Source organism: Stenotrophomonas testudinis, from assembly GCF_024499815.1.
In the GTDB taxonomy this organism is placed as follows: Bacteria; Pseudomonadota; Gammaproteobacteria; order Xanthomonadales; family Xanthomonadaceae; genus Stenotrophomonas.
Window position 1 is genome coordinate 1 of record NZ_JAMOKY010000003.1, and the last position, 55,996, is coordinate 55,996.

General features: G+C 67.5%; 51 protein-coding genes (1 of these 51 cut by a window edge). 24 read left to right on the forward strand and 27 right to left on the reverse strand.

Annotation, left to right across the window (positions count from 1 at the left end):
- Window positions 1-1,238: hypothetical protein (locus tag NQ204_RS02650; RefSeq protein WP_256643003.1), on the forward strand; the 1,238-nt coding region annotated here is incomplete at its 5' end.
- Between the two features lie 61 nt (window positions 1,239-1,299).
- On the opposite strand, the gene NQ204_RS02655 is transcribed toward NQ204_RS02650, so the two are convergent.
- The gene (locus NQ204_RS02655; RefSeq protein ID WP_108769331.1) at window positions 1,300-1,713 is read right to left on the reverse strand and encodes a barstar family protein; all 414 of its coding nucleotides are present in this window, start codon (window positions 1,711-1,713) and stop codon (window positions 1,300-1,302) included.
- Window positions 1,710-2,180, reverse strand: coding sequence for a guanyl-specific ribonuclease (locus tag NQ204_RS02660; protein ID WP_256643004.1), 471 nt, complete (start codon window positions 2,178-2,180; stop codon window positions 1,710-1,712). The genes NQ204_RS02655 and NQ204_RS02660 overlap by 4 nt, the downstream gene beginning before the upstream one ends.
- Window positions 2,181-2,404: 224 nt before the next feature.
- Between NQ204_RS02660 and NQ204_RS02665 the strand changes: the two genes are divergently transcribed.
- Window positions 2,405-3,016: a superoxide dismutase gene (locus NQ204_RS02665; RefSeq protein WP_079222465.1), complete on the forward strand. Its 612-nt coding sequence runs from the start codon at window positions 2,405-2,407 to the stop codon at window positions 3,014-3,016.
- Window positions 3,017-3,119: 103 nt separating this feature from the next.
- Here the strand turns inward: NQ204_RS02665 and NQ204_RS02670 are convergent, their stop codons facing one another.
- Window positions 3,120-3,971 (reverse strand): endonuclease/exonuclease/phosphatase family protein, encoded by an 852-nt coding sequence (locus NQ204_RS02670; protein ID WP_116865157.1) that lies wholly within the window; start codon window positions 3,969-3,971, stop codon window positions 3,120-3,122.
- A 161-nt stretch (window positions 3,972-4,132) separates the two neighbouring features.
- Between NQ204_RS02670 and NQ204_RS02675 the strand changes: the two genes are divergently transcribed.
- The gene (locus NQ204_RS02675; RefSeq protein WP_116865158.1) at window positions 4,133-5,698 is read left to right on the forward strand and encodes a POT-type proton-dependent oligopeptide transporter; all 1,566 of its coding nucleotides are present in this window, start codon (window positions 4,133-4,135) and stop codon (window positions 5,696-5,698) included.
- Between the two features lie 12 nt (window positions 5,699-5,710).
- Window positions 5,711-6,334 (forward strand): rhomboid family intramembrane serine protease, encoded by a 624-nt coding sequence (locus tag NQ204_RS02680; protein ID WP_108769327.1) that lies wholly within the window; start codon window positions 5,711-5,713, stop codon window positions 6,332-6,334.
- 43 nt (window positions 6,335-6,377) lie between these two features.
- On the opposite strand, the gene NQ204_RS02685 is transcribed toward NQ204_RS02680, so the two are convergent.
- On the reverse strand, window positions 6,378-6,542 hold the full coding sequence (locus NQ204_RS02685; protein ID WP_165835752.1) for a hypothetical protein: 165 nt from the start codon (window positions 6,540-6,542) through the stop codon (window positions 6,378-6,380).
- A 211-nt stretch (window positions 6,543-6,753) separates the two neighbouring features.
- Between NQ204_RS02685 and NQ204_RS02690 the strand changes: the two genes are divergently transcribed.
- Genes NQ204_RS02690 through cfa form a run of 3 tightly spaced genes read left to right on the forward strand, consistent with a single transcriptional unit; the run spans window position 6,754 to window position 9,107 of the window.
- A complete protein-coding gene (locus NQ204_RS02690; RefSeq protein WP_079222461.1) occupies window positions 6,754-7,056 on the forward strand; it encodes a GNAT family N-acetyltransferase in 303 nt (100 codons plus the stop codon).
- 36 nt (window positions 7,057-7,092) lie between these two features.
- Entirely contained in the window at window positions 7,093-7,974 is an 882-nt protein-coding gene (locus NQ204_RS02695) for a DUF3298 and DUF4163 domain-containing protein (protein ID WP_256643005.1), read from the forward strand.
- 17 nt (window positions 7,975-7,991) lie between these two features.
- Window positions 7,992-9,107, forward strand: coding sequence for a cyclopropane fatty acyl phospholipid synthase (cfa, locus tag NQ204_RS02700; RefSeq protein ID WP_116865160.1), 1,116 nt, complete (start codon window positions 7,992-7,994; stop codon window positions 9,105-9,107).
- A gap of 86 nt (window positions 9,108-9,193) precedes the next feature.
- Here the strand turns inward: cfa and NQ204_RS02705 are convergent, their stop codons facing one another.
- Window positions 9,194-11,362 carry a M3 family metallopeptidase gene (locus tag NQ204_RS02705; protein ID WP_116865161.1) on the reverse strand — a complete coding sequence of 723 codons (2,169 nt, stop codon included), beginning with the start codon at window positions 11,360-11,362 and terminating at the stop codon, window positions 9,194-9,196.
- Between the two features lie 140 nt (window positions 11,363-11,502).
- Here NQ204_RS02705 and NQ204_RS02710 point away from each other — a divergent pair, with 140 nt between their 5' ends.
- Window positions 11,503-11,982: a glutathione peroxidase gene (locus NQ204_RS02710; RefSeq protein ID WP_256643006.1), complete on the forward strand. Its 480-nt coding sequence runs from the start codon at window positions 11,503-11,505 to the stop codon at window positions 11,980-11,982.
- A 65-nt stretch (window positions 11,983-12,047) separates the two neighbouring features.
- Here NQ204_RS02710 and NQ204_RS02715 read toward each other — a convergent pair whose 3' ends face one another.
- The 4 genes from NQ204_RS02715 to NQ204_RS02730 form a co-directional block, all read right to left on the reverse strand.
- On the reverse strand, window positions 12,048-12,827 hold the full coding sequence (locus tag NQ204_RS02715; protein ID WP_116864078.1) for a ferredoxin--NADP reductase: 780 nt from the start codon (window positions 12,825-12,827) through the stop codon (window positions 12,048-12,050).
- 94 nt (window positions 12,828-12,921) lie between these two features.
- A complete protein-coding gene (locus NQ204_RS02720) occupies window positions 12,922-14,775 on the reverse strand; it encodes an ABC transporter ATP-binding protein (RefSeq protein ID WP_256643007.1) in 1,854 nt (617 codons plus the stop codon).
- Window positions 14,776-15,109: 334 nt separating this feature from the next.
- Entirely contained in the window at window positions 15,110-15,559 is a 450-nt protein-coding gene (locus NQ204_RS02725) for a carboxymuconolactone decarboxylase family protein (protein WP_150456100.1), read from the reverse strand.
- A 36-nt stretch (window positions 15,560-15,595) separates the two neighbouring features.
- A complete protein-coding gene (locus tag NQ204_RS02730) occupies window positions 15,596-16,492 on the reverse strand; it encodes an RNA polymerase sigma-70 factor (RefSeq protein ID WP_256643008.1) in 897 nt (298 codons plus the stop codon).
- Window positions 16,493-16,639: 147 nt separating this feature from the next.
- Here NQ204_RS02730 and NQ204_RS02735 point away from each other — a divergent pair, with 147 nt between their 5' ends.
- The 3 genes from NQ204_RS02735 (at window position 16,640) to NQ204_RS02745 (ending at window position 19,289) form a co-directional block, all read left to right on the forward strand.
- Window positions 16,640-18,157: a fumarate hydratase gene (locus tag NQ204_RS02735; RefSeq protein ID WP_165835717.1), complete on the forward strand. Its 1,518-nt coding sequence runs from the start codon at window positions 16,640-16,642 to the stop codon at window positions 18,155-18,157.
- Between the two features lie 118 nt (window positions 18,158-18,275).
- Window positions 18,276-18,608 carry a hypothetical protein gene (locus NQ204_RS02740; protein WP_133249421.1) on the forward strand — a complete coding sequence of 111 codons (333 nt, stop codon included), beginning with the start codon at window positions 18,276-18,278 and terminating at the stop codon, window positions 18,606-18,608.
- 45 nt (window positions 18,609-18,653) lie between these two features.
- Entirely contained in the window at window positions 18,654-19,289 is a 636-nt protein-coding gene (locus NQ204_RS02745) for a glutathione S-transferase family protein (protein WP_256643009.1), read from the forward strand.
- A 147-nt stretch (window positions 19,290-19,436) separates the two neighbouring features.
- Here NQ204_RS02745 and arsC read toward each other — a convergent pair whose 3' ends face one another.
- The 3 genes from arsC to NQ204_RS02760 all read right to left on the reverse strand — a co-directional run bounded on the left by arsC (window position 19,437) and on the right by NQ204_RS02760 (window position 21,540).
- Complete coding sequence (gene arsC / locus NQ204_RS02750) at window positions 19,437-19,778, reverse strand: arsenate reductase (glutaredoxin) (protein WP_256643010.1); 342 nt, start codon at window positions 19,776-19,778, stop codon at window positions 19,437-19,439.
- Complete coding sequence (locus tag NQ204_RS02755; RefSeq protein WP_256643011.1) at window positions 19,778-20,932, reverse strand: phospholipase A; 1,155 nt, start codon at window positions 20,930-20,932, stop codon at window positions 19,778-19,780. The genes arsC and NQ204_RS02755 overlap by 1 nt, the downstream gene beginning before the upstream one ends.
- 122 nt (window positions 20,933-21,054) lie before the next feature.
- Window positions 21,055-21,540, reverse strand: coding sequence for a DUF456 domain-containing protein (locus NQ204_RS02760; protein ID WP_116864070.1), 486 nt, complete (start codon window positions 21,538-21,540; stop codon window positions 21,055-21,057).
- A 234-nt stretch (window positions 21,541-21,774) separates the two neighbouring features.
- Here NQ204_RS02760 and NQ204_RS02765 point away from each other — a divergent pair, with 234 nt between their 5' ends.
- Window positions 21,775-21,984, forward strand: coding sequence for a cold-shock protein (locus NQ204_RS02765; protein WP_108769314.1), 210 nt, complete (start codon window positions 21,775-21,777; stop codon window positions 21,982-21,984).
- Between the two features lie 76 nt (window positions 21,985-22,060).
- Here the strand turns inward: NQ204_RS02765 and NQ204_RS02770 are convergent, their stop codons facing one another.
- Together NQ204_RS02770 and NQ204_RS02775 are read right to left on the reverse strand one after the other, a co-directional pair.
- Window positions 22,061-22,558 (reverse strand): glycine zipper 2TM domain-containing protein, encoded by a 498-nt coding sequence (locus NQ204_RS02770; RefSeq protein ID WP_116864069.1) that lies wholly within the window; start codon window positions 22,556-22,558, stop codon window positions 22,061-22,063.
- Between the two features lie 130 nt (window positions 22,559-22,688).
- Window positions 22,689-23,123: a hypothetical protein gene (locus tag NQ204_RS02775; RefSeq protein WP_256643012.1), complete on the reverse strand. Its 435-nt coding sequence runs from the start codon at window positions 23,121-23,123 to the stop codon at window positions 22,689-22,691.
- A gap of 93 nt (window positions 23,124-23,216) precedes the next feature.
- On the opposite strand from NQ204_RS02775, the gene NQ204_RS02780 reads away from it, so the two are divergent.
- Window positions 23,217-24,032, forward strand: coding sequence for a tRNA threonylcarbamoyladenosine dehydratase (locus NQ204_RS02780; RefSeq protein ID WP_256643013.1), 816 nt, complete (start codon window positions 23,217-23,219; stop codon window positions 24,030-24,032).
- A 35-nt stretch (window positions 24,033-24,067) separates the two neighbouring features.
- Here NQ204_RS02780 and NQ204_RS02785 read toward each other — a convergent pair whose 3' ends face one another.
- Both NQ204_RS02785 and NQ204_RS02790 read right to left on the reverse strand, forming a co-directional pair.
- The gene (locus NQ204_RS02785) at window positions 24,068-24,841 is read right to left on the reverse strand and encodes a TatD family hydrolase (protein WP_256643111.1); all 774 of its coding nucleotides are present in this window, start codon (window positions 24,839-24,841) and stop codon (window positions 24,068-24,070) included.
- Window positions 24,838-25,053: a DUF6116 family protein gene (locus NQ204_RS02790; RefSeq protein ID WP_116864079.1), complete on the reverse strand. Its 216-nt coding sequence runs from the start codon at window positions 25,051-25,053 to the stop codon at window positions 24,838-24,840. Before NQ204_RS02790 ends, NQ204_RS02785 begins: the two co-directional genes overlap by 4 nt.
- Before the next feature lie 163 nt (window positions 25,054-25,216).
- On the opposite strand from NQ204_RS02790, the gene NQ204_RS02795 reads away from it, so the two are divergent.
- The 10 genes from NQ204_RS02795 to NQ204_RS02840 all read left to right on the forward strand — a co-directional run bounded on the left by NQ204_RS02795 (window position 25,217) and on the right by NQ204_RS02840 (window position 40,442).
- Window positions 25,217-26,056, forward strand: a complete 840-nt coding sequence (locus NQ204_RS02795; RefSeq protein WP_305888261.1) for a glycine zipper 2TM domain-containing protein — start codon at window positions 25,217-25,219, stop codon at window positions 26,054-26,056.
- A 119-nt stretch (window positions 26,057-26,175) separates the two neighbouring features.
- The gene (locus tag NQ204_RS02800) at window positions 26,176-26,718 is read left to right on the forward strand and encodes a GNAT family N-acetyltransferase (protein ID WP_256643014.1); all 543 of its coding nucleotides are present in this window, start codon (window positions 26,176-26,178) and stop codon (window positions 26,716-26,718) included.
- A gap of 84 nt (window positions 26,719-26,802) precedes the next feature.
- Window positions 26,803-27,462 (forward strand): glutathione S-transferase family protein, encoded by a 660-nt coding sequence (locus NQ204_RS02805; protein ID WP_256643015.1) that lies wholly within the window; start codon window positions 26,803-26,805, stop codon window positions 27,460-27,462.
- Between the two features lie 68 nt (window positions 27,463-27,530).
- Complete coding sequence (locus NQ204_RS02810) at window positions 27,531-29,810, forward strand: transketolase C-terminal domain-containing protein (RefSeq protein ID WP_256643016.1); 2,280 nt, start codon at window positions 27,531-27,533, stop codon at window positions 29,808-29,810.
- Window positions 29,811-29,813: 3 nt separating this feature from the next.
- Window positions 29,814-31,757, forward strand: a complete 1,944-nt coding sequence (gene asnB, locus NQ204_RS02815; protein ID WP_256643017.1) for an asparagine synthase (glutamine-hydrolyzing) — start codon at window positions 29,814-29,816, stop codon at window positions 31,755-31,757.
- Between the two features lie 66 nt (window positions 31,758-31,823).
- Window positions 31,824-32,384, forward strand: coding sequence for an NADPH-dependent FMN reductase (locus NQ204_RS02820; protein WP_256643018.1), 561 nt, complete (start codon window positions 31,824-31,826; stop codon window positions 32,382-32,384).
- A 250-nt stretch (window positions 32,385-32,634) separates the two neighbouring features.
- Complete coding sequence (locus NQ204_RS02825; protein ID WP_108758252.1) at window positions 32,635-34,065, forward strand: replicative DNA helicase; 1,431 nt, start codon at window positions 32,635-32,637, stop codon at window positions 34,063-34,065.
- Between the two features lie 610 nt (window positions 34,066-34,675).
- Window positions 34,676-39,829: a fibronectin type III domain-containing protein gene (locus tag NQ204_RS02830; RefSeq protein WP_256643019.1), complete on the forward strand. Its 5,154-nt coding sequence runs from the start codon at window positions 34,676-34,678 to the stop codon at window positions 39,827-39,829.
- Window positions 39,830-39,969: 140 nt separating this feature from the next.
- Window positions 39,970-40,182: a hypothetical protein gene (locus NQ204_RS02835; protein ID WP_116864059.1), complete on the forward strand. Its 213-nt coding sequence runs from the start codon at window positions 39,970-39,972 to the stop codon at window positions 40,180-40,182.
- Window positions 40,179-40,442 (forward strand): hypothetical protein, encoded by a 264-nt coding sequence (locus NQ204_RS02840; protein WP_256643020.1) that lies wholly within the window; start codon window positions 40,179-40,181, stop codon window positions 40,440-40,442. Before NQ204_RS02835 ends, NQ204_RS02840 begins: the two co-directional genes overlap by 4 nt.
- A gap of 57 nt (window positions 40,443-40,499) precedes the next feature.
- Here NQ204_RS02840 and NQ204_RS02845 read toward each other — a convergent pair whose 3' ends face one another.
- From NQ204_RS02845 to purB, 7 genes are all read right to left on the reverse strand, one after another.
- Window positions 40,500-40,736: a hypothetical protein gene (locus NQ204_RS02845; protein WP_116864057.1), complete on the reverse strand. Its 237-nt coding sequence runs from the start codon at window positions 40,734-40,736 to the stop codon at window positions 40,500-40,502.
- A 191-nt stretch (window positions 40,737-40,927) separates the two neighbouring features.
- Window positions 40,928-42,364: a dihydrolipoyl dehydrogenase gene (gene lpdA, locus NQ204_RS02850; RefSeq protein ID WP_256643021.1), complete on the reverse strand. Its 1,437-nt coding sequence runs from the start codon at window positions 42,362-42,364 to the stop codon at window positions 40,928-40,930.
- Between the two features lie 63 nt (window positions 42,365-42,427).
- Entirely contained in the window at window positions 42,428-43,630 is a 1,203-nt protein-coding gene (sucB, locus tag NQ204_RS02855; protein ID WP_256643022.1) for a dihydrolipoyllysine-residue succinyltransferase, read from the reverse strand.
- Between the two features lie 41 nt (window positions 43,631-43,671).
- Window positions 43,672-46,503: a 2-oxoglutarate dehydrogenase E1 component gene (locus NQ204_RS02860; RefSeq protein ID WP_256643023.1), complete on the reverse strand. Its 2,832-nt coding sequence runs from the start codon at window positions 46,501-46,503 to the stop codon at window positions 43,672-43,674.
- A 186-nt stretch (window positions 46,504-46,689) separates the two neighbouring features.
- Entirely contained in the window at window positions 46,690-47,592 is a 903-nt protein-coding gene (locus tag NQ204_RS02865; RefSeq protein ID WP_256643024.1) for a GNAT family N-acetyltransferase, read from the reverse strand.
- A 3-nt stretch (window positions 47,593-47,595) separates the two neighbouring features.
- Window positions 47,596-49,011 (reverse strand): ribosomal protein uL16 3-hydroxylase, encoded by a 1,416-nt coding sequence (locus NQ204_RS02870; protein WP_256643025.1) that lies wholly within the window; start codon window positions 49,009-49,011, stop codon window positions 47,596-47,598.
- 746 nt (window positions 49,012-49,757) lie between these two features.
- Window positions 49,758-51,125: an adenylosuccinate lyase gene (purB, locus tag NQ204_RS02875; protein ID WP_256643026.1), complete on the reverse strand. Its 1,368-nt coding sequence runs from the start codon at window positions 51,123-51,125 to the stop codon at window positions 49,758-49,760.
- Window positions 51,126-51,357: 232 nt separating this feature from the next.
- On the opposite strand from purB, the gene NQ204_RS02880 reads away from it, so the two are divergent.
- Window positions 51,358-52,797 (forward strand): class II fumarate hydratase, encoded by a 1,440-nt coding sequence (locus tag NQ204_RS02880; RefSeq protein WP_116864489.1) that lies wholly within the window; start codon window positions 51,358-51,360, stop codon window positions 52,795-52,797.
- Between the two features lie 81 nt (window positions 52,798-52,878).
- Here the strand turns inward: NQ204_RS02880 and NQ204_RS02885 are convergent, their stop codons facing one another.
- From NQ204_RS02885 to NQ204_RS02900, 4 genes are all read right to left on the reverse strand, one after another.
- Window positions 52,879-53,304 carry a hypothetical protein gene (locus NQ204_RS02885; protein WP_256643027.1) on the reverse strand — a complete coding sequence of 142 codons (426 nt, stop codon included), beginning with the start codon at window positions 53,302-53,304 and terminating at the stop codon, window positions 52,879-52,881.
- Between the two features lie 106 nt (window positions 53,305-53,410).
- Window positions 53,411-54,046, reverse strand: coding sequence for a hypothetical protein (locus NQ204_RS02890; RefSeq protein ID WP_116864487.1), 636 nt, complete (start codon window positions 54,044-54,046; stop codon window positions 53,411-53,413).
- Between the two features lie 31 nt (window positions 54,047-54,077).
- Window positions 54,078-54,965 (reverse strand): GIN domain-containing protein, encoded by an 888-nt coding sequence (locus tag NQ204_RS02895; RefSeq protein WP_116864486.1) that lies wholly within the window; start codon window positions 54,963-54,965, stop codon window positions 54,078-54,080.
- Between the two features lie 21 nt (window positions 54,966-54,986).
- Window positions 54,987-55,996, reverse strand: the 3' portion of a protein-coding gene (locus NQ204_RS02900; protein WP_256643028.1) for a hypothetical protein. Its footprint extends 16 nt past the window's final position; 1,010 of the gene's 1,026 nt are visible here — the last part of the coding sequence; the start codon falls outside the window, past its right edge; the stop codon is at window positions 54,987-54,989.

The window sequence follows — 55,996 nt, forward strand, 5'->3', positions numbered from 1 at the left end:
CGCCGCGTCCGCAGCCGGCCGCGCCTGCTGCAGCCGCGCCTGCGCAGGCGGGCAGTGCCGCAGTGACGCCGCCACCGCCGGCGCAGAGTGAGCCCGCACCGCAGGCTGCGCCTCCGCCGACACCGGTGCAGGCCACTGCAGTTGCCGAGGCGACCACCGATTTCGTGGTGCCGCCGGTCAGCGTGCCGCGCACCGAAGTGAACATCGTGCCGCGTGACAGCACGCCCGCCGTGCGCGAGCTCAGCGTGCAGACGGTGCAGGCGCCTGCGGTGACGATGCAGGTGCGCACGCCGCAGCTGGCCGTGCCTGCCCCTGCGGTGCGCGAAGTACAGGTACAGGAGCGCGAGGTCGCCACGGTGGAGGCACCGGTGGCGCCGCAACCGCTGCGCAGCGCCGAGGTGCAGGTGCGCCTGCCGCAGCAGCGCGAGGTGCAGGTGCGCGAGCGCGAAGTGCAGGCGGTGGTCGACCCGCAGGTGCGGATGGCGGCCGTGCCTGGCCGCGAACCCAGTGTACGCGCGCCGACGGGTCGTGACGTGCAGGTGCGCGAGCGCAGCGTGGCCAACGCGCCGGTCGCTGCGCCGTCTCCCGCCAGTGGTGCCAGCACTGCCACGACGCCGGCTCCCGTCGGCAGCGCGGCCCGCCAATCCAGCACGGCATCGGCGCGACCGGCCGCCAGTGCGGCGACGCCGGCACTGGCCGGTGCGCGTCCCGCCCCGACGCCGGGCAACTGGGCAACACCGGCCAAGGGCGACGACTGGGGTGCGTCGAGCCGCAACCGCGATGGCGCCCAGCAGGGGGCCGCGCAGGCCAGCGCGCGCGGTGCGGGCCAGGGCCTGTTCAACGCAGATGGCAGCGTCAACGTGCCCGGCCAGGAAGGCAAGGGCCCTGCCGAGCGCGGCGCGCCGGGTGGCGACAACGATGGCTGGACCAAGGAACGCATCGCTGAGTCGGGCCGATGGCTGAAGCGGCCGCCGTACGACTACACGCCGACGTCGTTCGACAAGTACTGGGTGCCGCAGGAATCGCTGCTGGCCGAATGGGTGCGCAAGGGCGTCAAGGCGATGGAGATTCCGTTGCCGGGTACCAGCACGAAGATCTCCTGCGTGATCTCGATCCTGCAGGCCGGTGGTGGCTGTGGCCTGAGCGACCCGAACATGCAGGACCAGCCGGCGGTGGCAAGGCCGCCGCCGGACATCCCGTTCAAGAAAGAGCTGCAGGAAGATAACGGCAGCCGGTAACGGCGGACTGTCCGCCGCGTGCCGCGCTGCGCGCTCGCCGGGTGTGACCCGCCGCTACCGTTTACTCGCTCTGCGACAGAAACACCCAGAACGGCACGTCGCGGCCGACCCAGTCGCGGCTGGCTTCGTCCATCACGTCCAGCAGCGTGTCGAAGTCCTTCGCCGCGCCCGCGCGCAGCGCATCCACATCGGCCAGGAACAGGGCGTAGCCCGGTGCCGGCAGCCACTGCAGGTCGCGCAGGTTGTCGGCCAGTGCATCCCAGTTACCGCCGAAGCCGGCCGGGAAATCCAGCTGCGCGGCCAGCCGCGCGAGCAGGGTGCGCTTGTCGGTCACGCCGTGCAGGTCGATGCGGATCACCTTCAGCGAGGCATCGCGCATTGCCGCAGCCAGGTCGCTGATGTCGCCGGTATCGATGGCATAGACGCCAGCGTTGTTGATGTCATGCAGGCCGAGGCCGAAATCGTCGTGGCTCATGGGCGTTCTCCCGGGGCCGGTACGGTGAAGCTGCGGAACGAATCGTAGTGATCGTCGGTGTAATACCACGCCTGTGGAGGGTCGCCGCCGGTGATGATGCGGCGCGCGCCGCGGTTGGATGCACCGGGGGTATCGACCGTGTACTCACGGTAGTAACCGCGCGGTCGCTGCGGCAGGCGCTGCTCGCGGTTGCCGAAGGTAGTGCCGTCCTGGCGGTGCGGGAAGGGGCCGCCGCGCTGGATGAGGGCGATGGTCTGCCGCGCCTCGGCAGGCAGGAAACCGGGCAGGCCATCACGCTGGTCGCTGCCGGCGGCGCGCGCGGCCGGCGCGGCCGGCGCGCTGCGGTTGCTGGCGCCCTGCAGGTCCGGCGCGAACTGCGGTGCCGGCGGCCGCTGGAGGAAATGGTTGGCGACCAGCCCAAGCAGCAGCAGGGCGATGGCGGTGATCAACAGCCGGGGATTGCGCATGGGCCGTGGCGGGCGAGGGACGTGCGTGCACTGTAGCGCCTGCGCGCTGCATCGTGCATGAGGAGCGGTGGTCGCGTCACTGCTGCGTAACAATTGCCAGTGCAATCACCTGCAGGACGCAATTTCCTTTACATCCCCCTTGGTAATCTGGCGGTCTGTCCCCATCATTCAACGCGCACCGCCCGACGACGCCGTCGGGTGCCCTCGCTATCAGGAGATGCATCATGGCCTACACCCTGCCCAAGCTGTCCTACGCCTACGACGCTCTGGAACCGAACATCGATGCGGCAACGATGGAAATCCATCACACCAAGCATCACCAGACCTACATCAACAACGTCAACGCGGCGCTGGAAGGCACCGAGTACGCTGACCTGCCGGTCGAAGAGCTGGTGAAGAAGCTGAAGTCGCTGCCGGAGAACCTGCAGGGTCCGGTGCGCAACAACGGTGGTGGCCATGCCAACCACTCGCTGTTCTGGACCGTGATGGCCCCCAACGCCGGCGGCAACCCGGTCGGTGACGTGGCCAAGGCCATCGACAAGGACCTGGGCGGTTTCGACAAGTTCAAGGACGCCTTCACCAAGGCTGCGCTGACCCGTTTCGGCAGCGGCTGGGCCTGGCTGAGCGTGACCCCGGACAAGAAGGTCGTGGTCGAGAGCACCGGCAACCAGGACAGCCCGCTGATGGAAGGCAACACGCCGATCCTCGGCCTGGACGTGTGGGAACACGCCTACTACCTGAAGTACCAGAACCGTCGCCCGGAATACATCGGCGCGTTCTTCAACGTCATCGACTGGAACGAAGTCGAGCGTCGTTACCAGGAAGCGATCGCCTGATTGCAGTGACTGGATGAAGCGATGAGGCCGGGGGGAACCCCGGCCTTTTCGTTTTCGTGCGACCGCATCCGCCGGGCCATGGCCGGCGAGCGCAGCGGTACGTCTATTCGGTGGTGGCCGGCACACCCTGCAGTCGCAGCGTGGCCATCACACCCAGGCGCAGGGCGGGCAGGTCGCCGTCGGCGGGCAGCAGGATCGCCTGTTGGCGGATGCCCCCGAAATACTTGACCTGGAACAGCACGTCCAGGCCATGGCCGCTGGCGCCGCCGCCGCTGGCGGCCGGGGCGTCCGGCCTGCCCCCGGGGTTGCGCCGCGCCGGCTGGAAGCCGGGCGTGCTGCGTACCAGCTCGGGGGTCGCTGCGGCGAAGTCACCGGCGATCAGACTGGGCATGCCATCGGAGGTGGCACCGATCCAGGTCATCAGGTCGCTGGTCTGGTGCTGGCGTGCGGTGGCTTCGTCCGGTTCGGGGCGCAGGCGGGCTACATAGACGTTGAGCAGGGCCTCGCCCATCCGCAGGCGCATCATGCCGGCGGCGCTGAAGGTGCCGGGCGGATGCAGCAGGGTCACCCCGTCCTCGCTCACCGGCAACCGGGTCAGCATCGCGTTGCCGTGCCGCAGCGGCTGGCTGGGCGGGTCGGCGGTGACGAAATCGCAGCTGTAGCGCAGCCGGCTGGCCAGCCAGCAGGCGGGATTGCGGCCCTGCTGCTGCAGTACCTGCTGCACGGAGATCACATCCGGCTGCAGTTCGGTCAGCAGCTGCAGCACCTGTTCGCGGCGCTGCTTCCACTGCGCGTCATCGCGGCTGGGCAGTTCCAGCGCGGCCACGGTCAGCTGCCGGCCCTCATCAGCGACGGCACCTGCCAGCGGCGTGGCCTGCGGTCGCGCCCACGCCGGCGCGGCCAGCAGCAGCACGAGGCAACCAAGCAGGAGGCGGGCAGGGGGGCGGTGGCGCATAACGATAAGTTTACGCTTTTGCCGTGCAGGTGCCGTGACTTCCGGCAGGGTCGCGACCGCCTGCCATGGATCGGCGGCCCTGTCATGCAGCCCTGCAGCGTGCTTAGCAGCCACTGCTTCCGTAAACTTGCGCCTTTCGCTTTGCAGGAATGCCTTACAGGATGAGCCACGACGCAGTCGCCCCCATCGCCGGCCAGGGAAAGATGCCGCGCCAGATACCCTACATCATCGGCAATGAGGCCTGCGAACGGTTCAGTTTCTACGGGATGCGCAACATCCTGGTGCAGTTCCTGATCACCTCGCTGCTGCTGCAGGAAATCACTGCAGAAGGCCGTGCCGGTGAAGCCAAGGACATCATGCACAGCTTCATGATCGGCGTGTACTTCTTCCCGCTGCTCGGCGGCTGGCTGGCCGACAGGTTCTTCGGCAAGTACCACACCATCCTCTGGTTCAGCCTGGTCTACTGCGCCGGCCATCTCTGCCTGGCGCTGTTCGAGAACAGCCGCGAAGGCTTCTTCCTCGGCCTGGGCCTGATCGCGCTGGGTGCCGGTGGCATCAAGCCGCTGGTGGCCTCGTTCATGGGTGACCAGTTCGACCAGAGCAACAAGCACCTGGCCAAGTTCGTCTTCGATGCCTTCTACTGGATCATCAACTTCGGCTCGCTGTTCGCCTCGCTGCTGATCCCGCTGGTGCTGAAGAACTGGGGCCCGCAGTGGGCGTTCGGCATCCCGGGCATCCTGATGTTCATCGCCACCTTCGTGTTCTGGCTGGGCCGCAGGCGCTACGTGCTGGTGCCGCTGCCGCCGAAGGATCCGCATTCGTTCGCCAACGTGGTGCGCACCGCGCTGACCACGCGCGTGGCCGGGCAGGGCCGTCCGGGCCTGGCCATGGCCGTCGCCGGCGTTGTTCTGGCGGTAGCCTCGCTGGGCCTGGTCGGCAGCCTGGGCATCGTCATCTGCCTGTGCATCGCGCTGGTGCTGGTCCTGGCCGGCATCGGCGGCGGCACCTGGATGCAGCTGGACCGCGCCCGTGGCCAGCACCCGGCCGAAGCCGTGGAAGGCGTGCGCTCGGTGCTGCGCGTGCTGGTCATCTTCGCCCTGACCACCCCGTTCTTCTCGCTGTTCGACCAGAAGGCCTCGACCTGGGTCCTGCAGGGCCAGCAGATGCAGATGCCGAGCTGGTTCACCGCCTCGCAGATGCAGGCACTGAACCCGCTGCTGGTGATGATCCTGATTCCGTTCAACAACCTGGTGCTGTACCCGGCCCTGCGCCGCTTCGGCTTCGAGCCGACCGCGCTGCGCCGGATGACCGCCGGCATCGCCTTCAGCGGCCTGGCCTGGATCGTTGTCGGTGGCATCCAGGTGGTGATGGACGGCGGCAACGCCATGTCCATCTTCTGGCAGATGCTGCCGTACGCGCTGCTGACCTTCGGTGAGGTGCTGGTCTCGGCCACCGGCCTGGAGTTCGCCTACAGCCAGGCACCGCAGGCCATGAAGGGCGTGGTGATGAGCTTCTGGAACCTGACCACCACCATCGGCAACCTGTGGGTGCTGCTGTCGAATGCAGCCGTGCGCAACCACACGGTGACCGAGAAGATCGCCGGGACCGGTCTCAGCGAGGCGGCGTTCCTGATGTTCTTCTTCGCCGGTTTCGCGTTCGTCGCGGCGTTGGCCTTCGGTTGGTATGCAAAACGCTATCGTATGGTCGACAACTACCGCACTGCCTGAGCCTGAGCCGACATGACACCCGTCAATCTGCTGTTGATCGCCATCACCGCCCTCCTGTCGTGGATGGCGTTCAACAACCGCAAGCTGGCCGACCGCCTGATCCTGTGGCCGCCGGCGGTGGACCGTCACCGCCAGTACGACCGCCTGATCACCTACGGCTTCGTCCATGCCGACTGGTCGCACCTGATCTTCAACATGATCACGCTGTTCTTCTTCGGCGGGCAGATCGAGAAGGTGATGCTGTCGTTGACCGGCAGCTGGCTGACCTACCCGGCGTTCTATCTGGGGGCGCTGCTGGTCTCGATCCTGCCGAGCTACCTGAAGAACCAGAAGAACCCGAACTACCTGAGCCTGGGCGCGTCAGGCGCGGTGTCGGCGGTGCTGTTCGCCTTCATTCTGCTCAGCCCGTGGACGATCATCCTGGTGTTCTTCATTCCGGCGCCGGCGATCATCTATGCCGTGTTCTACGTCGGCTACAGCATCTGGATGGACAAGCGCGGCGGCGACCGCATCAACCACAGCGCGCACCTGGCCGGTGCCGCGTTCGGCGTGATCTTCATGCTGGCCATGCAGCCGGCCATCTTCGGCCACTTCCTGGCGCAGCTGTCGAACCCGACCTTCGGGTTCGGCCGCTGAGGGGCGAGGGTCGGATCCCCTGGGATCCGACCCGCGTGGCGGCTCAGGCCGCCCGGATGTTCTGGCCGTAGGTATCGAGCAGGCGCGAGTAAACCTCCTCGCCGATCCGCTGGAAGTCCTGGTCGTCGGTCTGACCTTCCACTGCCAGCTGCAGCAGGCCCTCCAGCAGGGCGTGGTCGGTATCGGTATGGGAATCGCTGGGGTGCATGGCGGGCCTCCAAAGGCATGACGCAGGGGCAACAATCGCAAGGGGCGTGCCAATCGGGCCGTATCCCTCCAGAGGGGATAGCGGCCGCCATCGCTGCAGCTTGAGGGTCCGGATCTGACGCAGATCGTCCAGACCTGCCCCTGTTCAGGCTTCACACGGTCATGGCGCCCGGCTGCGCACCATGCGCGCAGTCGTCGCAGGAGACAGTCACATGGCTTCGGTCACGCCCCCCGGTCTGGCCTATGAGGTCGAGCACGACCAGGCCAACCACCGTTTCATCGCCCATGTGCGTGGACAGCGGGCACTGCTGGACTACCAGATCAAGCGGCGGCGCATGGTCATCACCCATACCGAGGTGCCCGAGCCGATCGCCGGCCGCGGCATCGCCGGTGAGCTGACCCGGGTCGCGCTGCGCTTTGCCCGCGAGCACAAATACAAGGTGGTGCCGGCCTGCGCCTACGCCGAGGCGTTCCTGCAGCGGCACGAGGAGTTTCACGACCTGCTGGTAGGCTGAATGCAGCGGGCCACGCTTCAGCCATCGCAGGCGATGATGTACGAACATGAACAGGGGATCCCGATGAAGACTGGAAACAACCGGCTGCTGCGCGTGAGCGCGCTGGCCGGCGCAATGGGTGTGCTGCTGCTGGCCGGTTGCCAGCGTGGTGAAGAGGCGGCTCCGGCCCCTGATGCGGCACCGGCGGCAGAAGCTGCCGCGACCGAGCCGACGCCTGCCACCGAAGCGCCGCTGGACCTGCGCGACGTGGTGGAGAACAACGAGCGCGAAGTGGTCGGCATCAGCTACCCGGCAGGCATCGACCGCTACCCAGGCCTGGCGCGCGCGCTGCAGGACTACGCCACCACCGCCCGCGGCGACCTGCAGCAGGCGCTGGACGGGCTGGGCAATGACAAGCCGACCATGCCGTACGAACTGTCGCTGAGCTTCGAGAAGGTGCTGGAGACCCCGCAGCTGGTGGTGGTCAGTGCCGATGGCAGCCGTTACACCGGTGGCGCCCATGGCGAGCCGCTGGTGGCGCGTTTCGTGTGGCTGCCGCCGCAGCAGCAGATGCTCAGCGCCAGCACGCTGGTGGCCGATGACAAGGGCTGGAAGGCGATCAGTGATTTCGTCGCCGACCAGCTGCGCGAGCGCGTGGCCACCCGCCTCAGCAGCGAGGACATGCAGCCGGCTGATCTGCAGGAATCGCTGCGCAATGCTTCGCGGATGATCGCCGAGGGCACCGGCCCGCAGGCCGAGAACTTCAGCCAGTTCCAGCCGCTGACCGACGACAAGGGCCAGATCACCGCGCTGCGTTTCGTGTTCCCGCCCTACCAGGTGGGGCCGTATTCGGATGGCACGCAGACGGCCGATGTGCCGGCCGCGGTGCTGCTGCCGCACGTGGCCAAGGATTACGTGGCGCTGTTTGCACGCGGGTAACCGCAGACGGAGGATACGTGGACACAGGGTTGCAGGAGCGGGTTGCCGGCCTGCTCCAGGAAGCCGGGGTCCGCATCGGCGGCACCCAGCCGCAGGACATCCAGGTGCATGACCCGCGCTTCTTCGCGCGGGTCATCGCCCAAGGTTCGCTCGGGCTTGGCGAAAGCTACGTGGACGGCTGGTGGGATGCCAACGTCCTGGATGACTTCCTGGTCCACCTGATGATGGCGCACTTGGACGAACGCGTGCATGGCTGGCGCGAGTTGGCCGATGCGCTGAAGGCACGGCTGTTCAACCTGCAGGCCGGGCAGGGCAGCTATGAAGTCGGCCGCCGCCATTACGACCTGGGCAACGATCTGTACCAGGCCATGCTCGGCCAGCGCCTGGTCTACAGCTGCGGGTACTGGCGCAATGCCGCCGACCTGGATGCCGCGCAGGAGGCCAAGCTCGACCTGGTCTGCCGCAAGCTGGGCCTGCGCCCGGGCCAGCGCGTGCTGGACATCGGCTGTGGCTGGGGCGAGGCACTGAAGTACGCCGCCGAGCGTTATGGGGTCAGTGGTGTGGGCGTGACCATTTCGCAGGAGCAGGCCGCGTTCGCCCGTGAGCTGTGCGCGGGCCTGCCAATCGAGATCCGCCTGCAGGACTACCGCGATCTGGACGAGCCGTTCGATGCGGTGTTTTCCATCGGCATGTTCGAGCACGTGGGCGACAAGAACTACGACAGCTTCTTCGAGGTGGCGCGGCGCTGCCTGTCGCCGCGCGGGCTGCTGCTGTTGCACAGCATCGGCAGCAACGTATCCCGCCACCGCACCGATCCGTGGATCGCGCGTTACATCTTCCCCAATTCGATGCTGCCCTCGGCGGTGCAGATCACCCGGGCCTTCGAAGGCCGCTTCGTGCTGGAGGACTGGCACAACTTCGGCACCGACTACGACCTGACCCTGCAGGCGTGGCGGCGCAACGTGGAGGCGGCGTGGCCGCAGCTGGATGCGCGCTACGACGAGCATTTCCGCCGCATGTGGCGGTTCTATCTGGCCGGATCGATGGCCACGTTCCGCTGCCGGCATGCGCAGCTGTGGCAGCTGGTGCTGTCGCCGGAGGGTGTGCGCGGCGGGTATGTGGCACCGCGTTAGATGGCATGGTCAGGGTCGGAGCCCATCCCAACAAAAAACCGCCCGGCTTCCCGGGCGGTTTTCATTTCACGCTACCGTGCAGGCGATCAGTTGCCGGCGCCGGTCAGGCCGCGCTTTTCCAGCAGCGGTTCGATCTGCGGCTCGTGGCCGGCGAAATCGCGGAACAGCTGCATGGCATCCACGCTGCCGCCCTTAGACAGCAGGGTCGCACGGAAGTGGTCGCCGTTCTTGCGGCTCAGGCCACCGTTGTCCTTGAACCACTTCTGGGTGTTGGCGTCCAGCACTTCCGACCAGATGTAGGCGTAGTAGCCGGCCGAGTAGCCGCCCATGATGTGGCTGAAGTACGGGGTACGGTAGCGCGGCGGAACCGGCGCGTAGTAGATGCCGTCCTTCTCCAGCGCGGCGCGCTCGAAGGCCATCACGTCCTTCGCCGCCGGCACCTTGTCGGCCGCCAGCTGGTGCCAGTTCTGGTCCAGCATCGCTGCACCCAGGTATTCGGTGGTGGCGAAGCCCTGGTTGAACTTGGCCGCAGCCAGCACCTTGTCCAGCAGCGCCTGCGGCATCGCCGAACCGTTCTGGTAGTGCTTGGCGTAGTTCTTCAGGATGGCCGGGTTGTCGGCCCACATTTCGTTGACCTGCGAGGGGAACTCGACGAAGTCGCGCGGCACGGCGGTGCCCGAGAAGTACGGGTACTTCACGTTGGAGAACATGCCGTGCAGGGCGTGGCCAAATTCGTGGAACGTGGTGCTCACCTCATCCCAGGTCAGCAGGGTCGGCTGGCCGGCCGGCGGCTTGGGGATGTTGAGGTGGTTGGCGACCACCGGTTTGAAGCCGGTCAGCTTGGACTGCGAGACGTAGGAGTTCATCCAGGCGCCACCGCGCTTGGACGCACGTGCGTACGGATCGAAGATGAAGATCGCCAGCTGGCTGCCGTCGGCATCGAACACGTCATAGACGGTGACGTCGTCGTGGTACACCGGCAGGTCGGTGCGCTGCTTGAAGGTCAGGCCGAATTCCTGGTTTGCGGCGAAGAACACGCCGTTCTCCAGCACGTTCTTCATTTCGAAGTACGGCTTGAGTTGGGATTCGTCGAAGTTGTACTTGGCCTGGCGCACCTTCTCGCTGTAGAACGCCCAGTCCCACGGCTCGAGCGCGAAGGTCTTCTTGCCGGCGGCCTTCTGTTCCTTGTCGATCATCGCCTGCAGGTCGGCGGCTTCGCGCTTGGCGTTGGCCACGGCGGCCGGGGCCAGCTTGCCCAGCATCGCGTTGACGGCTTCGGGGTTCTTCGCGGTCTGGTTGGTCAGGTTGTAGGCGGCGAAGTTCGGGAAGCCCATCAGCTTCGCCTTGTCGGCGCGCAGCTGCATGATGCGCGAGACCAGGGCGGTGTTGTCGAACTCACCACCGCGGCTGCCACGGGTGATCGAGGCTTCGTAGATCTTCTGGCGCAGCTCGCGGTTGGCCAGGTTGGTCAGCGGCGGCTGGCCGGTGGTGTTGAGCAGGGTGATCACGTACTTGCCGTCCAGGCCGCGGGCCTTGGCGGCTTCGGCGGCTGCGGCGATCTGTTCCTGCGACAGGCCGTCGAGCTGCTTGACGTCGTCGACGGTGATCGCCGAGGCGTTCACTTCCGACTGCACGTTCTGGCTGAACTTGGTGCCCAGGTTGGCCAGCTCGGCGTTCATGGTCTTCAGCGTGGCCTTGTCGGCCTCGGACAGCTTGGCGCCGGAGCGCACGTAGTTGTCGTAGTACTTCTCGACCAGGCGCACGCCTTCGGCGTCCAGGCCCAGCTGGCTGCGGGTGTCATACAGCGCCTGGATGCGGGCGAACAGCTTGCCGTTCAGCGCGATCGCATCGCTGTGCGCGGCGAACTTCGCCGAGTAGTCGGCCTGCAGCTTCTTGCGCGCATCATTGGTATCGGCGCCGACCAGGCTGAAGAACACGGTGGTCGCGCGGTCCAGCACGTCACCGCTCTTTTCCAGGGCGATGATGGTGTTGTCGAAGGTCGGCTTGGCCTTGGTGTTGGCAATCGCCTCCACTTCCTTCAGCTGCTGCGCCATGCCGGCGTCGAAGGCCGGGGCGAAGTCGCTGTCCTTGATCTTGTCGAACTGCGGGAAGTGCAGCGGCAGCGGGCTGTCGGCGAAGAACGGGTTGGCCTGCTGCGCATTGGCGGCAGCAGCCGGGGGGGCGGCGCTGGCCGAATAGGCGGGCAGGGCAAGGCCGAGGGTCATGGCCACGGCAAGGGCAAGGCGGGTGGTCAAGGCGGTACTCCGGTAAGACAGACAAGTGCCCGAGGTTAACCCGCCCGGCCCGGGCGCCACTTGTGTCAAAAGGCATGCCCGACGGCGCAAACCGGCGCGGCCTGCGATTACCATGGGGCTCCCCCTGCGGACGGTACGCCATGCCCAACGCCTTCGACTTCGGTTTCGTGGACCTGGATGGCCAGCCGCAGGCATTGGCGCAGTACCAGGGCCGGCCGCTGCTGCTGGTCAACGTTGCCAGCCGCTGCGGCTTCACCCCGCAGTACACCGGCCTGGAACAGCTGTGGCAGGACTACCGCGACCGCGGTCTGGTGGTGGTCGGCTTCCCCTGCAACCAGTTCGGCGGGCAGGAGCCTGGCGACGCGGCGCAGATCCGCCAGTTCTGTTCGCTCGACTACCCGCTCAGCTTCCCGCTCTCGCAGAAGATCGAGGTCAACGGCGAGGGCGCCGACCCGCTGTGGCACTGGCTGTCGCACGAGAAGCGCGGCCTGCTGGGCATCGCCCGCATCAAATGGAACTTCAGCAAGTTCCTGCTCGACCGGCAGGGCCAGGTGGTGGCGCGCTATGCGCCGACCACCGCACCGGAACAGCTGCGCAGCGCGATCGAAGCGCTGCTGTAGAGCCGAGCCCATGCTCGGCTCTACTGACTCATCCGCCGGGCATGGCCCGGCGCTACCGGGGTGCCTTACTTCTCGACGAAGGCGCGTTCGAACACGTAGTGGCCGAGCTGGCCAATACGCGGCGACACCTGGAAGCCACGCGCGTCGAGCACGGTGCGCAGGTCGGCCAGCATCTGCGGGCTGCCGCAGATCATCGCGCGGTCGTTCTCCGGGCTCATTTCCGGCAGGCCCAAGGTGCGCTGCATCTCGCCGCTTTCCATCAGCTGGGTCAGGCGGCCCTGGTTGGCGAACGGTTCGCGGGTGACGGCTGGGTAGTACAGCAGCTTGTCGCCGATCATCTCGCCGAGGAACTCGTGCTCACGCAGTTCCTTCTCGAAGTAATCGCGGTAGGCCAGGTCCTTCTCGTAGCGCACGCCGTGGCAGAGGATCACCTTCTCGAAGCGCTCGTAGGTTTCCGGGTCCTTGATGACCGACAGCCACGGCGCCATGCCGGTGCCGGTACCCAGCAGGTACAGGTTCTTGCCCGGGTGCAGGTCGCTGATCAGCAGGGTGCCGGTGGGCTTCTTGCCGACCAGCACCTTGTCGCCCGGCTTGATGTGCTGCAGGCGCGAGGTCAGCGGGCCGTCCTGCACCTTGATGCTGAAGAACTCCAGGTGTTCTTCCCAGTTGGCACTGGCGATGGAGTACGCGCGCAGCAGCGGTCGCGCCTCGGTCTCCAGGCCGATCATCACGAACTGGCCGTTCTCGAAACGGAAGCCGCTGTCGCGGGTGAGGGTGAAACTGAAGTAGGCATCGGTCCAGTGGCGGACCTCAAGCACCGTTTCGGCGCCGAAAGCGGAAGACATGGGGGCACATTCAGGCAATGGATTCGTCCCCGCCATTCTACCTCAAATGAGAGGGGTTCTCATTATCCGGAACGAGAGGCGTTCTCAGGGCCACTCAGCGGTACCCAGCGGCCTGCAGTTCGAACAGCTCGGCGTAGCGCCCTCCCTGGGCCATCAGCTCCTCGTGGGTGCCGCTGGCCTCCAGCCGGCCCTCGGCCAGCACCAGGATGCGGTCGGCCATGCGCACCGAGGAAAACCGGTGCGAGATGAGCACGGCGGTGCGCCGGTCGGCCAGCTCGCGGAAGCGCTGGAACACTTCGAATTCGGCGCGGGCATCGAGCGCAGCGGTCGGCTCGTCGAGGATCATCACCTGCGCATCGCGCATCCACGCGCGGGCGATGGCGATCTTCTGCCACTGCCCGCCGGACAGGTCCACGCCCTGCTTGAAGCGGCGGCCGATCAGCTGCTCGTAGCCTCCGGGCAGGGCATCGATCACTTCTTCGGCCATGCCCCGCCGCGCGGCATCGGCGATGCGCGCCTGGTCGGCCATCGCCTCCACCTGGCCGACGCCGATGTTCTCGCCGGCGGTGAGGTTGTAGCGCACGAAGTCCTGGAAGATCACGCCCAGGTTGGCGCGCAGGTCATCCAGGTCGTAATCGCGCAGGTCGCGGCCATCGAGCAGGATGCGGCCTTCGTCCGGTTCGTACAGGCGTGCCAGCAGCTTGACCAGGGTGGTCTTGCCGGCACCGTTCTCGCCCACCAGCGCCAGCACTTCACCGGCGTGCAGCTGGAAATCCAGATGACGCACCGCCCACTGCTCGGCATCGGGGTAACGGAAGCCGACGTTCTCGAACACGAAACCCTGCTGGATTGGCCGCGGCACGCTGACGGCGCCCTCGCGGGAGTGGATTTCCGGTTCGATCTGGAAGAACGAATACAGATCGTCCAGGTACAGCGCCTGGCTGGCCACCTGCGAGAAGCCGATCAGCAGGCCTTCCAGCAACTGGCGCAGGCGCAGGAAACTGCCGGCGAGGAAGGTCAGGTCGCCGATCGAGAAATCGCCGCGCACCGTGCGCCAGGCGATATAGGCATAGGCGGTGTAGTAACCCAGCGTGCCCAGCGCAGCCAGCACCGTGCCCCAGAACGCGCGCCGCCGCGCCAGCGCCCGGTTGGCCAGGAACAGTGCAGCCGACAGCCGCCGGTAGCGCTCCACCAGGAAGCGGTGCAGGTTGAAGATCTTCACTTCCTTGGCCGTTTCCACGCTTGCGCCGAGCTGGCGCAGGTAGTCCAGCTGGCGCCGCTCCGGCGTCCACAGGAAGTTGAGGCTGTAGCCGGCGGCGTTGAAGTGCGATTCGCCGATGAAGGCCGGCACCAGCGCCAGCGCCAGCAGCAGGATCAGCCACGGCGCATAGACCAGCAGGCCGACCGCCAGGCTGGCCACGGTGATCGCGTCCTGCACCTGGCCGAACAGCTGGCTCATCAGGTTCATCCGGCCCATGGTCTGGCGCCGCGCACGGTCCAGCTTGTCCTGCAGGTCGGGGTCTTCGAAGTCCTCCAGGTCCAGCGTCGCGGCGTGTTCCATCAGGCGCACGCTGGTGGCGTTGGCGAACAGTTCCGACAGCAGCGCATCGGCATAGCTGACCAGCCGGCCGAGCAGGTCGGAGGCGATGGCCAGGCCGAACTCCAGCGCCAGCAGGCCCAGCAGCGGATTCAACAGGCCACTGGACAATGCCTCGCCCAGCGGTGGGAAGCCGGCCCCGTGCTGGCTCAGGTGCAGGGCGGTATCGATGATGAGCTTGCCCACGTACAGCATCGCCACCGGCAGCAGCGCACGGATCAGGCGCAGGCCGAGGCTGGTAAGGGTCAGCGCGGGGCTGGTCTGCCAGACCTGGCGCAGGAACGGCGGCAGGTTGCGCATCGCCTTGAAGCGCTGGCGCAGGCTGGGTTTCTTTTCGGTGGCAGCAGGCATGGCGCCATTGTGCGCGCGTAACGCGTGGAGAGGGGGTCAGATCCCTTCGCTGCGTGAAGGGATCCGCCCCCTCATATCCACGCCTTGCGTGGATCCAACGTGTCGACCAAGGTCGACACCTGCCAACAGCGGCAGGACATCTGTCGAAGGCGGGGTGGGTCAGGTTGCAGGGGCGTGAGCCGCATGGATGCGGCGACCGAGCTTACATGGACGTACTTGCAGCCCCCTGCGACCTGACCCACCCCGCCATCCCACAGTACCCAGCTGTTGACGTTGCCCTTGCTCCGGCTGTCGCCTCTGCGGGTGCCGGGCGCAGCCCGGCCAGAAAACCCCTTTACGGCAGCGGCGGCAGCAGCCCTGCACCCAGCCGGTTCCAGGCATTGATCACCGCGATGCCCATGCTCAGGTCACTGATGCCCTTCTCATCGAAGTGCGGCGCCAGTGCATCGAATGCCGCCTGTGACGGCGCGCCCTCGGTCAGCCGGGTCAGGGCCTCGGCCCAGCCCAGCGCGGCACGCTCGCGTGCATCGAAGAAACGGCTTTCGTGCCAGGCCGGCAGCGTGTCGAGCTTGCGCGGCTCGATGCCGCCCTTGCGCAGCGCGGTGCCGTGCATGTCCATGCAGTAGCCGCAGCCGTTGAGCTGGGACACGCGCAGGAACAGCAGTTCCATCAGTGTCGGGTCGATCGAACTGTCATGCACCGCCTTGCTGGTGGCCAGCAGGCCCTTGAACGCATCGGCGGCCAGGCGGGTATAGGGGACGCGGGGAGAAGCATGGTCGGACATTTTCAGCTCCACGACGGCCACGGTGGCCGTCTTTCACTACAAGGACGCCGTGCCGTCCGCGTTCGTGACACGCCCACGCAGTTTTTCCGGATTGAGCACGCTGTACACGTTGGCGATGCGGCCCTCGGCCACTTCGATGGTGGTCACCGAGTGCAGCTGGTCGCCGAGGAAGCGCAGGATCGCCGGCTCGCCATTGACCCAGCCCAGCTGCGCGGTGTGGCCCAGGCCGCGGCGCGCGATCGCCCAGAACAGGCGGCCGATGCGTTCGGCACCCAGCAGCGGGCGCACCGCCGCGGTGACCACGCCGCCGCCGTCGGACACCAGCCGCGCGTTGGCATGCAGCAGCGCCTGGATGGCCTCGCTGTCGCCACGCTGGGTGGCGTCCATGAAGCGCGCCAGCAGCTGCCGGTGCTGGCAGGTATCGGCGTTGAAGCGCGGCCGGCCGGCCTGCAGGCGCTGTTTCGCCCGGTGCACCAGCTGGCGGCAGTTGGCCTCGCTCAAGCCGAGCAGCGCGGCGATCTGCCGGTAGTCGTGGTCGAAGGCCTCCTTCAGCAGGAAGGCGGCGCGTTCCTCCGGTCCCAGCTGCTCCAGCAGGGTCAGGAAGGCCACCGAGACCTCGTCGGCGCGGGCATGGGCCACGGCCGGGTCGCTGGCCGGTTCTGCGGCCAGGCTGATCTCCAGCGGTTCAGCCAGCCACGGGCCGACGTAGTGGACCCGCTCGCGCCGGGCCGCGCGCAGCCGGTCCAGGCCAAGCCGCGTGGTGGTGGTGACCAGCCAGGCCTCGGGGTCGCGCACAGCGGCCGGATCGGCGCCGGACCAGCGCAGCCAGGCATCCTGGACCACGTCCTCGGCATCGCTGCGGCTGCCCAGCAGGCGGTAGGCCAGCGCCATCAGGCGCGGGCGGTGGGTCTGGAAGGCGGATTCAGTGTTCATGTCGACCAGGACGCCGGGGAGGGATGAAGCGTGACAGGGCCCTCGTGCGATCTTGCCGGCCAGCGGCCGGCGCCACCACCCCTGCAGCCGGGGGAGGGGGTAAAATGGAGGATTACCCCCCGCCAGCCTCGAGCAAGCGAGCAAGCCGTGACATCGATCAAGCAGGAAGACCTCATCCAGTCCATCGCCGACGCGCTGCAGTACATCTCGTACTACCACCCGGTCGACTACATCAAGAACCTCGCCGCCGCCTACGAGCGTGAGGAGTCGCCGGCCGCGAAGGAAGCGATGGCCCAGATCCTGATCAATTCGCGGATGTGCGCCGAAGGCCACCGTCCGATCTGCCAGGACACCGGCATCGTCACCGTGTTCCTGGAAATCGGCATGGACGTGCGCTGGGACGACGCGACCATGGGCGTGGAAGACATGGCCAACGAAGGCGTGCGCCGCGCCTACCTGCACCCGGACAACAAGCTGCGCGCTTCGGTGCTGGCTGATCCGGCCGGCAAGCGCGTCAACACCAAGGACAACACCCCGGGCGTGGTCAACGTCAAGGTGGTGCCGGGCAACACCGTCGACGTCATCGTCGCCGCCAAGGGTGGTGGTTCGGAAGCCAAGACCAAGTTCGCCATGCTCAACCCGTCTGACTCGATCGTCGACTGGGTGCTGAAGACCGTGCCGACCATGGGCGCCGGCTGGTGCCCGCCGGGCATGCTCGGCATCGGCATCGGCGGTACCGCTGAAAAGGCGATGCTGCTGGCGAAGGAAGCGCTGATGGAGCCGATCGACATCACCGATCTGCAGGCCCGTGGTGCATCCAACCGCATCGAAGAGCTGCGCCTGGAGCTGTACGAGAAGGTCAATGCGCTGGGCATCGGCGCGCAGGGCCTGGGTGGCCTGACCACCGTGCTCGACATCAAGATCAACGATTATCCGACCCACGCGGCCAACCTGCCGGTGGCGATGATCCCGAACTGCGCGGCCACCCGCCATGCGCACTTCACCCTGGATGGCAGCGGTCCGGTGATGCTGGATCCGCCGTCGCTGGAAGACTGGCCGAAGCTGACCTACGACTCGTCCAAGGGCACCCGCGTGGACCTGGACACGATCACCCCCGAAGACGTGGCCAACTGGAAGCCGGGCCAGACCCTGCTGCTCAACGGCAAGCTGCTGACCGGCCGCGACGCCGCGCACAAGCGCATGGTCGACATGCTCAACAAGGGCGAGGAACTGCCGGTCGACCTGAAGGGTCGCTTCATCTACTACGTCGGCCCGGTCGATCCGGTGCGCGACGAAGTGGTGGGCCCGGCCGGCCCAACCACCGCCACCCGCATGGACAAGTTCACCGAGCAGGTGCTGGCACAGACCGGCCTGCTGGGCATGGTCGGCAAGGCCGAGCGCGGCCCGGCCGCCATCGAGGCCATCAAGAAGCACAAGTCGGCCTACCTGATGGCCGTCGGTGGCTCGGCCTACCTGGTGTCCAAGGCGATCAAGGCGGCCAAGGTCGTCGGCTTCGCCGACCTGGGCATGGAAGCGATCTACGAGTTCACCGTGCAGGACATGCCGGTGACCGTGGCGGTCGATTCCACCGGCGAATCGGTGCACAAGACCGGTCCGCGTGAGTGGCAGGCCCGCATCGGCAAGATTCCGGTGGTGGTGGAGTAAGCCCCACCGATTGCAGGAGAACGGCGCCGCAGGGCGCCGTTTTTCGCTTGACGCCGCACGAAGGTCGGCATTGCTAGGCTTCGCTGGGTTTTCCGATGTATTGAACAGGGAGTGTCCAATGTCATTGTTTCGATGCCTTGCGCTGTTGTGTGTTGTTTCCCTCGCCGCCTGCAGCAGCAGCGGCGATCTGTACGACGGCGCACCCGGCAACAACGCCAGCGCGCAGTGCGTGATGGCATGCCAGCAGTACCGCAATGCCTGCCTGGCCCGTTCGGATTCGGACCGTCGCTCGACCTGCGATGCGCAGGCGGCGAGCAAGTGCGACCGGATCAAGGATGACGAGATGCGCCGCTCCTGCATGTCGCAGGCGCAGGCCTGCATGGACCAGTCGCCGTTGATCAGCTGCAGCCAGGACGCCGACAGCTGCATGGCCTCCTGCGGCGGTGGCTGAGCCGTTGGGCCCATAATCGGCGCTTCCCGCAACCGGAGTCGTCGCATGCGCACTACGCTATATGGGTCTGTCAGCACTGCCTCGCTGGTGGTGCACTGGCTGCTGATCGAACTGGGCATCGAGCACGAACTGGTGCTGCTGGATTTCGATCGGCGCGAGCACAAGTCGGCGCAGTACCTGGCGCTGAACCCGGCGGGTGTGGTGCCGACGCTGATGATCGATGGCCAGGTGCTGACAGAAGCGGCCGCCATCGCGCTGTACCTGGCCGATCGCCGCCCCGAGGCCGGCCTGCTGCCGGTCCCGGGTACGCCCGCACGTGGCGAGGCGTATCGCTGGATGTTCTGGTGCGCCAACACCCTGCAGCCCGCCTACCGCGCGTGGTTCTACCCGCATGAAGCGGCCGGCGAAGCGAATGTGGCCGCCACCCAGGCGATGGCCCGGCAACGCCTGGAGGCTGCCTGGCAGCAGATGGCCGCACACCTGCAGACGCAGGGACCGTATGTGCTGGGCGAGGCGCCCAGCGTGGTCGATTTCATGCTGGTGATGCTGATGCGCTGGTCGCGCAACATGCCCACGCCCACCGACAACCTGCCGGTGCTGAAGATCTACGCGCAGCGGATGAAGGCACGCCCATCGTTCGCAGAGACCTACCGCCGCGAAGGCATCACCGACTGGCTGTAACCCGTTCTGTAGCGCCGAGCCATGCTTGGCTGCTCGTCGCTCCCTGTGGAGTCGAGCTTGCTCGACTGCCGTTAACCTCCAGTCGAGCAAGCTCGACTCTACGGAACAGCAGCCGAGCACGGCTCGGCTCTACCAAAGCGGGGCGGGTTACAGGAGTTCCCGCACGGTTTCCGGCGGGCGGCACAGGCGTGTGCCCTTGGGGGTGCGCACGATCGGGCGGTTGATCAGGCGCGGGTGTTCGGTCATCGCGGCCAGCAGGGTGGCTTCATCGACACCGGCCAGGCCCAGTTCGGCGAACTGCGGCTCCTTGCTGCGCACCAGGTCGGCGGCGGCCAGGCCGGATTCGGCCAGCACCTGGTGCAGGGTGGCCACGTCAGGCGGGGTGCCCAGGTAGTCGACCACCACCGGCTCGATCCCGGCTTCGCGGATCAGCGCCAGCGCGCCGCGCGAATTGCTGCAGGCCGGGTTGTGCCAGATCGTCACCGTCATCAGAACCACTCCAGCAGCGATACGCCCACGCCCACGTAGGTGGCCTTGTGGTTGTAGTCGATCATGCTTTCGCCGTAGCCATCGAACACCTGGATGTGGCCGCGCAGCAGGTTGCTGATCGGGAAGCCGTAATCGAGCTGCAGCGCGCCGTGCGAACGGTCGCCGGTGCGCAGTGAATGGCGCGCCATCAGCGCGATTTCATGGCCGTTGCGGTTCCAGATCAGGGTCGCGTCGCCACGGCCCATGTAGTCCTCGATGTCCGGATTGTTGTCATCGCTGCGACTTTCCGGGATGCGGTACCAGGGGCGCAGCACCAGCGCCCAGTTCTCGCGGTCCAGGCCGATGTTGAGCATCACCCGGTTCCAGCTGCGCGACAGCGGGTCAGGGCGGCCGTTGGACTGGTGGTTGAGGCTGATCCCGGTCATGCGCCCACGCCAGCCACCGATCGAGTAGCCGTTGCGGAACACCATCATCACTTCCGGTTCGTAATTGGTCTCGCGGAACGGGCGCGAGTTCTCGGCGTTGTAGGCCTGCCAGCGCGAGCTCTGGGTGTAACCGGCCCAGATGTCACCGTTGTCGCCGAACAGGTTCTCGGCGATCTTGGTCTTGAAGCTGATCTGGAACTTCAGCTCGGTGCTGTCCAGTACCTGCGGCGTGGTCACGCTGTTGGCCGGGTTCGGCGACTGCGGCATCTGGTTCTTGTCACTGGTCCAGAAGGCGGGCAACAGGTAGACCGGCTTGTAGGCGCGCAGCTGGAACGGGCCCAGCTTGGAGTCCTCGGCCAGCTCCCAGCGGCTGTCCAGCAGCGAGCCGCGGCCGGCATTGGCCAGGGCGCTGTCGTCCGGTGCCGGGCGGAAGATGTCGCCCACGCGGGTACGCAGCTTTTCTTCGCCTTGGCTGAGGCGCGACGCCTGGCGTTGTTCACGCAGGCTCTGTGCGGCCTGCTGGGCGGCGGCGTCTGCCTCGGCGGTGGCCTGGGCGTTGCGACCGAAAAGTCGGTCATAGCAGGCCAGGCGCGCGGCGTCACTGTCGACGGCGGCGCAGCCAGCCGGCGCAGCGGTGGGAGTGGGCGCGATTTCCTGCGCGGCCAGCGGCGCACTGGCCAGGGCCAGCGCCAGCGGCGCGAAGCGGGGGAGCAGCGTGGGGAGGGTCATGGCAGCAGGCCCTTCAGAGGATGAATACGGGAAGACACACAGTGTGGCGGCTGCCCGCAGCAACGGCCAGCCCCTTGGTTTATGCCCGGCGCGGGCGTGCGCATGGCGTGAAGGCGGGGGCCTCACAGGAACCAGGCAAAGGCGAACAGGCCCAGCATTGCGATCACCACGGCCAGCTTCAGGGCAAGGCCAAGCAGGATGCCCAGCCACGTGGCCATGCCGACTTTGGTCGAGCGCCCCAGCTCGCGGGTGTGCCAGTACTCGCCCAGCAGGGCACCCAGCAGCGGGCCGGCGAACAGCCCGATGGGCATGAAGAACAGGCCGACGATGCTGCCGATGAAGGTACCCCAGAGTGCCTTGCGACTGGCCCCGACCCGCTGCGCCCCCACCACCGTGGACAGTACGTCAGCCACCAGGGACAGCGCGGTGAGGACACCGAGGGCCACCAGCGTGGGCCAGCCGACATGGGCAAAGCCGTCAGCCCATGCCGCTAGCAGCAGGCCGACGAACACCAGTGGCACCCCGGGCAGGGCCGGCAGGATCACGCCGGCAATGCCAACCAGGACGAAAATGACCGCTAGCAGATACAAGATGAATGAGAGGTCCATGCTGTCCCGTATGGTTGTCTTTTTGGGGTTGACACTTTGAGATTTTGGCAGTTGATTTTTCGTTTTGCTCGGGTTAAGTTGCAGTCGCTGAGCTTGGCAAGGTCACCGTGGATCGTGGCCTGATGAAGCAAGATCTAACCGATCCGCTGCATCGTTGCACCTCGCTTCCCCCTTGCTTGTCAGCCGCCCAACAGGCGTTTCCAACAACAAGAGAGTCACCAGGGAGTGAGTGAGATGGCTGATCGCGAGACCGGTACCGTAAAGTGGTTCAACGATGCAAAGGGCTTCGGCTTCATCAGCCGTGAAAACGGCGAAGACGTGTTCGTGCATTTCCGTGCCATCCAGACCCAGGGCTTCAAGAGTCTGAAGGAAGGCCAGAAGGTCACCTTCACCGTCGTGCAGGGCCAGAAGGGCCTGCAGGCCGATGCCGTAGAGCCGGTCTGAAGACCCGCCTGCAATGCATCGCACGAAAAAGGCCCGCGCAAGCGGGCCTTTTTCATTGCCACCGTCGGCTGCTGGATCAGCGCAGGACGACGCGGCCGTTGACGACGCGGACGTAGGTGTTTTCGCGGATACCAGCCAGGTCGCGCTGGTTGACCACGATGGTGCGGCCATCGTCCATGCGCACGGTGATGTCGTAGGTATCGCTGGTCACGTTCTTCTGGATCTGGTTGCCGGCGAGGGCACCACCCACCGCGCCTGCGGCGGCAGCGACATTCTTGTTGCCGCGGCTGCCACCGGTGTGGTCGGAGATCTCATGGCCGGCCACGGCGCCGACGATGCCGCCGAGGATCGCGCCGGTCGCGCTGGGCGCGGTACGGCCCGAGGCCACGGTGTTGATGCGGGTCACGATGCCGCAGTCGGCGCAACGGTTCTGGTTGTAGCCGTTGTTGTTGCCGTAGCCACCATTGTTGTAGCCACCGTTGTTGTAACCACCGCCGCCGTAACCGGGCGAGGTGGCGCAGCCGGCCAGGGCGAGCGTAGCAATGACACTGGCGGCGATGAGCTGGATCTTCATGGGGCGTCTCCTGGCCGTGAAGGCGGGATGGAAGGGTGGTACTGCGTCATGCAGCAGGGTGATCGAATCGTCCACCTTCCAGCGTGAACAAGGTGCCAATCACGCCAGCCTTCCCCGGCTGGAAGATGAATCAGCGGAAGTCCTGGTGGCAGGTCCGGCAGTCGTCCTGCACGGTCTGCACCAACTTGGCCAGCGCTGCACAGTCACTGGGCGGGGCGGCCAGCGCCGCATTGAGGTCCGCCCGGTACTGGCTGGCATGCTGCTGGAAGCGCGCATCGTCCTTCAGCCTGGGAAACGCCAGGTCCAGGTCGTTGGACAGCAGCCGCAGCGACTGCAGGCGCGGCTGGCTGTCGGCCAGGCTGCAGCGGTTCTGCTGCTGGGCGTGCTGCAGCAGCTCCGCCTGTCGCTGCATCACGTGCATCAGGCTGTGCGGGAAGGGATCGCGGCCCGCCTGCAGGGCGCGGCCGACCATGACCGTGGCAACCAGACCGGTCAGCAGGCCGAGCACGAGCACGAACAGATAGCGCTGTGCGCTGGAAGGACGACGGGACGGGCTGGCGTTCATGCGGGCTCCTCCATGGGTGATGCGTGGGCGTGCGACGGTGGGTTCGATGGCGGCCCGCTATGGCCGCCGCTGCCTGCACGTTAAAATAGCCGCATGAACGAACAGGTCAAAGAACGCTTCGCCGGCATCGAACGGCTGTATGGCGTAGGTGCGCTCGAGCGCCTGCAGGGCAGCCGCGTGGCGGTGGTGGGCATGGGCGGCGTCGGCTCGTGGGTGGTGGAGGCGCTGGCCCGTTCGGCGGTTGGCCACCTGACCCTGATCGATGCCGATGACATCTGCGTGTCCAACACCAACCGGCAGCTGCCGGCGATGGAGGGCAACTACGGCCGCAACAAGTCAGAGGCGATGGCCGAGCGCTGCCGCGCCATCAACCCGCAGATCGACGTCGATGCCGTGCAGGCGTTCCTGACCACCGGCAACATGGCCGAACTGCTGGACCGTGGCTTCGACCTGGTCATCGATGCCTGCGACAGCTTCCGGGTGAAGGTGGAGACCATCGCCTGGTGCCGCCGCCGCAAGCTGCCGCTGCTGACCGTCGGCGCTGCTGGCGGCCGTACCGACCCGACCCTGGTGCGCATCCGCGATGTCTCGCGTACCGAGCACGACGCAATGCTGGCGCTGATCCGCAAGAAGCTGCGCAGCGAATTCAACTTCCCGAAGAACGCCAAGCGCTATTTCGGCGTACCGGCGGTGTATTCGCTGGAGAACGTGAAGTACCCGCAGGCCGATGGCAGCGTCTGCGGCCTGCGCCCGAACCTGGGCGCCGATGCCGCGTTGAAGCTGGATTGCGGCGCCGGGCTGGGCGCGGCCACCCACATCACCGGCGCGTTTGCGTTCGCCGCGGCGGGCAAGGCGCTGGAGATGCTGCTGGAGCCGAAAAAGGTAAAAGCCGAGTCCGCCGAGGTTTGACCGGTAGCGCCGGGCCATGCCCGGCGAAGCGGCGATCAGGCGGCCGGCAGCGCGAACAGCCGCCGGGCGTTCTCGCTTGTCACCCGTGCCACGGTCTCCACGTCGGTACCGCGCAGCGCAGCCACGTGGCGGGAGATCACCGACAGTCGTGCCGGCTCATTGCGCTGGCCGCGGATGCCCGCGTCGGGCTGGTCCGGTGCGTCGGTTTCCAGCAGCAGCTGCTCCAGCGGCATCTCGCGCACCAGGCGCTGCAGGCGCTGCGCACGTTCGTAGGTCAGCGGTCCACCCAGGCCGAGCAGGAAGCCCAACTTGTCCAGCTGAGCGGCCTGTTCCGGACTGCCGGGAAAGCTATGGACCACGCCTCGCAGGCCGCCGATGCGGCGGATCGCGGCGATCACCGCGTCCACCGCGCGGCGTGCGTGCACGATCACCGGCAGGTCGAAGTCGCGTGCCAGCTTCAGCTGGCCAATGAAATAGTCCTGCTGCGCCTCGGCATCCAGTCCCTCGACAAAGAAATCCAGGCCGCACTCGCCGATCGCGCAGGGACGCTCGCGCTCGATCCAATCGCGCAGCTGGCCCAGGTGTTCCGGACGATGGTCGGCCAGGAACATCGGGTGCAGGCCGTAGGCCGGGTACAGCCCCGGTGCCTGCTGGCAGACCTCGCGCAGCTTCGGCCAGCTGGCGGCGGTGACCGCCGGCACGACCTGGGCTTGTACACCGGCCGCACGGGCGCGCTCGATCACCGCCGTGCGGTCTGGATCGAACTCGCTGGCATCCAGGTGGCAGTGGCTGTCGATCAGCATGTTCAGCGCTGTTCCAGGGGCGGCGGCGTCGTCGCGCTGCGGTTCTTCCAGTTGGCCAGCAGCAGGGTGCCCAGGCCCAGCACCAGTTCGTCCACGAACGGGATCGGGTCGGGGATGAACAGCGTCAGCGCGAACAGGCCGGCGGTCAGCTTGAACAGGGTGGGGTAGCGCAGCCGGCGTGCCCATTGCAGGACCGGCAGCAGCATCGGGTTGGCCATGGCGGGGCTCCTCGTGGGCGTGCTGCAAACGCTACCACGGGCCCTGCATTTCCCGATGCTGAATGGGTTACGGCCGTGAGTACGAATTGTGGAGATTCCGTTCAGGCAGCGCATGCTGCAATCTGCATCGAGAACGTTGCGGACGGTCCGCAGGGAGCAGGTCATGAAAAGCACAACTACAACTGTCCTGGTCGCAGCAGGCGCGCTGCTGGTGGGTGGCATCGCAACCGCCGCCTTCATGAAGAGTGGTGACAAGGCCCCGGATGCACTGGGCGCCGCGAACCCTTCCGAGTCGCGCCTGGTCGATGGCAGCGCTGCCGATGACGGCGCGCGCGGCGACGCGGTCGATGCCTCGGCACCGCGCGGCCTGGAATACGCCGATGTGCTGAAGGTCGACCCGCTGACCGAGAAGCAGAAGGCCTACGCGACGGTCATCGGCACCGAGCCGGTGCGCGAGACGTCCACCACCCAGACCCCGCATGAAGTCTGCGAGGATGTGGTGGTGCAGGAGCGCCTGCCCGAGCGTGATGGCAACGTCGGTGGCACCGTGGTCGGCGCCGTGGTCGGTGGCCTGCTCGGCAACCAGGTGGGCGGCGGCAACGGCAGGAAGGCTGCCACCGCAGCCGGCGCCGTGGCCGGTGGCTTCATCGGCAACCAGGTGGACAAGCGCCACGTGGGCGGCCGCGTGGTCAACCGTACCGAGCGCCAGTGCCACACTGAAACGGCGACCTCCGAGTCGAGCCGCGTGACCGGTTACAACGTGACCTACCGCAACGAGGACGGCACCACCGGCACCATGCGCATGGCCAGCAAGCCGGGCACGCGCATCGCCATGGGCACCAGCGATGTGGTCAAGGGCTACAACGTGACTTACCGCTATGACGGCGCCGAGAAGACCGTGCGCATGGACAACAAGCCGGCCAGCGACCGCCTGCCGGTGGTGGATGGCCAGGTGGTCACGCAGACCGCCGCAGCCGGCGACGCAGCGGCCAACCGCCAGTAACGCGACAACGGGACGCTGTATCGGACGGGCCGGCCTTTGCCGGCCCGTTTCGTTTGCGTGCTGGATCCGATGGCGGGATCGGCGATGATGAGCGGCCACGGTACCTGGCGGGAGCCTGCATGAGCATCTTCGACCTTCGCATCGAAACCGAGCGCCTGATCCTGCGCCCACCGCAGGCCCAGGACCTGGAGCCCTACCTGGCGTTCTGCGCCGATGAAGAAGTGATGCGCAGCCTGGGCGGCGTGCAGCTGCCTTCGGTGGCCTGGCGCAGCTTCTGCAGCCTGGCAGGTGCCTGGCAGCTGTTCGGCTATTCGATGTTCAGCGTCATCGAGAAAGCCACCGGCGAGTGGGTTGGCCGCATGGGCCCGTGGCATCCGCTCGGCTGGCCCGGCCCCGAGGTCGGCTGGAGCCTCTGCCGCGCGCGCTGGGGCCGTGGCTACGCCCCAGAAGCGGCGGTGGCGGCCATCGACTGGGCGTTCGACACGCTTGGCTGGGACGAGGTGATCCACACCATCGCCGATGACAACGAGAAGTCCAGGGCGGTGGCGCGCAAGCTGGGCAGCAGCCTGCTGCGCATGGGCCAGTTGCCGCCACCCTACGAGGGGCCGCCGCTGCAGATCTGGGGGCAGTCGCGCGCGCAATGGCAACAACGCCGGCGGTGATGCTGCACCCGCGCTTGGCATCGGCCGATGTGCTTGCCAGACTGCGTGCAGCCGGCCGTCGGCCGGGATGTCCTGGAGCAGGCAATGGTGGAAGAGCGCGTTCCGTTGACGGTGCACGGCATGTCGGTGTCGGGCAACTGCCACAAGGTGCGGATGCTGCTGGAGCAGCTCGGCAGCCGCTACCGCTGGGTGGAAGTGGACAGTGCGCATGGGCAGACCCATTCGCCTGAATTCCTGGCCCTCAACCCGAATGCGAAGGTGCCGCTGATCGTGCGCGACGATGGCCGCGTGCTGACCGAATCCAACGCGATCCTGTTCTGGCTGGCCGAAGGCACGCCCTACCTGCCCACCGATGGCTGGGAACGCGCGCAGGCGCTGAGCTGGATGTTCTTCGAGCAGTACAGCCACGAACCCTGCGTGGCCGTGGCGCGCTTCATCCGTGGCTGGACCGATGCCGATTCGCCGCGCCGGGCCGAGCTGCCGCGCCTGCATGAGCGCGCCGCGACCGCGCTGGCGGTGATGGAGCAGCACCTGCGGCAGGCGCAGTGGTTCACCGGCAGCGAGTACGGCATCGCCGACATCGCGCTGTTCGCCTACACCGATGTCGCCGCAGACGGTGGCATCGACCTGCAGCCGTTCGTGGAAGTGCGTGCCTGGTTGCAGCGGGTGCGCGAGCAGCCGCGTTTCGTGGCGATGCCCGCGGTTACGCCCGAGGTACGCGCGCGGTTGGACGCACGCTCGTAGAGTCCAGCCCGGCACGGTAGCGCCGGGCCACGCCCGGCGGAATGCAACAACGACACGGAGGGTGTTCGATGTTTGCTGTGGTTCCCGATCCGATCCCCGCGCGCATGCGCGTGCTCAACCGCGCCGAAGTGTGCGACGTCAATTTCCTCGAGGCAGTGCGCAGCTGGCGTGGGCTGCCGCGTCCGAAGCCGGCGCCGGATGCGCCGATCCTGCCGGGCAGCACGCTGACCGCAGCGGTGTTCGCCGAGCTGTTCGATTCGCAGCTGGCCAGCCGCCAGCTGGACCTGATGGCGCGCGTACTGCGCGTACAGAACAGGGTCTTCTACACCATCGGCTCGTCCGGCCACGAAGGCAACGCGCTGCTGGCACGGGCCTGCCGGCATACCGATCCGGCGTTCCTGCATTACCGCTCCGGCGCATTCATGGCCGAGCGCGCGCGGCAGGTGCCGGGCCTGGACCCGTTGCGTGACGCGGCGCTGTCCTTCGCCGCCAGTGCCGACGATCCGGCCAGCGGTGGCCGCCACAAGGTCTGGGGCAGCCGCCCGCTGTGGGTGCTGCCGCAGACTTCGACCATCGCTTCGCACCTGCCCAAGGCACTGGGCACCGCGTTGGCCATCGAAAGCGGCAAGCGCCTGGGCCAGCCGCTGCCGATCCCTGCCGACAGCATCGTGCTGTGCTCCTTCGGCGATGCCTCGGCCAACCATGCCACCGCGCAGACCGCCTTCAATACGGCGATGTGGTCGGCCTACCAGAAGCTGCCCGCGCCGATCCTGTTCGTCTGCGAGGACAACGGCCTGGGTATTTCGGTAAAGACCCCGGAGGGCTGGATCGCCGAGCGCTTCAGCCGCCAGCCGGGGCTGGACTACTACTACGCCGATGGCTTGGATCTGGCGGCAGGTCATGCACAGGTGCAGGCGGCGGTGGAGCATTGCCGGCGTACCCGCCGGCCGACGTTCCTTCATCTGCGTACCACGCGGCTGATGGGCCACGCCGGCACTGACTTCGAAGTGGAGTGGCGTACGCTGGCCGACCTGTGCGCGGCTGAGGCCCAGGACCCGTTGCTGCGGTCGGCGCAGATCGCGCTGGAATCGGGCTGGATGGATGCCGCCGGCATCGAGGCCGCCTACGAGACCCTGCGCGCGCGCTGCCTGTCGGCGGCGGCCGACGCCGAAGGACGGCCCAAGCTGCAGTCGCTGGATGAAGTGGTCGCGCCGCTGGCGCCGTACACGCCCGCAGCGGTGATGGCCGAGGCGCAGAGCCCGGTACCGGCTGAGGCGCGCGAAGCCCTGTACGGCGGAGCCGATGCGCTGCCCGAGCGGCAGCCGCCGCGGCACCTGGCCGTGCAGATCAACCACGGCCTGCAGGAACTGCTGTGCAAATATCCGCAGGCGCTGCTGTTCGGCGAGGACGTGGCGCAGAAGGGGGGCGTCTACACCGTCACCAAGGACCTGCTGCGCCGCTTCGGGCCGCGCCGGGTGTTCAACACCCTGCTGGACGAGACGATGATCCTGGGCATGGCCCAGGGCCTGGCCAACATGGGCCTGCTGCCGATCCCGGAAATCCAGTATCTGGCCTACCTGCACAACGCCATCGACCAGCTGCGCGGCGAAGCCTGTTCGCTGCAGTTCTTCTCCAATGACCAGTTCCGCAACCCGATGCTGGTGCGGGTGGCCGGCCTGGGCTACCAGAAGGGCTTCGGCGGCCACTTCCACAACGACAACTCGATCACCGCGCTGCGCGACATCCCCGGCCTGGTGGTGGGCTGCCCGTCGCGCGGCGACGATGCGGTGATGATGCTGCGCACGCTGGCGGCGCTGGCCCGGGTGGACGGCCGGGTGGCGGTGTTCCTGGAACCGATCGCGCTGTATATGAGCAAGGACCTGCACGCGCCCGGCGATGGCCAGTGGCTGTTCGATTACCCGGCGGCGGGGCAGGCATTGGTGCTGGGCGAGGGCCGGGTCTATGCGCCCGACGCCGACGATCTGGTGGTGTTCACCTACGGCAATGGCGTGCCGATGGCGCTGCGCGCGGTGCCGGCCATACAGGCGCAGACGGGTTGGCAGGTGCGGGTGGTGGACCTGCGCTGGCTGGTGCCGCTGGATGCCGGCTTCATCGCGGCCCAGGCGGCCACGGCGCGGCGGGTGCTGGTGCTGGACGAGGGCCGGCACAGCGGCGGGGTGGGCGAGGGCGTGGTCACCGCCCTGGTCGAGGCCGGCCATGGCCACCTGCCGCTGCGGCGGGTCTGCGGCGCCGATACCTATACGCCGCTGGCGGGGGCAGCAATGTTCGGGCTTCCAAGCGACAATGCGGTGATTGGCGCCGCCCTCGACCTGGCGCAGGAACCCTGATGCATGTGTGGATTGGCGGGAATGTTGTTGCCGGCGCCGCAGTCGCCGGACGAGGTGCTGCAGGCGCAGGCGCTGGCCATGGGGCAGGCGCTGCACCACCGCGGGCCGGATGACGGCGGCACCTGGGTCGACGCCAGCGCCGGCATTGCCCTGGCCCATCGCCGCCTGAGCATCCTCGACCTGTCACCGCTGGGCCACCAGCCGATGGCCTCGGCTGACGGCCGTTACGTGATGGCTTACAACGGCGAGGTCTACAACTTCGCCGCGCTGCGCGCCGAGCTTGAGCCGCTGGGCCATGCCTTCCGCGGCCATTCCGATACAGAAGTGCTGCTGGCCGCGATCCTGCAGTGGGGCGTCGAGGACACCCTGCAGCGCGCCAACGGCATGTTCGCGATCGCCCTTTGGGACCGCCAGGAGCAGTGCCTGTACCTGGCCCGCGACCGGGTCGGCAAGAAGCCGCTGTACTACGGCTGGGCCGGCGACACCCTGGTCTTCGGTTCGGAGCTGAAGGCGCTGTGGCAGCACCCGGACTTCGACAACGACATCGACCGCGATGCGCTGACCCTGCTGCTGCGCCTGGATTACATCCCGGCCCCGCACAGCATCCACCAGCGCTGCTACAAGCTGATGCCGGGCCGCGTGCTGCGCCTGGATGCGGCGATGGTGGCCGCCGGTGCCGCCGCGCACCGCCCCGAGCAGGCCCAGCGCCCGTACTGGGATGCGCGCGCGCGCATGCAGGCGGCGCTGGCCGCACCGTTCCAGGGCCGCATCGAGGAGGCCGAGGAACAGCTGGACGGCCTGCTGCGCGATGCCGTGGCGCTGCGCATGGTGGCCGACGTGCCGGTGGGCGTGTTCCTGTCCGGTGGCACCGATTCGTCGCTGGTGGCCGCGCTGATGCAGGCGCAGAGCACGCAGCCGGTGCACAGTTTCAGCATCGGCTTCAGCGGCTCGCACCATGACGAGGCGCCGCTGGCCAAGGAGCTGGCCGGGCACCTGGGCTGCGACCACACCGAGCTGTACGTGAGTGGCGCCGATGCGCTGGCGGTGGTGCCGCAGCTGCCGGCGATGTTCGACGAGCCCTTCGCCGATGCCTCGCAGGTGCCGACCGCCCTGGTCGCGCGACTGGCGCGGCAGGGCGTGACCGTGGCCCTGTCCGGTGATGGTGGCGACGAACTGTTCTTCGGCTACACCCGCTACGTACGCGCGCTGCGCAACTGGCAGATGCTGGGCCGCGTGCCGGCGCCGTTGCGGCGTTGGATGGGCGCGCGTGCGCACCAGCAGGGCGAATCCTCGCGCATCGGCGGCCTGGCCGCGCTGCTGGCCGAGACCGGCGCGCGCGGCATCGGCGATGTCTACCGCAACCGCATCTCGCGCTGGCGCGACCCGGCGGCGGCGGTGATCGGTGCGCGCGAGGCCGGCAGCTTCTACGACCTGGCCGACCCGCTGCACGGTGCCGGCACCCCGGCCGACGCGATGATGCTGGCTGATTTTGTCAGCTACCTGCCCGACGACCTGCTGTGCAAGGTCGACCGCACCTCGATGGCGGTCAGCCTGGAGGCACGGGCGCCGCTGCTGGACTGGCGCGTGGCTGAATTCGCCTGGTCGCTGCCGCTGGACTTCAAGCGCAGTGAGGACACCAGCAAGGTGCTGCTCAAGCGCGTGCTGGGCCGCTATGTGCCGCAGTCGATGGTGCACCGTCCCAAGCGTGGTTTCGGCGCGCCGGTGAGTGAATGGCTGAACGGCGACCTGCGGCCGTGGGCCGATGACCTGCTGCAGCCGGCGCGGCTGGAACGCGAAGGCGTGCTGTCGGCGGCCGCCGTGCAGCCGCTGTGGCAGCAGCTCCTGGGCGGCCAGCGCAAGTGGCATACCCACCTGTGGAACGTGCTGATGTTCCAGGCATGGCAGGACCACTGGCGGCAGGTGCGGGCGGGCGTGGCACGCGGCTGATCTTCACCGGGGCGCATCGGGCCGGCCGCTAGGCTGGCCCTTTCCCCCCGTCAGGAGTGTGTCGCCATGCCCGTTCCCACCATCGCGGTCTTCGTTGGCAGCCTGCGCAAGGAATCCTGCAACCGCAGGCTCGCGCTGGCCCTGGAAAAGCTGGCCGGCGATCGTGCGCGCTTCACGTACGTGCGCATCGACGACCTGCCGCTGTACAACCAGGATTTCGACGGCAGCTACCCGGCCCAAGGCACGCGGCTGAAGGACCAGGTGCGCGGCGCCGACGCGGTGCTGTTCGTTACCCCGGAATACAACCGCTCGGTGCCCGGCGTGCTGAAGAACGCGATCGACATCGGCTCGCGGCCCTATGGTGACAGCGCCTTCGGGGGCAAGCCGGCGGCGGTGATCGGCGCGTCCATCGGCCAGATCGGCACGGCGGTGGCCCAGCAGCACCTGCGCAACAGCCTGGCGTTCCTGGACATGCACGTGCTCGGCCAGCCGGAGGCGTTCATCCACTTCAAGGATGAGCTGATCGGCGCCGACGGCACGATCCACAACGAGGGCACGCATAAGTTCCTGCAGGGCTATGTGGACCGCTTCCTGCAGCTGATCGCGGTGCACGCCAAGGGCGACTGACGCTGCTTTCGGGGTCAGAGCCCTCTGCTGCGCAGAGGGATCCGACCCCTTTCTGCCGGGGTCGGATCCCGTCGCGCAGCGGCAGGCTCTGACCCCATGCGATAATGGGTCTCCACAGGCCGGACAGGCACGTCGCACAGCGGCGGATATCCCCCGTTCGCCCACGGCTTATCCACAGGCTTGTCCATGGCCGCCGGGGTCGGCGCATGCCTACACTCGTCTGGCCCACTTTCGCAGGAAACACCGCAGCATGTCCGCCCGTTCCGGCTTCCGTTCCAACCGCAAAGAGCGCGGCGATGGCTTCGACCGCGATCGCGACGAATCGCGCATCGACCAGCTGCGCGTGCCGCCGCACTCGGTGGAAGCCGAACAGGCGGTGCTGGGTGGCCTGATGCTGGCCCCGGAAGCCTACGACCGGGTCAACGACCAGCTGACCGAGACCGATTTCTATCGCCGCGACCACCAGATGATCTACCGGGCGATCCGCGAGCTGTCCGAGCGCGAGCGTCCGTTCGATGCGGTGACCCTGGGCGAGTGGTTCGAATCGCAGGGCAAGATGGAGCTGGTCGGCGATGGCGCCTACCTGATCGAGCTGGCCAGCACCACGCCGTCGGCGGCCAACATCGTGGCCTACGCCGAGATCGTGCGTGACAAGGCGGTGCTGCGGCAGCTGATCCAGGTCGGCACCGACATCGTCAACGACGGCTTCCAGCCCGAAGGCCGCGACAGCAGCGAACTGCTGGCCTCGGCCGAAAAGAGCGTGTTCGCCATCGCCGAACAGGGCGCGCGCGGCCGCACCGACTTCGTAGCCATGCCCGGCGCGCTGAAGGATGCGTTCGAAGAACTGCGCAACCGCTTCGAGAATGGCGGCAACATCACCGGCCTGCCGACCGGTTACACCGACTTCGATGCGATGACCGCCGGCCTGCAGCCGACCGACCTGATCATCCTTGCCGCGCGTCCGGCGATGGGCAAGACCACATTCGCGCTGAACATCGCCGAGTATGCGGCGATCAAGTCGAAGAAGGGCGTGGCCGTGTTCTCGATGGAAATGTCCGCATCGCAGCTGGCGATGCGCCTGATTTCCTCCAACGGCCGCATCAATGCCTCGCGCCTGCGTACCGGCCAGCTGGAAGACGAGGACTGGAGCCGCGTCACCAGCGCGATCAAGATGCTGAAGGAAACCAAGATCTTCATCGACGATACGCCGGGCGTGTCGCCGGAGATCCTGCGTTCCAAGTGCCGCCGCCTGAAGCGCGAGCACGACCTGGGCCTGATCGTCATCGACTACCTGCAGCTGATGAGCGTGCCGGGCAACAGCGAAAACCGCGCGACCGAAATCTCGGAGATCTCGCGATCGCTGAAGGGCCTGGCCAAGGAACTGAACGTGCCGGTGATCGCGCTTTCGCAGCTCAACCGATCGCTGGAAACGCGTACCGACAAGCGCCCGGTGATGGCCGACCTTCGCGAATCGGGCGCAATCGAGCAGGACGCGGACATGATCGTCTTCATCTACCGCGACGATTACTACAACAAGGAAAATTCGCCGGACAAGGGCCTGGCCGAGATCATCATCGGCAAGCACCGTGGTGGCCCCACCGGTTCGTGCAAGCTGAAGTTCTTCGGCGAATACACGCGCTTCGACAACCTGTCGCACGATTCGGTCGGTTCGTTCGAGTAGGCCCCGCGCCGGGCGATGCCTGGTGCTCAAGTTCCCCCGTGACCTGCCGTTACCGCACCGGTACCAGGGGGAAACATCACAGCCGATGACCCATCGCTGCTTCTGCGGCGATGGGGCGGCGCGTGCGCCCCCTTCATTCAAGGGGAACGGATCGATGTCGGCGGCAGCAGGGAAGAGTGGGTTGGGGCGTGGCGTCGTCTGGATGTGCGTGGTGCTGTTTCAGTTGCTGGCGGGCACGGGCGTTGCGCAGGCGGCGTCGGCAGCCTGCGAGGCCATCAACCTGGTGGGCGCCACGACCAGCTACACAACCCGGTTTGCTGCGGCAGACTTCCTGCCCGGCGAGTCGGTATCGGTGAGCTTTTCGGACACCGGTGGCAACATCGGCGGTTCACCGATCGGAAGCGAGCTGGTCAACCTGCGCAGTCGAGACACGTCGCAGATCGTTTTGGACTACCGAAGCAATACGGGGTCCGTGGGAACGCACTCGGGGACCGCATCCAGCAGTTTCCTGAGCAATCACGGCCTTTACGTCCGTATCAGCAGCGGAACCTACATTGGTCCGGTCCAGCTGCGTTGCACGGCCGAGGCCGCGCAGCCCCTTCAGCTGGAAATGCCGCCCGCCCAGCAGTTCACCGTCGGCACGGTAGTTGATTTCAACCTGACTGCCAGCGGCGGCACCCTGCCTTACAGCTTCGGCATCAACAGTGGCACCTTGCCCGCCGGGTTGGTGCTTGAAACCTCGGGCCGCCTGCATGGCACGCCGCAGGTCGCAGGCACATTCAGCGTCAGCGTGGAGGTCACCGATGCCGCGGCCGCCAGCGCGCACCAACCGCTGACAGTCAGCATCGCAGCCGTCGCGCCCGATGCCCCCGGCCAGGTCGTGGCCGCTGCCGGCGATGGCCAGGCCGTGGTCAGCTTCACCGCACCGGCGCAGACGGGCGGTGCCCCCATTGTCGAGTACGCCGTGATGGCGTCCACGGGCGAGTGGGCGCTCGGCACACAGTCGCCGATCACGGTGACCGGTCTTGCCAATGGCATGCCCGTGCAGTTCCAGGTGATCGCCAACAACGGCAGCCAGGCCAGCCGGCCGTCGCTGGCAAGCGCCGCGGTCACGCCGATGACCGGGCAGACGATCCAGTTCGATGCGCCTGGCGACCGGCCGTTGGGTTCATTGCTGGCATTGCAGGCCACCGCGAGCAGCGGCCTGGCCGTCGAGTACGAGAGCCTGACTCCGCTGGTCTGCGTGCTGGAAAGTGCAGGCAACCTGCGCCTGTCCGCGCTCGGCACGTGCACGGTGCGCGCGCTTCAGCCCGGCAACGCCGGCACGCGTGCGGCGCAGCCGCTGGAGCGCAGTTTCACCGTCGTGGCCGCCCAGGCGTCGGCGCCGACCCTGCTTCGCGTCCAACGCATCGGCGCGACCAGCGTCGATGTCTACTTCGATGCGCCCGCCAGTGATGGCGGCAGCAGCATCACCAGCTATGAAGTGCTGACACTGCCGACGCGCGCGGTGGTCACGGGTGGATCCAGTCCGGTGCGGGTGAACCGCCTGCGTGCCGGCGAGACCTATACCTTCGCCGTCCGCGCACGAACCGCGACGGGCCCGGGGGCGTTCTCCGCCGGCTCCGACCCGATGACGATGCCGGCCGTGCCGCGCGTGACCAGCCTGCTGCTACCGGCCGACGGCCGCTACCTGGCCGGTGCGAGCCTCGACTTCCTGCTGGTCATGGACCAGCCGGTCACGGTGCAGGGCATGCCCGCGCTGCTGCTGTCGATCGGCGGCCAGCAGGTGGCCGCGCGCTATCGCTCCGGCTCGGGCAGCAACCAGCTGGCTTTCAGCTACACCGTGGTGCCTGGCCAGTCCGACGAGGATGGCATCGGCATCGACGGCGTGCAGCTGGCCGGTGGCAGCATCCGAAGCAGCGATGACATTGATGCAGTGCTGACGCTGTCGGGCGTCGGCACCACCGCCGGCATCCTGGTCGGCGCGCAGCCGGCGGGCGCACCGTCCATCACCGATGTGGTCGCAGGCGATGGCACAGCGACGCTTCAGTTCGCAGCGCCGGCGCAGGATGGCGGCAGCCCGGTGCTGGATTACCTGGTGACCGCGCAGCCCGGTGGCCTGCAGCAGCAGGCAACCGGTTCACCGGTGGTGTTTACCGGCCTGCGCAACGGCATCGCGTACCGCTTCACGGTCACCGCACGTACCGCGGCCGGGCTGGGCGTGGTGTCCACGGCATCGGACGACGTGGTGCCGATGGCGCAGCAGCAGATCCAGTTCGACGCGATCGATGCACAGCCGTTCGGCAGCACGCCGCAGGTGCTGGCCATCGCCAGCAGTGGCCTGCCGGTCGCGCTGTCCAGCAGCACGCACCGGGTCTGCAGCGTCGCTGCCGATGGCCGGGTGACCCTGCTTGCGGTAGGCACCTGCAGCATCGATGCCGACCAGGCGGGTGACGCCGCGACCCATGCCGCAGCACGCGTCAGCCGCTCGTTCACTGTGCTGGCCGTGGTGCCGGGCGCGCCGCGCATCACCGCGGTCGTGCTTGATGCGGGCAGCGTGGACGTGAGCTTCCAGGCGCCGACGTTCGATGGCGGCAGCGCGGTCGACAGCTATCTGCTGCAGGCGCTGCCGGGCGGGGAGAGCGTGCGCGGCCCTGGCAGCCCGCTGCGCATCGACGGGCTGCCGGCCGGCATCGCGCATCGCTTCGTGGTCACCGCCTTCAATGCGGCGGGTGCCGGCGCGGCATCGTTGCCGTCCGACCCGCTCACCGTGCAGGGTACACCGGCGGTGACCGCCGTGCAGGTGCCGTCGGTCGGCCGCTACCTCGCCGGCCAGGTGTTGTCCTTTGCGGTGCAGTTCGACCAGGCCCTGCAGGTCGGCGCTGCACCGCAGCTGCTGCTGCGCATCGGCAGCCAGCGTCGGGTGGCCACGCTGGCTGCGGTGGAGACGGATGCGCAGGGCAGCGTGCTGCGCTTCCAGTACACGCTGCAGGCCGACGACCGCGACGAAGATGGCATTGAGGTCGAATCGCTGCAGGCCGCGGCCGGCAGCCTGCGCAATGCACAGGGCACCGAAGCGCGTGCGGCGCTGGCCAATGTGGGGGCGACCACGGGCGTACGCGTGGGCGCCGACCTGCCGTCGGCCGTCGCCAACGTGCGCGGCGTGGCCGGTGATGGACAGGTGCAGGTGTATTTCGATGCGGCGTCGGCCGGCAGTGGCGCCATCGTCGATTACACGGTGACCGCGCAGCCGGGTGGCATCAGCGCAACCGGTACGAGCTCGCCGATCACCGTGCGTGGCTTGGCCAACGGCAGCGCCTACCGTTTCGTGGTGGTTGCACGCAGCGAGTACGGCAGCGGCGCGGCGTCGTCTGCCTCGGCAACGGTGGTGCCGTTGCCGGTTCTGGCCGTGGCCGATTCCAGCATCGCGGTGCCTTATGGGGCTGCCGCCGTCGAGCTGCCGCTGTCGTTCGCCGGTGTGGCCGAGCAGGTGCAGGTGGCCGTTGGCCCGCAGCATGGCCGGGTTGACGTGCAGGGCATGACGCTGCGTTACACGCCGGCCGCAGGCTATGCCGGCATCGACAGCATCACCTACACCGTCAGCGATGGCTTCCGCACGTCGGCGCCGGCCAGCATCACGATCACCATTGGCACGCCCACCGTGGTCCTGCAGTCCGCCGTGTTGCCGCAGGCCGTGGCCGGTACGGCGCTGGACACGCAGCTGTCCAGCAGCGGTGGCGCGGCGCCTTACACCTACGCGATTGTTGGCGGCAGTCTGCCGACGGGCCTCAGTCTGGATCGCAGTGGGCACCTGGCGGGTACGCCGGTCGCCGCGGGTCGTTTCGAGATCGAGGTCGAGGTGACCGACAGCAGTTCCGGCACCGGTCCCTTCCGCGCGCGCCGCGCCTTCGTACTCAACGTGGCGCCGCCGCAGATCGAGGAGGAGGAAGCGCCGCTGCCGCCGGCAACCCAGGCCGGCCCGGTCAGCCTGCGCCTGCAGGCGCGTGGCGGTACCGCGCCGTATGCGTTCCGACTGATGTCGGGCGCGCTGCCGCCCGGCGTGCTGTTGTCCAGCGACGGCCAGCTGCAGGGCGTGGCTACCCTGGCCGGCGTGTTCGATTTCGACGTGGAAGTCAGCGATACCTACGGCTTCACCGGTGTGGCGCGCTACCAGCTGAGGATCGCGCAGGCCGCGCAGGCGATCACTGCCTTCAGCGTGGACCCGGCAACGCCGGTCTACAGCGAGGGTGGCAGCTTCGAGGTCTCCGCACAGGGCGGCGCGTCGGGCCAGCCGCTGCGTTTTGGCAGCAGCAGCCTCGCGGTCTGCAGCGTCAGCGGCACCCGCGTCGCGATGCTGGCGGCAGGGCGGTGCGTGCTGACCGTGGACCAGGACGGCGATGCCAACCATGAAGCAGCACCGCAGCAGCAACGCATCGTCGAGATCGCGCTGGCGGTGCCGGTGCTGGCGTGGAGTGCCGACCTGCAGCGCCTGCTGGAACAGGGCAGCTTCGAATTGCCGCTGCCGACCAGCGCCAGCCCGGGTGCATTCAGCTTCCACAGCAGTGACACCGCGGTGGCCAGCATCGACGGCCGTACCGTGCATGTGCACGGGGAAGGTCGCGTGGTGATCACCGCTGAGCAGGCCGCTGCGGGCAGCTATGCCGCAGCAAGTGTCGAACTGGTGCTGGTGGTGAACGTGCGCCCGGACCCGACCCGCGACCCGGGCGTAACCGGGCTGCTGCAGGCCCAGGTGGACGCCAGCGTGCGCTTCGCCAACGCGCAGCAGGCCAACATCCGCGAGCGTCTGCGCCAGGTGCGTGCCGGTGGCAACGCGGACAGCAATACGCTGTCGGTGTCGACCGGCGCGCGTGGACCGTACGCGGCGTCGCTGCCGCTGGGCCAGGTGATGGATGACGAGCGTCCGCTGCTGCGCGCTGGCTGGGGCACCTGGGCGTCGGGTTCGGCCACCTATGGCCGGGGTGGCCCGAGCGGGGCAGGGCGGTACGACCTGCGCAGCGATGGCCTGACCGTGGGCGTGGATCGTCGCCTCGGCGACAGTGCGCTGTGGGGTGTGGCCGGCAGCATCGGCCGCAACGACAGCGAGCAGGATGATGCGCGTACGCGCCTGCAGGCCGACCAGCGTTCGCTGGCGTTGTATGGCCTGTGGCGCGGCAACGAACACGTGTTCGTCGATGCGGTGCTGGCCACCGGCGACCTGCGCTTCGACCTGCAGCGCTGGAGCCGCGATGCCGGTGCGATCGCGGTGGCCCGTCGCGAGGGTTCGCAGTGGTTCGGATCGCTGGCGCTTGGCTATGAGCAGGTGCTGTCGGGCATGCGCATGAGTGGCTATGCACGGTTGGATGGCAGCCGCAGCACGCTGGATGCCTACCGCGAGCATGGGCTGGGTGAACTGGATCTGGCCTACGGCCGCCACGTCGTCGACAGCCGCGCGCTGGCGTTCGGCCTGGAAGGCAGCGCGGTCGAAACGGCCGAGGCGCGCCTGCGCCCGTTCTGGAGCATCGGGTACCGGCAGGCGCTGCAGGATCGCGGCGAGGCGACGTTGAACTACGCTGAGTGGGCGCGTCCGCAGGACTACCGCCTGGCGATGCGCAGCTACAACGACGATCTGCTGTCGCTGTCGGCCGGCGTGGACGTGTCCATCGCGCGCGGCTGGATCCTGTCGCTGCTGCTGGGCCATGAACAGGCCCGGGGCAGTGATCGGTCCAGCAGCGTCGGCTTGCGCCTGAGCAGCGGCAGCCGCTGAGGAGGTAGCGCCGGGCCATGCCCGGCGGATTTCCCGGGTTTCATCGCCCCCAGCCCGGTTTCGTCGCAATCCGTTTGCGGCGGCCGCGGGCGGGCGGCAGGGTGGTCACAGGCGGCAGGGTGCCGCCCAAGGAGACCGTCATGAAGACCCTGTTCGCGCTGGGCGTGTGGTGCCTGCTGTTCGTGCTGTGCTGGCCGTTGGCGCTGCTGGCGCTGGTTGCCTGGCCGTTCGTCTGGCTGCTGAGCCTGCCGTTCCGCCTGGTCGGCATCACTTTCTCTGCGGTGTTCGCGTTCCTGCGCGCACTGTTCATGCTGCCGGCACGACTGCTGGGTGGCCCGGCGGTGACGGCATGAAGGCGCCGCTGATGGTTGCGCTGGCCGTGCTGGCTGGACCCGCACTGGCGCAGTCACCGGCGCCGACCTCGGCGTGGCTGGAGCGCCAGCAGGCGGCCGCTGCCGATGAAGCGGATGCGGCCGGCGCCCGAGCTTCGAAAGCGCCCGCAGCGAAGGAGAAATGCCGGGTCGTGAAGCAATGGAAGGTGGGTGACACCGTGGTCAAGCACCGCGTGTGTGATGACGCGCCAAGGCCGGCGGCGCCGGCCCGGCAAGGGTAGAGCTGAGCCTGCGCTCGGCTGCTTTTTTGCACCGGTCAGCCGCGCATCGGCTCGACTCTACTTGGCTGCAGGCACGACCTGCTGCTGGCCATCGCTGTACATCATCATGATCTTCTGGCCGCGGTAGGGCAGCACGACCACCGGCCGCCACGGATCGTCCTTGGGCGAGGTGGCCTTGGCCGTGACAGTACAGCCGCTGTCCTTGATGCCGCAGCGGCGGATGGCGACCTGCAGGGTGCCATCGGCGGAGCGGTAATCGACGCCGGGGGAGTGGAACAGGGTTTCGCCCAGCATGCTCTAGCGGATCCGGATCTGGTTGGCGCCAAGCGGACTCACTTCGACCGGCTGCACCGAGGCCCTGCGGTAGTCGCCTTCCAGCGGTCGGTTGCACGCGTGGCGCTGTTGCAGGCGACAAAAAACCCCGCCTGAGCGGGGTTTTTCGTATCCAGTCATGCCGGCCAGCGGCCGGCACTACCAGCAGCCGATCAGTTCGCCTTGTGGATGGCGCGCTTGCTGACCGCCATTGCCGCGTCGTGCACCACTTCCGACAGCGACGGGTGAGCGTGGCAGATGCGCGCCAGGTCGTCGGCCGAACCGCTGAACTCCATGGTCAGCACGCCTTCGTGCACCAGCTCGGACACGTTGGCGCCGACCAGGTGCATGCCCAGGATGCGATCGGTTTCGGCGTGGGCCAGAACCTTCACGAAGCCTGCCGGCTCGATCATCGCCACGGCACGGCCGTTGGCGGCGAACGGGAAGCTGCCGGCCTTGTACGGAATGCCCTCGGCCTTCAGCTGCTGCTCGGTCTTGCCGACCCAGGCCAGCTCCGGCTCGGTGTAGATGACCCACGGAATGGTGTCGAAGTTGACGTGGCCCGGCAGGCCGGCGATCAGTTCGGCAACCGCGATGCCTTCCTCGAAGCCCTTGTGCGCCAGCATGGGGCCGCGCACGCAGTCGCCGACCGCCCAGACGCCGTTGACGCCGGTGTGGCAGTGCGCGTCGACTTCGATCTGGCCACGCTCGTTGACCTTGACGCCGGTGCCTTCAGCCAGCAGGCCCTTGGTGGCGGCGCGACGGCCGACGGCCACCAGCAGCTTGTCCACGGTCAGGGTCTTCTCGCCTTCGCTGTCGGTGTAGGTGACAACGACTTCCTTCTTCTTGCCCTTGCCGGTGATCTCGGTCTTGGAGACCTTGGCACCGAGGCGGATGTCCAGGCCCTGCTTCTTGAATTCCTTGGCAGCGGTCTTGGCCACTTCGGCGTCGGCCACGGCCAGGAACTCCGGCAGTGCTTCCAGGATGGTGACTTCAGCGCCCAGGCGCTTCCACACGCTGCCCAGTTCCAGCCCGATGACGCCGGCGCCAATCACGGCCAGGCGGTTCGGGACTTCGGTGAAGTCCAGGCCGCCGACGTTGTCGACGATGACGTCGCCGTCGAACTTGGCGAACGGCAGTTCGATCGAATCCGAACCGGCGGCGATGATGACGTTGGTGCCCTTCAGTTCGACTTCCGAACCGTCGTGCTGCTTCACCTTGACCACGTTGCCCGGCTGCAGTTCACCGAAACCGTAGTAGGTGGCGACCTTGTTGGCCTTGAACAGCATGGCGATGCCGCCAGTGAACTGCTTGACGATCTTGTCCTTGCGGCCAACCATCGCTTCGACGTCGATCTTGGCATCCTTGAAGCTGATGCCGTGGTCGCCAAAGATGTGGCCCATGTTCCAGAACTGGCGCGAGGAATCCAGCAGCGCCTTGGACGGGATGCAGCCCACGCGCAGGCAGGTGCCGCCCAGGGCCGGCTTGCCGTCCTTGCCCAGCGCTGCGTCGATGCAGGCGGTCTTCAGGCCCAGCTGTGCCGCGCGGATGGCAGCGTGGTAACCGGCCGGGCCGGCACCGATGACGACGACGTCGAATTGTTCAGCCATTGAAATAGTCCTTGTTGCTATACCAGAACCCCTCCGCGCAGGCGCGGAGGGGCGGGAGGTCTCTTACAGGCCGAACAGCATGCGGCCCGGGTTTTCCAGCTGGTTCTTGATGTCCACCAGGAACTGCACCGAGTCCTTGCCATCGATGATGCGATGGTCGTAGGACAGGGCCAGGTACATCATCGGCGCGATCACGACCTGGCCGTTCTGGGCGATCGGACGCTCCTTGATGGCGTGCATGCCCAGGATGGCGCTCTGCGGCGGGTTGATGATCGGGGTCGACAGCAGCGAACCGAAGGTGCCGCCGTTGGTCACGGTGAAGGTGCCGCCCTGCAGTTCGTCCAGGCCCAGCTTGCCGTCACGCGCCTTCTTGGCGTAGTCGGCGATGGTCTTTTCGATATCGGCGAACGACATGCGCTCGACGTTGCGCAGGACCGGGGTGACCAGGCCCTTCTCGGTGGACACGGCGATCGAGATGTCCGAGTAGCCGTGGTAGATGATGTCGTCGCCGTCGATCGAGGCGTTGACCAGCGGGAAGCGCTGCAGGGCGTTGGCAGCGGCCTTCACGAAGAAGCTCATGAAGCCCAGCTTGATGCCGTGTGCCTTGACGAACTCGTCCTGCAGTTCCTTGCGCGCCGCCGACACCTTGGACAGGTCGACTTCGTTGAAGGTGGTCAGCATGGCGGTGGAGTTCTTCGACTCCATCAGGCGCTCGGCGATGCGCTTGCGGATGCGGGTCATCGGCACGCGTTCTTCCGGACGTGCACCACCGGCCTTGCCGGCGCCGCCGTTGCGGGCGAAGTTGACGATGTCTTCCTTGGTGACCGCACCGCGGCGGCCGGTGCCGTCGACGTCGGACGGGTTCACGCCTTCGGTGATGGCGGTGAAGCGGGCGCCCGGCGGCAGCGCGTCGGCAGCCGACTTGGCAGCCGGGGCCGGGGCGGCGGCGGCGGCCGGAGCAGCAGTGGCCGGGGCAGCAGCGGCAGCCGGAGCGGCTTCAGCGGCCGGAGCCGGGGCAGCAGCCACGGCGCCTTCTTCGATGATCGCCACGACCTGGCTGGAGGTCACGGTGTCGCCTTCCTTGAACTTGATCTCCTTGATCACGCCGTCGACCGGCGACGGCACTTCCAGGACGACCTTGTCGGTTTCCAGGTCAAGCAGGTTTTCGTCGCGCTTGACGGCGTCGCCCACCTTCTTGTGCCAGGTGGCGATGGTGCCGTCGGCGACGGATTCGGGCAGTACCGGGGCTTTGACTTCGGTGGCCATTGCGGGAGCTTCCTGGTTTGTCTTCTAAATAGGGGGAGGAATTATTCAGCGAACGTGTCGTTGAACGGGTTGACCAGTGCATCGGCGACCAGCTGCTGCTGTTCGCGGACGTGGTCAGCCATGTGACCGGCAGCCGGTGAAGCCGAACGTGCGCGACCGGCGTAGTGCAGGTTCTGGCCATCGGCCAGGCAGAACTGCAGGTGGTGGCGGATCTGGTACCACGCACCCTGGTTCTGCGGTTCTTCCTGCGTCCACACCACGTCGGTGGCCTTGCCGTACTTCTTCAGTTCGGCGGCCAGCAGCGCACGCGGGAACGGGTACAGCTGTTCCACGCGGATGATCGCCACGTCGTCCTGGCCACGCTTGGTCTGGTCTTCCAGCAGGTCGTAGTAGACCTTGCCCGAACACAGCACCACGCGCTTGACCTTCTTGGCATCGGCATTGGCATCGCCGATCAGGTGCTGGAACTCGCCGTTGGCCAGCTCGTCCAGGGTCGACACGGCCAGCTTGTGGCGAAGCAGCGACTTGGGCGACATCACCACCAGCGGCTTGCGGGTGGTCAGGTGCAGCTGGCGGCGCAGCATGTGGAAGGCCTGTGCCGGGGTGGACGGAACCACGACCAGCATGTTTTCCAGCGCGCACAGCTGCAGGAAGCGCTCCAGGCGCGCCGAGCTGTGTTCCGGACCCTGACCTTCATAGCCGTGCGGCAGCAGCAGGGTCAGGCCAGAGATGCGGCCCCACTTGGCTTCGCCGGCGGCGATGAACTGGTCAATCACCACCTGGGCGCCGTTGGCGAAGTCGCCGAACTGGCCTTCCCAGATGCACAGGGTGTTGGGATCGGTGGTCGAGAAACCGTACTCATAGGCCATCACGGCTTCTTCGCTCAGCAGCGAATCGATGATGGTGGCCTTCTCCGGCGAATCCACCAGCTGCCGCAGCGGCAGGTAGTAGTTGTCGGTCTTCTGGTCGTGCAGGATCGCGTGGCGGTGGGTGAAGGTGCCGCGGCCGACGTCCTGGCCGACCAGGCGCAGGGCATTGCCCTCGTCCAGCAGGGTGGCGTAGGCCAGGTTCTCGGCAAAGCCCCAGTCGCCCGGGATCTCGCCGGCGGCCATCTTGCGGCGGTCGTCGTAGACCTTCGACACGCGCGAGTGCAGCTGCACTTCTTCCGGCACGGTGTTGATCAGCTTGGCCAGCTCGACCAGCTTGTCCTTGTCCACCTTCGTGGAGATTTCATCGGACAGCTTGCCTTCCAGCAGCTTCGGCCAATCGACGAACAGCGGGCTGGTCGGCGGGGTCCTCTCGACCTTGGCCAGTTCGGTGGTCACTTCGCCACCGTCCAGCTTGTCGCGGTACGCATCGACCATTGCCTTGCCGGCGCCGGCGGCGATCACGCCTGCCTTTTCCAGCTGCTCGGCGTACAGCTCGCGGGTGGTCGGGTGCTTGCGGATCACCTGGTACATCAGCGGCTGGGTGATCGCCGGTTCGTCGGCCTCGTTGTGGCCCCAACGGCGGTAGCACATCAGATCGATGACCACGTCCTTGGCGAACTTCTGGCGGAACTCGAAGGCCAGCTGCGCGGCGAACACGACCGCTTCCGGATCATCACCGTTCACGTGCAGCACCGGAGCGGCGATCATCTTCGCCACGTCGGTGGCATAGCGCGTGGAACGCGTATCCAGCGGGTTGGAGGTGGTGAAGCCGACCTGGTTGTTGACCACGATGTGCACGGTGCCGCCGACGGCGAAGCCGCGGGCCTGCGACATCTGGAACAGCTCCATGACCACGCCCTGGCCGGAGAAGGCCGCGTCGCCGTGGATGAGGATCGGCATGACCTGCTTGCGCGCGGTGTCCTTGCGGCGCTCCTGGCGCGAACGCACGGAACCGGCAACGACCGGGTCGGCGATTTCCAGGTGCGACGGGTTGAACGCCAGCGCCAGGTGCACCGGGCCACCCTCGGTGGCCACGTCGGCCGAGAAGCCCATGTGGTACTTCACGTCGCCGGCCGAAGCGTGCTCGTCGTGCTCGAACTTGCCTTCGAACTCGTCGAACAGCTTGCGCGGGTTCTTGCCGAGGACGTTGACCAGCACGTTCAGGCGGCCACGGTGGGCCATGCCGACGACCACGTCCTTGACGCCATCCTTGCCGGCGCTGCGGATGATGGTGTCCATCATCGGGATCAGCGAGTCGCCGCCTTCCAGCGAGAAGCGCTTCTGGCCGACGTACTTGGTGTGCAGGTAACGCTCGAGGCCTTCGGCGGCGGTCAGGCGCTCCAGCGTGCGGCGCTGGGTGTCAGCGTCCAGCTGGTAGTTGCCACCGGCCAGTTCCAGCTTCTTGTAGATCCACTGGCGCTGCTCGACTTCGGCGATGTGCATGAACTCTGCACCGATCGAGCCGGTGTAGGTCGCCTTCAGGCGCGCCAGCAGGTCACGCAGCTTCATGCGCGGCTGGCCGCCGACGCCGCCGGTGCTGAACTCGCTGTTGAGATCGACGTCGGACAGGCTGTGGAACGGCAGGCCCAGGTCCGGGGTGTTGACCGGCGTGGTCAGGCCCAGCGGGTCCAGGCGCGCATCGAGGTGGCCGCGCGAACGGTAGGCAGTGATCAGACGACCGACATTGCGCTCACGCTCGTCGCCTGCACCCGTGCCGGTGCCGGCTTTCAGCGCATCCTTGGCCGCGTCCGCGATGTGGGAGATGACGGCCGAGTGCGGAATGTCGCCTGCTTCCCGGCCCTTGAAGCCGTCGAAGTAGGTTTTCCATTTGGGATCGACACTATCCGGGGAGACCAGGTACTGCTCGTACAGGTCCTCGACATAGGAGGCGTTGCCGCCGGCGAGTTGCGAAGATTGCGCAAACTGCTTCAGTTGATTGTCCACGATGGAGGGTGCTGATTCGCTTTGTGGGGTATGGCTTCAGAAGGACCCGGCAGGAAAATGAATAGCCCTGCACGGGCGCGTTCAAACGGCCAAATTGTACCCCCATCCGGACACGAAGGGGCACCGCCAGCGGCATTGCGCGTCCCCCGGTGTCGCTCCCAGACAGGTTTGTCCGGGACAGCGCGCTCAGATGCCGAGCGCGCGCAGTTCGTTGCAATCGCGCGAACGGTCCCAGACACGCTGCAATTGCTGCTCGAACGGCTGCGAACGTGCCGGCAGCGCGATTCCGGCTTCGCCCTCCAGGCGATGGCCGATAAGACGAAAGTAGAAGTCGCCCGCGTCATTGACCAGGCCGGCCGAGGCCAGCGCACGGTCGATCGGATCGCTGACCTCGCGGAACTGGATCACACTGGGCAGGCGCTGGGCCAGGGCCAGCAGCGGTGCGCCGGCAGCCGCAATCGCGGCCGCATCGTGCACGATCACCCGCAGCTGCTTGTCGTGGCGGGCGGTGACGAAACGGCGCAGGGCCGCCTGCACCGGCGGCGCATCCAGCAAGCCGGGGTCGAGCTGGCGGCTGTGCAGCCACAGCTGGCGACGGGCGCGGTGGACGATGGCCGTGGTGATGGCCACCGCCTCGGCGCGGCTGTCGATGGCACTGGCTACGCCCAGCCGGCGGCGCATCTGCTGGTGGCCGATGCCGGCCTCCTCGAACTCCTCGCCTTCCGGCAGGAAGCCCTGACGGGCGTAGAAATCACGCGCCGGCAGCTGGGCGTGCAGGTGCACCTCGGCCAGGCCGAGCTGGCGACCGGCTTGCACCAGCGCCTCCAGCAGGGCGTCGCCGACGCCCTGGTTGCGCACGCTGGCCAGCACCGCCATGCGGCCGATGCGGCCATCGGGGGCCAGGCGGCCGGTGCCGACGGGCTGGCCGTCGGCGTCCAGGGCCAGCACGTGGACACAGACCGGGTCCAGCGCATCACGCTCCAGTTCGGCGGCGATGCCCTGTTCCTGCACGAATACCCGCTGCCGCACGCCGTGGATGGCGGCATGGGCGTCCGCGTGGCTGACCTGCTGGACCCGGATCGTGGCCATGGCTCAGGCGCGACCGGCGTCGCTGTCGTCTTCGTCGTGGTCTTCGAAGTTGACGATGACCTCGATACCGTCGTCGTGGACGGTCACGGTGTGCACGTCGTCGGAGACCACTTCCTCGTCGAGTTCGGCTACCTGGGCCTGGCCCTCGACCACTTCGCCCAGCACCGCGGCGTCCTCGCCTTCGTCCTCGTCCTCGGCGTCAAACACCTCGTTCGGGTCGATCAGCTGGAACACGCCGCCAACCAGCAGCTGCTGCAGCACCGCGCGGCCCTTGTCGGACAGGCCACGGTAGGCCGCCGCGTCGAGCTGCTCGGCACCGGCCAGGCGCTGCGCGTCCTTTACCGGCAGGGCGAAATCCTGGCCGCTGACATACAGGCTGGCGCCGCGCTTGGCCCGACGCCAGGCCAGGCGCGCCCACGGGTGGCGCTGCAGCAGCAGGCCCGAGGCCAGGGCCTGGACCACTTCCTCCGGGGCCGGGGCGGCCTGGTGGGCCATCACTTCGCCCGCAGCGCGGTAGGTGGTGATGAAGCGGCCGAACCAGTCACCCAGCTTGTCCGGGTCGTTCATGCGGATGGCGTTGAGCGCGGTGATCACCCGCGCCATCGCCACCGTGTCGATTTCGTTCGGGTCGGCCGGCACCTTCAGGTCGGGGTCCTGGTAGCGGATGTTCTCGTCGGCATCGGCGATGAGGGTATCCAGGTAGTCGCTGATCAGCTCGGCCGAGGCCGGGGCGCGCATGCCGAAGGAGAAGGTCAGGCACGGATCCTCGGCCACGCCGTGGTGCGGCACGTTCGGCGGCAGGTACAGCATGTCGCCCGGCGCCAGCACCCAGTCGTGGGTGGGATTGAACACCTGCAGCAGCTTCAGTTCCACGTCCGGGCGGAAGCCCAGCGGCGGGCGCTTGCCCTTGATCGATTCGCTGGCGTCGATCTGCCAGCGGCGGTGGCCGTGGGCCTGCAGCAGGAACACGTCGTACTGGTCGACGTGGGCGCCGACCGAGCCACCGGTGGCGGCAAAGCTGATCATCACGTCATCCATGCGCCAGCGCGGCAGGAAGTTGAAGTGCTCGATCAGCGCGCGAACGTCCGGGTCCCACTTGTCGACGTCCTGCACCAGCAGGGTCCAGTCGTGGTCGGGCAGGGCGGGGAACACGTCTTCCTGGAACGGGCCACTGCGCACGCGCCAGCCGTCCTGGGCCTTGTCGTGCTGGATCAGGCGCGCCAGTACGCCTTCTTCGCAGGCCAGGCCGGCCAGGTCTTCCGGCTGCACCGGGGTCTGGAAATCGGGGAAGGCGTTGCGGATCAGCAGCGGGCGCTTCTGCCAGAAGTCGCGCAGGAAGGTGGCCGGGGCCATGCCCAGCGGCTTGCCGGGGCGGGCGGTGACTTCGATGAGGGGAGCGGTGGACTTGCGGGCGGCCATGGGGGATTCCTTGCAGCGGAAAGCGGGAGGTGCGGCGTGGCGGGCCGCCAAGGCCACCATTGTCCGACGTTCGTTGGGATTGCGCACGTGCGGTGGTTTGTCGCGGGGTTCCGGCCAACGGCTGAGCCCCTCGTGGCGACATCTTGGTAGGGTCGACTGTTAGTCGACCGGCTTCATGGGCTTGGCCGGGCGGGTGGGCTGCCCGGGGGACGCTGCAAGTACGTCCCTGTAAGCTTGGCCGCCGCATCCATGCGGCGGACACCCCCGCGCAGCCCACCCGCCCGACCCATGACAGTTTCCTGCGGGGCCCGCCACGGAATGGAAGAAGAAAATCAAAGGCAAGAGCGGGTCGCGCGCTGCGCTTGCTCGTGCATCTGTAGAGCCGAGCCCACGCTCGGCTTGCTGTTGGAACAAGCAGCCGAGCATGGGCTCGGCTCTACAAAGACCCTAAAAACCAAAACAAAGAGGGGCGCGGCGAAGCCGCGTCCCTCTTTCAAATTCCGTCCCGACAACCCAATGCTCTTCGATCCGTCACCGGGAATCTGTCAAAGGTGGGGCGGGTTGGGTTCGCGGGGGTGTCAGCCGCATGGATGCGGCTGCCAAGCCTCCACGGACGGATTCACGGCGTCCCCCGCGAATCCAACCCGCCCCGCCAAACACGGCTGAAACCCAGAGCCGCCTTTGACGTTGCCGTTGCCGTTGCCTGCCGCAGGCAGCGCCCGCGGCCGCCGCCGCAAGGAAACCCCTTAAATCTTCTTCGCCAGCGATTCCGCCAGACCGGTGTAGCTGCCCGGGGTCATCTCCAGCAGACGCTGCTTCGCATCCGCCGGCAGTTCCAGCCCCTGCACGAACGCCCGCATCGACTCCGCCGTGATGCCCTGCCCACGGGTCAGCGCCTTCAGCTGCTCGTACGGGTTCGGCAGGCCATGGCGGCGCATCACCGTCTGCACGGCTTCGGCCAGCACTTCCCAGGCCGCGTCCAGATCGGCATCCAGGCGCTGCGGGTTCACTTCCAGCTTGCCCAGGCCCTTGGCCAGCGAATCCAGCGCCACCTGGCCGTGGCCGAAGGCAGTGCCCAGTGCGCGCAGCACCGTGGAATCGGTCAGGTCACGCTGCCAGCGGCTGATCGGCAGCTTCGCGCTGAAATGCTCGAACAGCGCATTGGCGATGCCGAAGTTGCCCTCGGCATTCTCGAAATCGATCGGGTTGACTTTGTGCGGCATCGTCGACGAACCGACTTCGCCTTCCTTCAGGCGCTGCTTGAAGTAGCCCAGCGAGATGTAGCCCCAGATGTCGCGGGCCAGGTCGATCAGGATGATGTTGGCGCGGCGCGCGGCATCGCCGATTTCGGCGATGTTGTCGTGCGGCTCGATCTGCGTGGTGTACGGGTTGAACACCAGGCCCAGGCTGGTCACGAAGCGCTCGGCGAAGGCCGGCCAGTCCACCGCCGGGTAGCTGGCGACGTGGGCGTTGTAGTTGCCCACCGCACCGTTGATCTTGCCGGTCAGCTCGACCGCGGCGATCTGCCGGCGCTGGCGCTCCAGGCGGGCGACCACGTTGGCCAGCTCCTTGCCCAGGGTGGTCGGCGAGGCGGTCTGGCCGTGGGTGCGCGACAGCATCGGCTGTGCGGCCTGGGCGTGGGCCAGGGTGCGCAGGGTGGCGGCGATGCCGTCCAGGCTCGGCAGCAGCACTTCGCGGCGGGCCTGTTCCAGCATCAGGCCGTAGCTGAGGTTGTTGATGTCCTCGCTGGTGCAGGCGAAGTGCACGAATTCCAGCGCCGGGGCCAGCTCGGCGTCGTCCTTCAGCTGTTCCTTGATGAAGTACTCCACCGCCTTGACGTCATGGTTGGTGGTGCGCTCGATCTCTTTCACGCGCGCGGCCTGGGCCGGGGTGAGGTTGGCGGCCAGGGCACGCAGGCGGGCGGTGGCGGCCTCGGAGAACGCGGCCAGCTCGACGATGCCCGGCTCGGCGCCCAGGGCCAGCAGCCACTCGACCTCGACCGTGATGCGGGCCTTGATCAGGCCGTATTCGGAAAAGATCGGGCGCAGGGCATCGACCTTGCCGGCATAACGGCCATCGAGCGGGGACAGGGCGAGCAGGGCGTAATCGGACATGTCGGCAGGGCTGGGGCGAGCGGCGGGGGCCATATTCTACGACGCTGCGGGCTGCCGCGCTTCGCGCTCGCCGGGCATGGCCCAGCGCTACCGATCGGACGCTGCGACCCATCGGCGTTGTCCCCTGCTGCGGACAAGGGAGTATCGTTGGCACAGCCGCCAGCCCCGGGAAGCGACCCGCTGCCAGCCGCCGCTTCCCTTTTCCCAACAGAAGTAGTGCGGAGTCAATGCAATGAGCAAAGCTGCAAGCAAGGGTGGAACCGCGAAGTTCCGTATCGAACACGACAGCATGGGCGAGCTGCAGGTGCCCGCTGACGCCCTGTGGGGCGCGCAGACCCAGCGCGCCGTCGAAAATTTCCCGGTGTCGGGCCAGCGCATGCCGCGCGGCTTCATCCGTGCCCTGGGCCTGGTGAAGGGTGCCGCCGCCGGCGTCAACGCCGAGCTGGGGCACCTGCCCAAGGTCGTCGCCAAGGCCATCCAGGTGGCCGCCGCCGAAGTGTCGGCCGGTGACTGGGACGCGCATTTCCCGATCGACGTCTACCAGACCGGCTCGGGCACCTCGTCGAACATGAACGCCAACGAGGTCATCGCCACCTTGGCCAATCGTGCCGGCAAGGCGGGCAAGACCACGGTGCATCCCAACGACCACGTCAACCAGGGGCAGAGCTCCAATGATGTGATCCCGACCGCGCTGCGCGTTTCGGCGGTGCTGGCCGTGCACGAGCAGCTGCTGCCGGCGCTGGTGCACCTGCGCAGGACCCTGGACAAGAAGGGCCGCAGCCTGCGCAAGGTGGTCAAGACCGGCCGCACCCACCTGATGGATGCGATGCCGCTGACCTTCGAGCAGGAGTTCGGTGCGTGGTCGGCGCAGCTGGCCTCGGCGCAGGAGCGCATCGAGGACAGCCTCAAGCGCGTGCGCCGCCTGCCGTTGGGCGGCACCGCCATCGGCACCGGCATCAATGCCGACCCGCGCTTCGGTGCGCAGGTGGCCAAGGCCCTCAAGCAGCAGACCGGCTTCAAGTTCGACAGTGCCGACAACAAGTTCGAAGGCCTGGCATCGCAGGACGATGCCGTGGAACTGTCCGGCCAGCTCAATGCGCTGGCGGTGGCCCTGATCAAGATCGCCAACGACCTGCGCTGGATGAATGCCGGTCCGCTGGCCGGGCTGGGCGAGATTGAGCTGCCGGCCCTGCAGCCGGGCAGCTCGATCATGCCGGGCAAGGTCAACCCGGTCATTCCCGAGGCGACCGTGATGGCCTGCGCGCAGGTGATCGGCCACCACACCGCGATCACCGTGGCCGGCCAGACCGGCAATTTCCAGCTCAACGTGACCCTGCCGCTGATCGCGGTGAACCTGCTCGATGGCATCGGCCTGCTGGCCAACGTGTCCACCTTGCTGGCCGACAGCGCCATCGCCGGGCTGAAGGTGCGCGAGGACCGCGTAGCCGAAGCGCTGGCCCGCAACCCGATCCTGGTAACCGCGCTGAACCCGATCATCGGCTATGAGAAGGCCGCGGCGATTGCCAAACGTGCCTACAAGGAACAGCGCCCGGTGCTGGATGTGGCGCTGGAGGACAGCGGCCTTGACGAGGCCGAGCTGCGGCGCCTGCTGGATCCGACCGCGCTGACCGCCGGTGGCATCCAGGCCGGGGGCGGTGGCGCCGGCGGCTGATCGCGTGATCGGGTAGCGCCGGGCCATGCCCGGCGGATTGCCGGATAAAAAAAAGCCGCCCTTCGGGGCGGCGTTTTTCGTTCAGCGACGGTCGGCGACAATGTTGCCGAAGGTCTCGGTGTAGTCCTTGAACTCCGGGATGGTCTGCACCAGGTCCGGCGGAATCACCTCCATGCCTTCCGGCGGCTGGATCTTCACCGGCTGCATGTCGGGGTCGGCCGGGGCGGCCACCAGGGTGTTCTGGCGCAGCACCTGCAGCTTGCCGAACATGGTCTGCAGCATCTGCCGCTGGCCATCGTTGAGCGGGATCTGGATCTCGTCGACCTTCATCGTGCCGTCGGGCAGGATGATGATGTTCGGCGCAGGCTGGCGACGCACGGTCACCATGCTTTCGCTGACGGAAATCTTGGGCTTGCCGCGCTCGGCGCGGTGGTTGCGGTAGTCCTGGTCGCAGCCGGCCAGGCCCAGGCAGAGCAGGGCGACCAGCAGCAGCAACAGCTTCTTCATGGCGGTTCGATCGGGTGCATCGGGGGCGGCCATTGTAAGCCCGGGCGCCCCGGCGCGGCCGGCAACGGGTCAGGTTGCCGGCCGGGTGCGGCGAAATGTCACAGGGTCAGCGGTTGACGACCTTGTTGGTGTCGCAGTCGTCGATGTCAGACTGGTCCATGCTCGCGTACGGCTGGAACGCCGGCAGGTCGCGGGCCAGCGCCTGCTGGCTGGCCAGCATCGCCGGCAGGCGGTTGCACAGCTGCTTGGCCTGGGCCTCGAGCTTCTCGGCCTCGGCATTGATGCGCTTCTCGATGCCGTCGGTGTCGCCACTGAAAACACCCTTGATCGCTTCGCTGGCGGCGTTGGCGCCGAGCTTGGCACCGGCCACGCCGATCTCCATGCCGTCCTGGGCGATGCCGGCGATATGGCCGCGGTAATCCAGCAGCTGGCGACGCTGCGCCGGCGTGGTCTTCACTTCCTTGCCGGCAATCAGGAAGCGGCCATCGGGGGTGATCTCCGCGCGGGGCTGCTTGTCGGAGGAAATCTTGATGTTGCCCTTGGCGATCTCCTCGCGCGCCTTGTCGGTGGCTTCCTTGACGCTCTTGCCGATCTCGCCGGTGGCATCAGCCACGGCCTTGCCCGGCGAGGTGTCGGTGGCGGAAGCATCAGCGGACGAGGACGACGACGAGGACGAGGTGCCGCCACAGGCGATCAGCGGCAGGCACAGCAGGACGGCAGGCATCAGGCGCAGCAGGTTCATGGCGTTCCCCTCAAGGCAATGGATGGATGGCTTACTTGCCGCGCGGCAGGGTGACTTTGCCGCCGATGTCACGGTGGCGGACCTCGCCGCTGCCGCTGTGGTCGACGGTCAGGTTGCCGCCGGCGCCGTTGACGGTGATGTCGCCCGAGCCGTGGCTGCGCACGTGCACGTTGCCGCCGGTCTGGTCGATGTCCACGTCGCCGGAACCGACCACGCCGATCTCGACGTTGCCCTTCACCTGGCGGAAGCCGATGTCGCCCGAGCCGACCGTCTCCAGGCGGGCATTGCCGCGCACGTCGCTGATCTTCAGGTCGCCCGAACCGACGGTGCCGACCACGGCGTCGCCGCCGATGGTGCGGGCCTTGACGTCGCCCGAGCCCAGCGAGAGCAGGTTGAGCGATGCGGCGCCCTCGATGTCCAGGTCACCCGAGCCGACCGCCGCGTGCACGCTGCCGCGGGTGCCGCGGGCGATGCCATCACCCGAGCCGACGTCCATGCTCAGCGACTGTGCGTTGTCTATGCTGGCATCGCCGGAGCCTATGCGGAACTGCAGCGGCAGGTTGTCCGGCACGCTGCCGCGGATGTCCAGCCACGCATAGCTGTTGCCCATGCTCAGGCCGCTGCGGCCGTCGCGGCGCAGGCTGACCACCAGCTTGTCACCTTCGCGGCGCTGGTCGAGCACCAGCTGGTCCAGCCAGCTCTTGTCCGAGGCACAGGCGCGGCCGTCCAGCTGGCCGCCACCGGCATTGGCGATCACCTTCAGGTCGTGCTGGTTGACTTCGAACACCACGGCCTTGGCACCGGCCGCGTCCAGCTTCAGCGAACGCGGGGCGGAGAACTTGCAGTTCGGTGCGTCGGCGGCCTGCACCGACAGCGGCAACAGCAGCAACAGGGCACTACAGGCGAGCAGGGTACGCATGGTGGTCTCTCCGGAAAGGGGTCAGATTTCGCCTGCGCGCTTGCGCAGGACGATGGCCAGGGCGATGAAGGCGACGCCGAACGCTGCGCCGATCCACAGGTCGGGCATGGCCAGGGTCTTCAGCTGCTCGGCCGGGCTCATCAGCGCGGCCAGCGACTCGACGTTCTTGGCCTTGTCACTTGCGCTGAGGCGGTAGACCAGGTCCACGCCCGGCACCGTGCCCAGCAGCAGGCGGCCGACGATGTGCTGCCAGAACCAGCCGGTGGTCATGTCGAACAGATGCATCAGCTTGGTGGTGCTGACGATGATGCCGGCGAACAGCGGCAGCATGACCGCCCACAGGAACGGCTTGCTCTTGGCCCAGGCCGAGCACAGCAGCAGCCAGCCGGCGGTCGGCAGCGCCCACAGCGCGTACACCGGGATGGCGGCGAGCAGGCCGGCGCTCAGGGTCACCGGGCTGGCCGGGCCCCAGATCAGGGTGGTCGCGCTGCCGCCGTGGGTGACCGCGACGATGCTGATGATCAGCAGGAAGCCGAACATGGTGGCGACGGCGGCCAGGGTGGCCACCAGCGGTGCCACGATCAGGGCGCTGATCACCTTGGACAGCACGGTCTGGGTGTCCGACAGCGGCAGCGACTTCCAGAACAGGATGCTGCGGTCGCGGCGGTCGTCGTACAGGGCGCCCAGGCAGTAGAAGAACACCACGAAGGCCAGCACCAGGAAGGGCCAGGCAGAGCTCAGCAGCAGGGTCAGGTCCAGGCCGTTGCCGAGGTCGGCCATGTCCTTGGCGCTGATCTTCTGGGTCAGCAGGGCCAGGTCCAGCCCGTTGATGTTCACGTTCTCGCCGTCGACGTGCAGGCCGCCGTCGCGGGCGGCGCGGTGCAGGGCGAACAGGCCCAGGCCGATGCCCACCGCGCTCATCAGCAGCGAGACGATGCCGGCGATCAGCGGTGCATAGAAGAAGCCGCCGCGGTTTTCCCAGTATTCGCGCTTGAGCAGCCAGCGCAGGGTGCCTGCGGGGCTGAGCGGAT

What these genes read in the sequence shown, in the direction of transcription:
- arsC (WP_256643010.1), bottom strand. Translation starts at nt 19,778, where the DNA reads ATGACGGTGACGATCTGGCACAACCCGGCCTGCAGCAATTCGCGCGGC.
- NQ204_RS02755 (WP_256643011.1), bottom strand. Translation starts at nt 20,932, where the DNA reads ATGACCCTCCCCACGCTGCTCCCCCGCTTCGCGCCGCTGGCGCTGGCC.
- NQ204_RS02820 (WP_256643018.1), top strand. Translation starts at nt 31,824, where the DNA reads ATGCCCGTTCCCACCATCGCGGTCTTCGTTGGCAGCCTGCGCAAGGAA.
- NQ204_RS02665 (WP_079222465.1), top strand. Translation starts at nt 2,405, where the DNA reads ATGGCCTACACCCTGCCCAAGCTGTCCTACGCCTACGACGCTCTGGAA.
- asnB (WP_256643017.1), top strand. Translation starts at nt 29,814, where the DNA reads ATGTGTGGATTGGCGGGAATGTTGTTGCCGGCGCCGCAGTCGCCGGAC.
- NQ204_RS02870 (WP_256643025.1), bottom strand. Translation starts at nt 49,011, where the DNA reads ATGGCCGCCCGCAAGTCCACCGCTCCCCTCATCGAAGTCACCGCCCGC.
- NQ204_RS02885 (WP_256643027.1), bottom strand. Translation starts at nt 53,304, where the DNA reads ATGAAGAAGCTGTTGCTGCTGCTGGTCGCCCTGCTCTGCCTGGGCCTG.
- NQ204_RS02690 (WP_079222461.1), top strand. Translation starts at nt 6,754, where the DNA reads ATGGCTTCGGTCACGCCCCCCGGTCTGGCCTATGAGGTCGAGCACGAC.
- NQ204_RS02790 (WP_116864079.1), bottom strand. Translation starts at nt 25,053, where the DNA reads ATGGCCAACCCGATGCTGCTGCCGGTCCTGCAATGGGCACGCCGGCTG.
- NQ204_RS02740 (WP_133249421.1), top strand. Translation starts at nt 18,276, where the DNA reads ATGTCATTGTTTCGATGCCTTGCGCTGTTGTGTGTTGTTTCCCTCGCC.
- NQ204_RS02880 (WP_116864489.1), top strand. Translation starts at nt 51,358, where the DNA reads ATGAGCAAAGCTGCAAGCAAGGGTGGAACCGCGAAGTTCCGTATCGAA.
- NQ204_RS02810 (WP_256643016.1), top strand. Translation starts at nt 27,531, where the DNA reads ATGTTTGCTGTGGTTCCCGATCCGATCCCCGCGCGCATGCGCGTGCTC.
- NQ204_RS02655 (WP_108769331.1), bottom strand. Translation starts at nt 1,713, where the DNA reads ATGAGCCACGACGATTTCGGCCTCGGCCTGCATGACATCAACAACGCT.
- purB (WP_256643026.1), bottom strand. Translation starts at nt 51,125, where the DNA reads ATGTCCGATTACGCCCTGCTCGCCCTGTCCCCGCTCGATGGCCGTTAT.
- NQ204_RS02795 (WP_305888261.1), top strand. Translation starts at nt 25,217, where the DNA reads ATGAAAAGCACAACTACAACTGTCCTGGTCGCAGCAGGCGCGCTGCTG.
- sucB (WP_256643022.1), bottom strand. Translation starts at nt 43,630, where the DNA reads ATGGCCACCGAAGTCAAAGCCCCGGTACTGCCCGAATCCGTCGCCGAC.
- NQ204_RS02695 (WP_256643005.1), top strand. Translation starts at nt 7,093, where the DNA reads ATGTACGAACATGAACAGGGGATCCCGATGAAGACTGGAAACAACCGG.
- NQ204_RS02895 (WP_116864486.1), bottom strand. Translation starts at nt 54,965, where the DNA reads ATGCGTACCCTGCTCGCCTGTAGTGCCCTGTTGCTGCTGTTGCCGCTG.
- NQ204_RS02670 (WP_116865157.1), bottom strand. Translation starts at nt 3,971, where the DNA reads ATGCGCCACCGCCCCCCTGCCCGCCTCCTGCTTGGTTGCCTCGTGCTG.
- NQ204_RS02825 (WP_108758252.1), top strand. Translation starts at nt 32,635, where the DNA reads ATGTCCGCCCGTTCCGGCTTCCGTTCCAACCGCAAAGAGCGCGGCGAT.
- NQ204_RS02730 (WP_256643008.1), bottom strand. Translation starts at nt 16,492, where the DNA reads ATGAACACTGAATCCGCCTTCCAGACCCACCGCCCGCGCCTGATGGCG.
- NQ204_RS02805 (WP_256643015.1), top strand. Translation starts at nt 26,803, where the DNA reads ATGGTGGAAGAGCGCGTTCCGTTGACGGTGCACGGCATGTCGGTGTCG.
- NQ204_RS02865 (WP_256643024.1), bottom strand. Translation starts at nt 47,592, where the DNA reads ATGGCCACGATCCGGGTCCAGCAGGTCAGCCACGCGGACGCCCATGCC.
- NQ204_RS02710 (WP_256643006.1), top strand. Translation starts at nt 11,503, where the DNA reads ATGCCCAACGCCTTCGACTTCGGTTTCGTGGACCTGGATGGCCAGCCG.
- NQ204_RS02830 (WP_256643019.1), top strand. Translation starts at nt 34,676, where the DNA reads ATGCCGCCCGCCCAGCAGTTCACCGTCGGCACGGTAGTTGATTTCAAC.
- NQ204_RS02835 (WP_116864059.1), top strand. Translation starts at nt 39,970, where the DNA reads ATGAAGACCCTGTTCGCGCTGGGCGTGTGGTGCCTGCTGTTCGTGCTG.
- NQ204_RS02845 (WP_116864057.1), bottom strand. Translation starts at nt 40,736, where the DNA reads ATGCTGGGCGAAACCCTGTTCCACTCCCCCGGCGTCGATTACCGCTCC.
- NQ204_RS02800 (WP_256643014.1), top strand. Translation starts at nt 26,176, where the DNA reads ATGAGCATCTTCGACCTTCGCATCGAAACCGAGCGCCTGATCCTGCGC.
- NQ204_RS02685 (WP_165835752.1), bottom strand. Translation starts at nt 6,542, where the DNA reads ATGCACCCCAGCGATTCCCATACCGATACCGACCACGCCCTGCTGGAG.
- NQ204_RS02745 (WP_256643009.1), top strand. Translation starts at nt 18,654, where the DNA reads ATGCGCACTACGCTATATGGGTCTGTCAGCACTGCCTCGCTGGTGGTG.
- NQ204_RS02765 (WP_108769314.1), top strand. Translation starts at nt 21,775, where the DNA reads ATGGCTGATCGCGAGACCGGTACCGTAAAGTGGTTCAACGATGCAAAG.
- NQ204_RS02715 (WP_116864078.1), bottom strand. Translation starts at nt 12,827, where the DNA reads ATGTCTTCCGCTTTCGGCGCCGAAACGGTGCTTGAGGTCCGCCACTGG.
- NQ204_RS02775 (WP_256643012.1), bottom strand. Translation starts at nt 23,123, where the DNA reads ATGAACGCCAGCCCGTCCCGTCGTCCTTCCAGCGCACAGCGCTATCTG.
- lpdA (WP_256643021.1), bottom strand. Translation starts at nt 42,364, where the DNA reads ATGGCTGAACAATTCGACGTCGTCGTCATCGGTGCCGGCCCGGCCGGT.
- NQ204_RS02780 (WP_256643013.1), top strand. Translation starts at nt 23,217, where the DNA reads ATGAACGAACAGGTCAAAGAACGCTTCGCCGGCATCGAACGGCTGTAT.
- NQ204_RS02675 (WP_116865158.1), top strand. Translation starts at nt 4,133, where the DNA reads ATGAGCCACGACGCAGTCGCCCCCATCGCCGGCCAGGGAAAGATGCCG.
- NQ204_RS02725 (WP_150456100.1), bottom strand. Translation starts at nt 15,559, where the DNA reads ATGTCCGACCATGCTTCTCCCCGCGTCCCCTATACCCGCCTGGCCGCC.
- NQ204_RS02890 (WP_116864487.1), bottom strand. Translation starts at nt 54,046, where the DNA reads ATGAACCTGCTGCGCCTGATGCCTGCCGTCCTGCTGTGCCTGCCGCTG.
- NQ204_RS02770 (WP_116864069.1), bottom strand. Translation starts at nt 22,558, where the DNA reads ATGAAGATCCAGCTCATCGCCGCCAGTGTCATTGCTACGCTCGCCCTG.
- NQ204_RS02840 (WP_256643020.1), top strand. Translation starts at nt 40,179, where the DNA reads ATGAAGGCGCCGCTGATGGTTGCGCTGGCCGTGCTGGCTGGACCCGCA.
- NQ204_RS02760 (WP_116864070.1), bottom strand. Translation starts at nt 21,540, where the DNA reads ATGGACCTCTCATTCATCTTGTATCTGCTAGCGGTCATTTTCGTCCTG.
- NQ204_RS02720 (WP_256643007.1), bottom strand. Translation starts at nt 14,775, where the DNA reads ATGCCTGCTGCCACCGAAAAGAAACCCAGCCTGCGCCAGCGCTTCAAG.
- NQ204_RS02680 (WP_108769327.1), top strand. Translation starts at nt 5,711, where the DNA reads ATGACACCCGTCAATCTGCTGTTGATCGCCATCACCGCCCTCCTGTCG.
- NQ204_RS02660 (WP_256643004.1), bottom strand. Translation starts at nt 2,180, where the DNA reads ATGCGCAATCCCCGGCTGTTGATCACCGCCATCGCCCTGCTGCTGCTT.